56 protein-coding genes and 2 pseudogenes (1 of these 58 running past the window's edge) are annotated in these 56,168 nt (G+C 57.3%); 22 read left to right on the forward strand and 36 right to left on the reverse strand.

Annotated features, from left to right (window positions below; genetic code table 11):
- Positions 1-523: 523 nt before the first annotated feature.
- The 7 genes from IEX10_RS17550 to IEX10_RS17580 form a co-directional block, all read right to left on the reverse strand.
- Positions 524-979, reverse strand: a complete 456-nt coding sequence (locus IEX10_RS17550; protein ID WP_229678617.1) for a DUF302 domain-containing protein — start codon at positions 977-979, stop codon at positions 524-526.
- 102 nt (positions 980-1,081) lie between these two features.
- Entirely contained in the window at positions 1,082-1,678 is a 597-nt protein-coding gene (gene msrQ / locus IEX10_RS17555) for a protein-methionine-sulfoxide reductase heme-binding subunit MsrQ (protein WP_188678355.1), read from the reverse strand.
- Positions 1,679-1,712: 34 nt separating this feature from the next.
- Positions 1,713-2,654 (reverse strand): protein-methionine-sulfoxide reductase catalytic subunit MsrP, encoded by a 942-nt coding sequence (msrP, locus tag IEX10_RS17560; RefSeq protein ID WP_188678357.1) that lies wholly within the window; start codon positions 2,652-2,654, stop codon positions 1,713-1,715.
- A gap of 131 nt (positions 2,655-2,785) precedes the next feature.
- Positions 2,786-4,294, reverse strand: coding sequence for an FMN-binding glutamate synthase family protein (locus tag IEX10_RS17565; protein ID WP_229678618.1), 1,509 nt, complete (start codon positions 4,292-4,294; stop codon positions 2,786-2,788).
- Between the two features lie 314 nt (positions 4,295-4,608).
- Entirely contained in the window at positions 4,609-7,218 is a 2,610-nt protein-coding gene (gene clpB, locus IEX10_RS17570; protein ID WP_188678360.1) for an ATP-dependent chaperone ClpB, read from the reverse strand.
- Positions 7,219-7,387: 169 nt separating this feature from the next.
- Entirely contained in the window at positions 7,388-8,572 is a 1,185-nt protein-coding gene (locus IEX10_RS17575; protein WP_188678363.1) for an MFS transporter, read from the reverse strand.
- A gap of 105 nt (positions 8,573-8,677) precedes the next feature.
- The gene (locus IEX10_RS17580) at positions 8,678-9,859 is read right to left on the reverse strand and encodes a multidrug effflux MFS transporter (protein WP_229678619.1); all 1,182 of its coding nucleotides are present in this window, start codon (positions 9,857-9,859) and stop codon (positions 8,678-8,680) included.
- 129 nt (positions 9,860-9,988) lie between these two features.
- Here IEX10_RS17580 and pyrF point away from each other — a divergent pair, with 129 nt between their 5' ends.
- The 3 genes from pyrF to IEX10_RS17595 all read left to right on the forward strand — a co-directional run bounded on the left by pyrF (position 9,989) and on the right by IEX10_RS17595 (position 12,224).
- Positions 9,989-10,684, forward strand: coding sequence for an orotidine-5'-phosphate decarboxylase (pyrF, locus tag IEX10_RS17585; RefSeq protein WP_188678366.1), 696 nt, complete (start codon positions 9,989-9,991; stop codon positions 10,682-10,684).
- A gap of 98 nt (positions 10,685-10,782) precedes the next feature.
- Entirely contained in the window at positions 10,783-10,929 is a 147-nt protein-coding gene (locus IEX10_RS17590) for a hypothetical protein (RefSeq protein ID WP_188678368.1), read from the forward strand.
- 35 nt (positions 10,930-10,964) lie between these two features.
- Complete coding sequence (locus IEX10_RS17595) at positions 10,965-12,224, forward strand: DNA polymerase IV (RefSeq protein ID WP_188678370.1); 1,260 nt, start codon at positions 10,965-10,967, stop codon at positions 12,222-12,224.
- A 45-nt stretch (positions 12,225-12,269) separates the two neighbouring features.
- On the opposite strand, the gene IEX10_RS17600 is transcribed toward IEX10_RS17595, so the two are convergent.
- Together IEX10_RS17600 and IEX10_RS17605 are read right to left on the reverse strand one after the other, a co-directional pair.
- Positions 12,270-14,291, reverse strand: coding sequence for a peptidoglycan -binding protein (locus IEX10_RS17600; RefSeq protein ID WP_188678372.1), 2,022 nt, complete (start codon positions 14,289-14,291; stop codon positions 12,270-12,272).
- Positions 14,292-14,294: 3 nt separating this feature from the next.
- Positions 14,295-15,506, reverse strand: coding sequence for a biopolymer transporter ExbB (locus IEX10_RS17605; protein WP_188678374.1), 1,212 nt, complete (start codon positions 15,504-15,506; stop codon positions 14,295-14,297).
- A 167-nt stretch (positions 15,507-15,673) separates the two neighbouring features.
- On the opposite strand from IEX10_RS17605, the gene IEX10_RS17610 reads away from it, so the two are divergent.
- Entirely contained in the window at positions 15,674-16,615 is a 942-nt protein-coding gene (locus IEX10_RS17610; RefSeq protein ID WP_229678620.1) for an SPFH domain-containing protein, read from the forward strand.
- A gap of 12 nt (positions 16,616-16,627) precedes the next feature.
- Complete coding sequence (locus IEX10_RS17615) at positions 16,628-17,095, forward strand: NfeD family protein (protein ID WP_188678376.1); 468 nt, start codon at positions 16,628-16,630, stop codon at positions 17,093-17,095.
- 4 nt (positions 17,096-17,099) lie between these two features.
- Here the strand turns inward: IEX10_RS17615 and IEX10_RS17620 are convergent, their stop codons facing one another.
- Entirely contained in the window at positions 17,100-17,651 is a 552-nt protein-coding gene (locus tag IEX10_RS17620) for a gamma-glutamylcyclotransferase (RefSeq protein WP_373287547.1), read from the reverse strand.
- A gap of 60 nt (positions 17,652-17,711) precedes the next feature.
- Between IEX10_RS17620 and IEX10_RS17625 the strand changes: the two genes are divergently transcribed.
- Positions 17,712-18,719 carry a DUF2125 domain-containing protein gene (locus IEX10_RS17625; RefSeq protein ID WP_188678377.1) on the forward strand — a complete coding sequence of 336 codons (1,008 nt, stop codon included), beginning with the start codon at positions 17,712-17,714 and terminating at the stop codon, positions 18,717-18,719.
- Positions 18,720-18,729: 10 nt separating this feature from the next.
- Here the strand turns inward: IEX10_RS17625 and IEX10_RS20045 are convergent, their stop codons facing one another.
- The 4 genes from IEX10_RS20045 to IEX10_RS17645 form a co-directional block, all read right to left on the reverse strand.
- Entirely contained in the window at positions 18,730-19,692 is a 963-nt protein-coding gene (locus tag IEX10_RS20045; protein ID WP_229678621.1) for an extensin-like domain-containing protein, read from the reverse strand.
- 2 nt (positions 19,693-19,694) lie between these two features.
- On the reverse strand, positions 19,695-20,618 hold the full coding sequence (locus IEX10_RS17635) for a prephenate/arogenate dehydrogenase family protein (RefSeq protein WP_188678379.1): 924 nt from the start codon (positions 20,616-20,618) through the stop codon (positions 19,695-19,697).
- The gene (hisC, locus tag IEX10_RS17640) at positions 20,615-21,706 is read right to left on the reverse strand and encodes a histidinol-phosphate transaminase (RefSeq protein ID WP_188678381.1); all 1,092 of its coding nucleotides are present in this window, start codon (positions 21,704-21,706) and stop codon (positions 20,615-20,617) included. Before hisC ends, IEX10_RS17635 begins: the two co-directional genes overlap by 4 nt.
- Positions 21,707-21,779: 73 nt before the next feature.
- Positions 21,780-24,002 carry a primosomal protein N' gene (locus IEX10_RS17645; RefSeq protein ID WP_188678383.1) on the reverse strand — a complete coding sequence of 741 codons (2,223 nt, stop codon included), beginning with the start codon at positions 24,000-24,002 and terminating at the stop codon, positions 21,780-21,782.
- Positions 24,003-24,085: 83 nt separating this feature from the next.
- Here IEX10_RS17645 and fsa point away from each other — a divergent pair, with 83 nt between their 5' ends.
- Genes fsa through IEX10_RS17665 form a run of 4 tightly spaced genes read left to right on the forward strand, consistent with a single transcriptional unit; the run spans position 24,086 to position 27,135 of the window.
- Positions 24,086-24,739, forward strand: coding sequence for a fructose-6-phosphate aldolase (gene fsa / locus IEX10_RS17650; RefSeq protein ID WP_188678385.1), 654 nt, complete (start codon positions 24,086-24,088; stop codon positions 24,737-24,739).
- A gap of 28 nt (positions 24,740-24,767) precedes the next feature.
- Complete coding sequence (locus IEX10_RS17655; protein ID WP_188678387.1) at positions 24,768-25,484, forward strand: DUF484 family protein; 717 nt, start codon at positions 24,768-24,770, stop codon at positions 25,482-25,484.
- The gene (locus IEX10_RS17660; RefSeq protein ID WP_188678389.1) at positions 25,484-26,404 is read left to right on the forward strand and encodes a tyrosine recombinase XerC; all 921 of its coding nucleotides are present in this window, start codon (positions 25,484-25,486) and stop codon (positions 26,402-26,404) included. The genes IEX10_RS17655 and IEX10_RS17660 overlap by 1 nt, the downstream gene beginning before the upstream one ends.
- A 38-nt stretch (positions 26,405-26,442) precedes the next feature.
- On the forward strand, positions 26,443-27,135 hold the full coding sequence (locus IEX10_RS17665) for a CDP-alcohol phosphatidyltransferase family protein (protein ID WP_188678391.1): 693 nt from the start codon (positions 26,443-26,445) through the stop codon (positions 27,133-27,135).
- A gap of 13 nt (positions 27,136-27,148) precedes the next feature.
- On the opposite strand, the gene IEX10_RS17670 is transcribed toward IEX10_RS17665, so the two are convergent.
- From IEX10_RS17670 to folK, 12 genes are all read right to left on the reverse strand, one after another.
- Positions 27,149-27,985, reverse strand: coding sequence for an EamA family transporter (locus IEX10_RS17670; protein WP_188678393.1), 837 nt, complete (start codon positions 27,983-27,985; stop codon positions 27,149-27,151).
- Positions 27,986-27,995: 10 nt separating this feature from the next.
- Positions 27,996-28,451 carry a methylated-DNA--[protein]-cysteine S-methyltransferase gene (locus tag IEX10_RS17675; protein ID WP_188678395.1) on the reverse strand — a complete coding sequence of 152 codons (456 nt, stop codon included), beginning with the start codon at positions 28,449-28,451 and terminating at the stop codon, positions 27,996-27,998.
- A gap of 295 nt (positions 28,452-28,746) precedes the next feature.
- A complete protein-coding gene (locus IEX10_RS17680) occupies positions 28,747-29,076 on the reverse strand; it encodes a DUF1491 family protein (protein ID WP_188678397.1) in 330 nt (109 codons plus the stop codon).
- Between the two features lie 3 nt (positions 29,077-29,079).
- Positions 29,080-29,994 carry a GTPase Era gene (gene era / locus IEX10_RS17685; protein WP_188678399.1) on the reverse strand — a complete coding sequence of 305 codons (915 nt, stop codon included), beginning with the start codon at positions 29,992-29,994 and terminating at the stop codon, positions 29,080-29,082.
- Complete coding sequence (gene rnc / locus IEX10_RS17690) at positions 29,987-30,676, reverse strand: ribonuclease III (RefSeq protein WP_188678401.1); 690 nt, start codon at positions 30,674-30,676, stop codon at positions 29,987-29,989. Before rnc ends, era begins: the two co-directional genes overlap by 8 nt.
- Positions 30,673-31,479 carry a signal peptidase I gene (lepB, locus tag IEX10_RS17695; protein WP_188678403.1) on the reverse strand — a complete coding sequence of 269 codons (807 nt, stop codon included), beginning with the start codon at positions 31,477-31,479 and terminating at the stop codon, positions 30,673-30,675. The genes rnc and lepB overlap by 4 nt, the downstream gene beginning before the upstream one ends.
- A gap of 50 nt (positions 31,480-31,529) precedes the next feature.
- Positions 31,530-31,931: a holo-ACP synthase gene (acpS, locus tag IEX10_RS17700; protein ID WP_188678405.1), complete on the reverse strand. Its 402-nt coding sequence runs from the start codon at positions 31,929-31,931 to the stop codon at positions 31,530-31,532.
- A gap of 22 nt (positions 31,932-31,953) precedes the next feature.
- Positions 31,954-32,706, reverse strand: a complete 753-nt coding sequence (locus tag IEX10_RS17705; protein WP_188678407.1) for a pyridoxine 5'-phosphate synthase — start codon at positions 32,704-32,706, stop codon at positions 31,954-31,956.
- A gap of 21 nt (positions 32,707-32,727) precedes the next feature.
- A complete protein-coding gene (locus tag IEX10_RS17710) occupies positions 32,728-33,363 on the reverse strand; it encodes a DUF2062 domain-containing protein (RefSeq protein WP_188678409.1) in 636 nt (211 codons plus the stop codon).
- 69 nt (positions 33,364-33,432) lie between these two features.
- The gene (locus IEX10_RS17715; protein ID WP_188678567.1) at positions 33,433-35,556 is read right to left on the reverse strand and encodes a RelA/SpoT family protein; all 2,124 of its coding nucleotides are present in this window, start codon (positions 35,554-35,556) and stop codon (positions 33,433-33,435) included.
- Positions 35,557-35,592: 36 nt separating this feature from the next.
- The gene (rpoZ, locus tag IEX10_RS17720; protein WP_188678411.1) at positions 35,593-35,943 is read right to left on the reverse strand and encodes a DNA-directed RNA polymerase subunit omega; all 351 of its coding nucleotides are present in this window, start codon (positions 35,941-35,943) and stop codon (positions 35,593-35,595) included.
- Between the two features lie 86 nt (positions 35,944-36,029).
- Positions 36,030-36,647, reverse strand: a complete 618-nt coding sequence (folK, locus tag IEX10_RS17725) for a 2-amino-4-hydroxy-6-hydroxymethyldihydropteridine diphosphokinase (RefSeq protein WP_229678622.1) — start codon at positions 36,645-36,647, stop codon at positions 36,030-36,032.
- A 95-nt stretch (positions 36,648-36,742) separates the two neighbouring features.
- Between folK and IEX10_RS17730 the strand changes: the two genes are divergently transcribed.
- The 3 genes from IEX10_RS17730 (at position 36,743) to IEX10_RS17740 (ending at position 38,919) form a co-directional block, all read left to right on the forward strand.
- Positions 36,743-37,321, forward strand: coding sequence for a LabA-like NYN domain-containing protein (locus tag IEX10_RS17730; protein ID WP_188678413.1), 579 nt, complete (start codon positions 36,743-36,745; stop codon positions 37,319-37,321).
- Positions 37,322-37,407: 86 nt separating this feature from the next.
- Complete coding sequence (locus IEX10_RS17735) at positions 37,408-37,761, forward strand: MmcQ/YjbR family DNA-binding protein (protein ID WP_188678415.1); 354 nt, start codon at positions 37,408-37,410, stop codon at positions 37,759-37,761.
- Positions 37,762-37,866: 105 nt separating this feature from the next.
- Complete coding sequence (locus tag IEX10_RS17740) at positions 37,867-38,919, forward strand: fatty acid desaturase (RefSeq protein WP_188678417.1); 1,053 nt, start codon at positions 37,867-37,869, stop codon at positions 38,917-38,919.
- Positions 38,920-38,946: 27 nt separating this feature from the next.
- Here IEX10_RS17740 and IEX10_RS17745 read toward each other — a convergent pair whose 3' ends face one another.
- Entirely contained in the window at positions 38,947-39,864 is a 918-nt protein-coding gene (locus IEX10_RS17745; RefSeq protein WP_188678419.1) for a response regulator transcription factor, read from the reverse strand.
- Positions 39,865-40,181: 317 nt separating this feature from the next.
- Between IEX10_RS17745 and ispH the strand changes: the two genes are divergently transcribed.
- The 7 genes from ispH (at position 40,182) to IEX10_RS17780 (ending at position 44,927) form a co-directional block, all read left to right on the forward strand.
- Positions 40,182-41,135 carry a 4-hydroxy-3-methylbut-2-enyl diphosphate reductase gene (gene ispH / locus IEX10_RS17750; protein WP_188678421.1) on the forward strand — a complete coding sequence of 318 codons (954 nt, stop codon included), beginning with the start codon at positions 40,182-40,184 and terminating at the stop codon, positions 41,133-41,135.
- Positions 41,135-41,578 carry a DUF3429 domain-containing protein gene (locus IEX10_RS17755; RefSeq protein WP_188678422.1) on the forward strand — a complete coding sequence of 148 codons (444 nt, stop codon included), beginning with the start codon at positions 41,135-41,137 and terminating at the stop codon, positions 41,576-41,578. The genes ispH and IEX10_RS17755 overlap by 1 nt, the downstream gene beginning before the upstream one ends.
- A 72-nt stretch (positions 41,579-41,650) precedes the next feature.
- On the forward strand, positions 41,651-42,238 hold the full coding sequence (locus tag IEX10_RS17760) for a class I SAM-dependent DNA methyltransferase (protein WP_188678424.1): 588 nt from the start codon (positions 41,651-41,653) through the stop codon (positions 42,236-42,238).
- Positions 42,231-42,707 (forward strand): ribonuclease HI, encoded by a 477-nt coding sequence (gene rnhA / locus IEX10_RS17765; protein WP_188678426.1) that lies wholly within the window; start codon positions 42,231-42,233, stop codon positions 42,705-42,707. Before IEX10_RS17760 ends, rnhA begins: the two co-directional genes overlap by 8 nt.
- Entirely contained in the window at positions 42,704-43,327 is a 624-nt protein-coding gene (locus tag IEX10_RS17770; RefSeq protein WP_188678428.1) for a trimeric intracellular cation channel family protein, read from the forward strand. The genes rnhA and IEX10_RS17770 overlap by 4 nt, the downstream gene beginning before the upstream one ends.
- Positions 43,328-43,602: 275 nt before the next feature.
- Positions 43,603-44,064, forward strand: a complete 462-nt coding sequence (locus IEX10_RS17775; RefSeq protein ID WP_188678430.1) for a rhodanese-like domain-containing protein — start codon at positions 43,603-43,605, stop codon at positions 44,062-44,064.
- Positions 44,061-44,927: a CE1 family esterase gene (locus IEX10_RS17780; RefSeq protein WP_188678432.1), complete on the forward strand. Its 867-nt coding sequence runs from the start codon at positions 44,061-44,063 to the stop codon at positions 44,925-44,927. The genes IEX10_RS17775 and IEX10_RS17780 overlap by 4 nt, the downstream gene beginning before the upstream one ends.
- A 9-nt stretch (positions 44,928-44,936) precedes the next feature.
- Here the strand turns inward: IEX10_RS17780 and mdoH are convergent, their stop codons facing one another.
- The 6 genes and pseudogenes from mdoH to IEX10_RS17810 all read right to left on the reverse strand — a co-directional run bounded on the left by mdoH (position 44,937) and on the right by IEX10_RS17810 (position 53,203).
- Positions 44,937-46,823, reverse strand: a complete 1,887-nt coding sequence (gene mdoH / locus IEX10_RS17785; protein ID WP_188678434.1) for a glucans biosynthesis glucosyltransferase MdoH — start codon at positions 46,821-46,823, stop codon at positions 44,937-44,939.
- Positions 46,823-48,346 carry an OpgD/OpgG family glucan biosynthesis protein gene (locus tag IEX10_RS17790; protein WP_188678436.1) on the reverse strand — a complete coding sequence of 508 codons (1,524 nt, stop codon included), beginning with the start codon at positions 48,344-48,346 and terminating at the stop codon, positions 46,823-46,825. Before IEX10_RS17790 ends, mdoH begins: the two co-directional genes overlap by 1 nt.
- Entirely contained in the window at positions 48,333-49,532 is a 1,200-nt protein-coding gene (locus IEX10_RS17795) for an OpgC family protein (RefSeq protein WP_188678438.1), read from the reverse strand. Before IEX10_RS17795 ends, IEX10_RS17790 begins: the two co-directional genes overlap by 14 nt.
- A 60-nt stretch (positions 49,533-49,592) precedes the next feature.
- Positions 49,593-50,957 carry a tetratricopeptide repeat protein gene (locus IEX10_RS17800; RefSeq protein WP_188678440.1) on the reverse strand — a complete coding sequence of 455 codons (1,365 nt, stop codon included), beginning with the start codon at positions 50,955-50,957 and terminating at the stop codon, positions 49,593-49,595.
- Between the two features lie 451 nt (positions 50,958-51,408).
- Positions 51,409-51,570, reverse strand: a pseudogene (locus IEX10_RS17805) (CoA transferase); the annotation flags it as partial.
- The gene (locus IEX10_RS17810) at positions 51,554-53,203 is read right to left on the reverse strand and encodes a thiamine pyrophosphate-binding protein (RefSeq protein WP_188678570.1); all 1,650 of its coding nucleotides are present in this window, start codon (positions 53,201-53,203) and stop codon (positions 51,554-51,556) included. The pseudogene IEX10_RS17805 and the gene IEX10_RS17810, both read right to left, overlap by 17 nt.
- 234 nt (positions 53,204-53,437) lie before the next feature.
- On the opposite strand from IEX10_RS17810, the gene IEX10_RS20050 reads away from it, so the two are divergent.
- Complete coding sequence (locus IEX10_RS20050; RefSeq protein WP_229678631.1) at positions 53,438-53,860, forward strand: hypothetical protein; 423 nt, start codon at positions 53,438-53,440, stop codon at positions 53,858-53,860.
- 41 nt (positions 53,861-53,901) lie between these two features.
- Here IEX10_RS20050 and IEX10_RS20215 read toward each other — a convergent pair.
- Positions 53,902-54,171, reverse strand: a pseudogene (locus tag IEX10_RS20215) (helix-turn-helix transcriptional regulator); the annotation flags it as partial.
- A gap of 87 nt (positions 54,172-54,258) precedes the next feature.
- Here IEX10_RS20215 and IEX10_RS17820 point away from each other — a divergent pair.
- On the forward strand, positions 54,259-54,654 hold the full coding sequence (locus IEX10_RS17820) for a RidA family protein (RefSeq protein ID WP_188678446.1): 396 nt from the start codon (positions 54,259-54,261) through the stop codon (positions 54,652-54,654).
- A 139-nt stretch (positions 54,655-54,793) separates the two neighbouring features.
- On the opposite strand, the gene fmt is transcribed toward IEX10_RS17820, so the two are convergent.
- Together fmt and def are read right to left on the reverse strand one after the other, a co-directional pair.
- A complete protein-coding gene (fmt, locus tag IEX10_RS17825) occupies positions 54,794-55,714 on the reverse strand; it encodes a methionyl-tRNA formyltransferase (RefSeq protein WP_188678448.1) in 921 nt (306 codons plus the stop codon).
- Positions 55,714-56,168, reverse strand: the 3' portion of a protein-coding gene (def, locus tag IEX10_RS17830) for a peptide deformylase (protein WP_188678450.1). 58 nt of this gene lie beyond the right edge of the window; only the last 455 of its 513 coding nucleotides appear in the window; the start codon falls outside the window, past its right edge; it ends in the stop codon at positions 55,714-55,716. Before def ends, fmt begins: the two co-directional genes overlap by 1 nt.

Here is a 56,168-nt window from a genome sequence, read left to right on the forward strand (position 1 = left end):
CGTCTGCGTCCAGTCCTTGTTACCGTCAGTCCGTAGCGTCTGTCGCTGCTTGCCTCCGGTGAAGCGGTGTTTAGGCCTACTCACCAAGACCCGCAACCCCTTTTTTTACGAAACTGTCATTTTTTCGAAATAATCCAAAAAATCAGGTGTTATCAACAGCAACGGGACCGAATGTTGCGCAGACTCCCTGGGTAAACTTGTCGATTATTGCGCGCGCCCATTCCATTGATCAGGGCTTCCTTATTGTTCTGCCGCGTTAAGAGGTTTTTACCCCGATGTTCAGGTGTGAATCGCTTTGGGAATCGTGAAATCCGAATCCTCTTTCCGACTCGCTCCCGCTAATTCGGGCAATCTGGGGGAGATATGTGCCCTGTTTGACTGATTTACCGCGCCGGACCGCAATATTCAGATCCAATCCCATTAGCGGTGCTCCGATATGTACCGTCCCTAATAACGAAATAACCCCCTGCCGTGTCTGCAGCAGGGGGTTATTTCGTAGATCAGCTTTCTTAATGAAACGCCGTTACATCGCAGCCTTAGAGGTAAGATTCTTAAGCGCACCTTTCATAGGTTCCAGAATCGGAGCGTCCGGCGCGATGCCTTCAACAGACCCCAGCGACTCCGCCGGTGTTTCGTAGGCGAGCCAGACTTTACCGGCGTCATCTTCGTATACCAGGACCTTAAGCGGCAAATGCAGACCGGCCAATCGGTTCACTTCCATTGCGGGGGTGCCTACTTTGGGATTGCCAAAGATGATCAGCTCGCTCGCCCCGATGTCAGAACCAATCGATTTCGCCCCTGCCCCGTGATCGACCCGCGCGAATACCTTTGCGCCTGCGCCCTCGATTGCCGTCACCAGTGCATCGGCGGCGGCTGAAACTGTTTTTTCTGTCTCTACCTTGGCGATCCCGTCCGCCCAAGCCAGCATAGGGGTCACTGCAACGGCAGCCGTAGCGATAATGTTTTTCATATAATGCATAGTCATCTCCTTATAACTTTGGTTAGCGCGATAGATAAAACTGTAGCCCCCTCATAGCGAAAGACGAGCCACAGTCCCGTGAGCGGCAGGAACACTCCGGATTTAGCGGATCAGTTTTGGGACACGATAGGCGACAAGCACCAATGCAATCGCGAGATAGACCAGCGGTTCGGTCTGCCACGTCCGCTTTAACATCACAAAATGTGCAGCCCCCAGTATCACGGCGAGATAGGCACCATAGTGAATAAGGCGCCACCGTTTCGGACCAAGTTTGCGGATTGCACGGTTGTTGGATGTGATCGCCAGAGGGATCAGAATCACAAAAGCCAGAACCCCGACGATGATATAGGGACGTTTGGTGATATCCTTGACCAGCGCATCCCACCAGAACTGGTTGTCCAGCACCAGATAGACCAGCAGATGTGCACAAACGTAGAAGAATGCCATCAAACCAATGGCGCGGCGGTATTTGATCAGGTTCACCCCAACCAGATCGCGCAGTGGTGTCACCAGAAGCCCGAGCACCAACAGCTTCAGTGCATATTCCCCGAGCCCGTGCTCCAGTGTTTCAACCGGATTGGGGCCGGGGCTTTGCAGAACAGACCAGAACAGCCAGAGCCCCGGCAGCAACAGGATCGGATACAAGGGCCACGCCGGCACCTTGCGCGCCGCCGAATTAGCGGTTTGGCTGAATGACATGATGTGTCCCTGTCAGATCGCAAGATTGCCCAAATTAGAAATTCTTTGACAGATCCATGCCGTCATAAAGCCCAGCAACCGCATCGCCGTAGCCGTTGAACATCTCGGTCGGCTCTTTGCTGGCAAACAGCCCTGACCCGATTACCCGATGAGAGGCCTGCGACCAGCGGGGGTGGCTGACATTCGGGTTCACGTTACTATAGAAACCGTATTCCCGCGCGTTGATCAGGTTCCATGTCGCAGGTGGTTCGGTTTCAGTCAGGGTAATCTTCACAATGGATTTAATAGATTTGAACCCGTATTTCCACGGCACCACCAGACGCAGCGGTGCGCCGTTCTGGTTTGGCAGCGGCTCGTCATACAGGCCTGTCGCCATTAGGGTCAGCGGGTGCATGGCTTCGTCCATACGCAGACCCTCTACATATGGCCACGGGAACGAACCGTTTTTCTGGCCGTGCATTTCTTCGGGACGCATCAGAGTTTCAAAGGCCACGTATTTGGCGTTGCCCTGCGGGTCGGCTTTGGCGATCAGGTCCGACAGTTGGAAACCGACCCACGGCACAACCATCGCCCAAGCCTCGACACAGCGGAAGCGATAAATCCGTTCCTCCAGCGTCATATCTTTGAGAATATCTTCAAGCGCGTAGTTGCCCGGATTATTCACCAGACCACCGATTTCAACGGACCACGGATCCGTGGTCAGCGCGTGGGCGTGTTGGGCGGGATCACCTTTGCCGGTGCCGAATTCATAAAAGTTATTGTAGCTGATAACATCTTCATAGGCGGTCGGTTCCTGAGTAGTGGACCATTTGCTTTTGGCTGCGTTCATTGCCGCAACCGCAGGAGTGGCGAGCCCTCCCGCCAAACCACCCGCCAGAGATACCCCTGCCGCACCAGCCATCAATTGGCGGCGGTTAAGGAAATCAGCCTTTGGCGTGATGTCGGAATATTTCAGCGCGGTCTTAAAGCGGCCCATGAAGACCCTCCCTCTACGGTGTCTACGTCCAGATTGGTTTAGACCTAGTGTGAATCCAAAGCAAAACACGCGGGTTCACGACCTTGTTGGAAAGGTTACAATCCCGCGGTCCTAATCCGCAGTCCTAAAATCTATTGTGAAGCATGATCCACGGGCACCGGACGCGGCCAGATTTGCGACATCGGAACAGAGCGGCCGTTGTCTTGAACGATGCGCACGTGATGGCGGCGGATGGCGCGGGGTTCGGTGACACCAACCGAATGGGCAATGATCTCTACTTCCTTAATGATCATCTTCGCATAGGCCGCAACTTTTTCGAACTTATCCTCCGGCACCAGCCCCTTTTGAAAGCGCGGATCATGGGTGGTGATCCCTGTGGGGCAGGTATTGCGATTGCATTTCAGGGCCTGAATACAGCCAAGGCTGAACATAAAGCCCCGTGCCGAGGTCACGAAATCCGCCCCCGCCGCAATCGCCCACGCCACATCGCCGGGGTTCATCAGCTTGCCACTGGCAATCAAACGGATGCGATCACGCAGGCCCATCTCGACCAGCAGATCAGAGACCAAAGGCAGGCTTTCGCGGATGGTTATCCCGACCAGATCCATCAGCGGCATCGGACTGGCACCTGTTCCCCCGTCGCCGCTGTCCACAGTAATAAAGTCCGGCGCGCTTTCTTCGCCTCGTTTGTGGATCTCGCCGAACAGCTCACGCAGGGCGGTTTCATCGCTGACAACAGTTTTGATGCCGACCGGCTTGCCTGTCACCTCCCGTATATGGTGAATCGTGTCGAGCAGCTCTGCCATGTTGCCAATCTCGGGGTGGCGGTTCGGAGAGATCGACGCCTCTCCCACAGGAATACCGCGAATCTCGGCGATTTCCGGTGTGACCTTAGCAGCCGGAAGAATACCACCTTTGCCCGGCTTCGCACCTTGCGCCAGCTTTACCTCGAACATCCGCACCTGTTCGTGCGCAGCAATCGCCCGAAGGCGATCATCTGACAGGCTTCCATCCGCGTTACGCACGCCATATTTCGCGGTCCCGACCTGAAACACCAGATCGCAACCGCCTTCCAGATGAAACGGGGACAAACCACCCTCCCCCGTGTTCAACCAGATGCCAGCCTTTTTCGCACCACGGGATAAGGCCCGCACCGCGGGACGGGACAAAGCGCCAAAGCTCATCCCCGAGATGTTAAACAGGGAGGGCGCATCATAAGGAATGCGCGCGTGCGGGCCGATTTGCAAAGGTTCGGTCCGTGCCGCCTGTGTTTCCAGCGGCGGGAACGGCGCGTTCACAAAGATCGGCGTACCCGGCAGGGTCAGATTGCGGGTAGAACCGAAAGCCACTGTATTGCCTTTACCCGAAGCCGCCCGCTTCACCCAATTGCGTTGGGCGCGGTTAAAGGGCAGTTCCTCACGATCCATCGCAAAGAAATACTGGCGAAAGAACTCACCCAGTTCTGTAAACAGGCTGCGAAACCGCCCCACAACCGGATAATTGCGCCGCACCGCATCGCTGGTCTGGCTGCGGTCAATGATAAACATGACCACCACAGCGGCAAACCCGATCCCGACCGCACAGATGAAGGCAATCGCAAAGTAGAACAGGATGGTGGACACAAGGTTCATCAGGAACATGGGGCGAGGCACTCCGTTGGGCTATCCTTGCCAAGAGGCGCTTCTCCGGGCTGGAGTGAATGTAGCGTTCGCGCGGCTAAACACAAAGACCAACAGACGCACATAGCCTCAAAAATACTTGAGGTAGATGAAAAGCGCAGCGGCAAGCGTGAAGGGCCAGACGATAAAGGCCAGTCGCACCGACAAAAACAGGATGATCCGTATAAATTTGGCCAACATATCGCGCCCCTTCATCTCTCCGCCGGATTGCAAACCGCCCCGCAAGCACAAGACCTGCGGGGCGGCAAAGTTATATCACACCTTTATAATGGCGCTTAATGGACCGGCGCATCCGCAGGCGGCTTGGCAGCCTGCGCAATACCGTTAATCACCAGCCCGTTGTCATCGGCACTGACTGTGACGGTGGACCCATCCAGCACTTCACCCGACAACAGCAGTTCTGCCAACGGATCCTGAACGGCTTTCTGGATCACCCGCTTCAGCGGACGCGCGCCATAGACCGGATCATAACCCTGATCCGCGAGCCAGGTGCGTGCGGCTTCGTCCATCTCAAGCCCGATCTTACGGCCCGACAAACGACGTTCCAGAATATCCAGCTGGATGTCCACGATCCCGTCCATGTTGTCGCGGCTCAACCGGTCAAACAGAACGATCTCGTCCAAACGGTTGATAAACTCGGGCCGGAAATGGGCCTGAACCGCCTGCATCACATCTGCCTTGGCCTTACTGCTGTCCACACCGTCGGGCAACTCGCTCAGCGCTTGGGACCCGAGGTTACTGGTCAGGATAATCAGCGTCTGCTTGAAATCCACAGTCCGACCCTGTCCGTCGGTCAGCACACCATCGTCCAGCACCTGCAACAGCACGTTGAACACATCAGGATGCGCCTTTTCAACTTCGTCGAACAACACAACCTGATAAGGCCTGCGCCGCACGGCTTCGGTCAGCACACCGCCTTCGTCATACCCGACATAGCCCGGAGGCGCTCCGATCAGACGGGACACGGCGTGTTTCTCCATGAACTCGGACATATCAATGCGAACCATCGCCTGATCATCGTCAAACAGGAATTCGGCCAAAGCCTTGGTCAGCTCGGTTTTACCCACACCGGTCGGGCCGAGGAACAGGAAAGACCCCTGCGGACGGTTTTCATCCGACAGCCCCGCACGGGAGCGGCGCACCGCGTTCGATACAGCCGTAACCGCATCGCGCTGGCCGATCACCCGTTTGCCAAGCTCGTCTTCCATGCGCAGCAGTTTCTCGCGGGTGCCTTCCAGCATCTTGTCCACGGGAATACCGGTCCAGCGTTCGACAACGCTTGCGATATGTTCGGGGCGCACGGCCTCATCCACCATCACATCATCCTCGCGGCCTTCGGCATCGGACAGCTTTTTCTCCAACTCTGGGATGACGCCGTATTGCAGCTCGCCCATTTTGGCCAGATCACCGGCGCGGCGGGCGGTTTCAAATTGCACCCGCGCGTGGTCCAGTTCTTCCTTGATGTCACGCGCACCTGCCAGCTTGTCCCGCTCTGCCTGCCAATGGGCCGTCATCTCAGACGACTTTTCCTGCAGATCGGCCACCTCTTTTTGCAAAGTGTCCAAACGATCCTTAGAGGCCGCATCGCTTTCGGTTTTCAGCGCCTCGACCTCGATCTGCTTTTGCAGCAACTCACGGTCGATCGCATCAAGCGCTTCTGGCTTGCTGTCCACTTCCATACGCAACCGGCTGGCGGCTTCGTCCATCAGATCAATCGCCTTATCCGGCAGAAACCGGTCGGTGATATAGCGGTTGGACAGGTTGGCTGCCGACACAAGCGCGCTGTCGGAGATGCGAATCCCGTGGTGAAGCTCGTACTTCTCTTTAATACCGCGCAAGATAGAGATCGTGTCAGACACGGTCGGCTCCAGCACCATGACGGGCTGGAAACGCCGCGCAAGGGCCGCATCCTTTTCCACATGCTTGCGGTATTCATCAAGGGTGGTCGCCCCGATACAGTGCAATTCGCCACGAGCCAGCGCAGGTTTAATCAGGTTGGCCGCATCCATCGCGCCTTCGGATTTACCAGCACCCACCAGCGTGTGCATCTCGTCGATGAACAGGATGATTTCGCCAGCAGCCTCGGTCACTTCCGTCAGGATGGACTTCAGACGTTCCTCAAACTCGCCTCGATATTTCGCACCCGCAATCAAAGCGCCCATATCAAGCGCCATCAGCGTCTTGTTCTGAAGGCTCTCAGGCACGTCACCATTGATGATCCGCAAGGCAAGTCCTTCGGCAATCGCGGTTTTACCCACGCCCGGTTCCCCGATCAGCACAGGGTTGTTCTTGGTGCGGCGCGACAGAACCTGCATCGCACGGCGGATTTCTTCGTCCCGACCGATGATCGGATCGATTTTCCCGTCGCGCGCTGCTTCTGTCAGATCGCGGGCGTATTTCTTCAACGCGTCATAGCCGTCTTCGGCACTGGCGCTGTCCGCGGTCCGGCCTTTGCGCACATCATTGATGGCTGCGTTCAAACCTTGCGCCGTCACGCCGCCGTCTTTCAGAATAGTCGCCGCATCGGACTTCACGATGGCAAGTGCGGTCAGCATCCGTTCGACCGGAACAAAGGAATCGCCAGCCTTTTGCGCCAGCTTCTCGGCTTCTGCAAAAATCTTGGCGGTCTGCCCGTCCATATAAATCTGGCCGTTGTCGCCGGACACTTTGGGCATCTTGGCAAGGTTCACGTCCAGATCCTGCAAGACACGGGACGGATCCCCGCCCGCAGCTTTGATCAGGTTGGCAGCAAGTCCCTGTTCATCGTCCAAAAGGGCTTTTAACAGGTGTTGTGGTGTAAAGCGCTGGTGATCCTCGCGCATTGCAATGGTCTGGGCCGATTGAATCATCCCCCGAGACCGTTCAGTGAACTTTTCTAAGTTCATGGTCTTCTCCTTTTACAAGCGCCTGCGATGAAATATGACGCCCGAAATCGGCACGTCAGGGTGCAAGCCTTATCAACAAGATAGGAAGCCCCCCCGCACCCGACAAGAGCCGCTGCAAAAAACCCGCACAGATTCGGAGGACGGCTTCAATGTTCCCCAAATACTCGGATCACGACCGGATATTCTTGCCGTCACGGCTGAAGGCGTAGGCAATACAGCCCGCCAGAAGGCAAAGGGCGAAAAACCCGAACAACCATTGATACGCAACCAAGGCCGTGCTGTCCGGCGCAACCGTTCCATAGAGCTTTCCAGACAATGACTGTAACAAACCCGTCCCGCCCATTCCAAACAGGTTCAGCAGGGTCACGCCCCGCCCTGTCAGGTGATCCGGGAAGAAGGTTTTTGCATGGGCGATAATCACCACAAAGGTCGCACCCGTCAGACCGATCATCGCCAGCAGAACGGTTGCAACCACAACAGAATGCCCCGCAAACAGGATCAGCAGCACCACACAGACAAGATTGATTAGATTACCGCCCAAAACAATCGTCTTGCGCGACGGGATCAGCCGGTCCATCGGTCCGTAGATAAAGTTACCCGCCACCATCGCAAAGCTCATCAAAAGGGTCACAACCCCGATCACCTCAGGCGTGGCCGCGAAAACTTCGTCCAGATACGGCCCGACCCAAAGCCCTCGCAAGCCCGCAACAGAGATATAGTTCACCGCCATCATCGCAAGGATCGGCCAGAGCACCGGCATCGCCAGCAGGTCCAGCACGGATCCTTTCTGCTGCACCTCGACGCGCGCAGGATCCCGTACAAACACAGCAGCCATCGCAGCAATAAACAGCGTCACCCCCGTCAGCACCCACATCGTCCCGCGCCAGCCAAACCACTCCACCGCCAGTGTCAGGGGTAAGGCGCTGCCAATGTTTCCGAACGTGCCAATTCCAAGCGTGACCCCTGCCAGAGTTGCAAAAACCGCAGGGGCATAAGACCGCGCAAAGATATAGTAAGAAGCCATCAGCACCGGCGAACACCCCACGCCGATCAGCATCATCGCAAGGGTCACGTGCAGCGGACTGCTCGCCAGCGCGAATAATGCCGCCCCACCGCCGCCGCCAACGGCAAACAGAACGCTCGCTGTTAGCCTTGGTCCAATCCGGTCCAGCGCTTCGCCCACGGGGATTTGCATCGCTGCAAAAACAAGAAACCACATGCCGCTCGCAAAGGCGAGATCTTCGGGTCCAGCCCCGATATCCGCCCCCAGCGCAGGTGCCATAACAGCCAGAAAAGCCCTGTAAAACTGGCTCATCACATAAGCCAGCACAAGAAAGACGATGCCAATATTCATGGCCGTATTCCACTTTTAAAAATTCGATTGCCCAACTGGTAGGGGATTTTGCAGCCCTTGCCAATTCGCATTTCCGGCGACCCAGCGTCGAAACTTAACCCCGCGTCAGCCCCTCGTTGCGTTGCGCACATCATAGGCGGCCACCAATCCCAGAATCGTCACCCCGAACAGGATCGCCATCAGAACAAACACTCCCGAACTCTCGTTCAGAACGGCGCCGGTCACAGAGGTCAAAATCGCCCCGCTTCCAACCACGGCCGCGCCCGACAGGCCGGACGCGCTGCCCGCAAGATCGGGGCGCACGGACAATGCCCCCGAATTGCTCGCCGGAAGGGTCAGCCCGTTGCCAAGCCCAATGAAAACCACAGATCCGAACAGCACCAGCGGATGCATGATCCCTGCCACCAACAGGATAAATCCACCCCCAAGCCCGACCAGCGCCACGATCCGCCCCGCAATCATCATGGTAGAAAGCGCGTAACGTTTGGCATACCGCCCCGACAGGAAATTCCCAAAGACAAACCCCATCGTAATCGCCCCCATCCCAAGCCCGAGCGTAGCAGGCGTCAGGCCGAACTGGGCCTCGCCGACCAGCGGCGCTCCGGCGAGAAAGACGTAAAACGCCCCTACCGAACAGGCTTGGCAGGCCACATGGCCCCAGAACTCCCGCGCGCCCAACAGGGCTGGATAGGTCTTGAATTGCGCCAGCAGCGTGTCGGACTTCTTGGTGTTGGTCTCCCCCAGATCCCGCCAGCACAGGGCAAAAACGCCCGCACCAAGCATTGCAAACAACAGGAATGTCACCCGCCAGCCGAACATCTGATCCAGCAGTCCGCCCACAACCGGCCCCACCATTGGCGCCAGTGCCATGACCATCGCCACATAGCCCATCATGCTCGCCGCTTCCTGCGGGGGCGCCATATCGCGGATAACCGCGCGACTAAGGGCCATACCTGCGATGACCGCGCTCTGAAGCAGACGAAACCCCAGAAACACCCAGACGTTCGGCGCCAGCCAGCACCCAACGGACGCAACCGTAAAGATCGCCATAGCCGCCAGCAAAACCGGCCTGCGGCCCCAGCGGTCCGACAGCGGCCCCATAATAATCTGCAAAATAGCGCTCACCCCGAGGTATCCTGCAATGGACAGGTTGATCACCGCATAATCCACCTCAAAATCCCGCGCCATATTCGACAGGGACGGCAAAAACATATTCAGCGACAGCACTGAAATCGCAGTCAGCAGCACAAGCGTCACAAAACGCGGCGGGGATTTTGGAGTGGACACGGGGAAAGCTCTTTGATCGGGTTGTCCGCAAATACCACGCCCCCACACCATGCGCAAACTCTGCCTGTCGCCTTGACTTTCTGCCGCCACCGTCCCAAACCCCGAAAAACCAGCCAACGGAGCCCTGATATGCCTGCTGATGACCGCCTGATCGTTGCCCTTGATGTTCCCAATGTTCTGGATGGTATGGCCATCGCGGAAAAGCTCGGGGACAGTGTGTCGTTTTACAAGATCGGGCTGGGGATGCTGACAGGCGGCGGGCTTGCGCTCGCGAATGAACTGAAAGAGCAGGGCAAGCGCGTCTTTCTTGATATGAAGTTTTTCGACATCGGCGCCACTGTCGAACGGGCTGTGGGCGGGATTGCACAGTATGATCTGGACTTTCTGACCGTTCACGGCGACCCCCATGTGGTGCGTGCGGCGGTGGCTGGGCGGGGCGACAGCGACCTTAAGATCCTTGCCGTGACAATCCTGACCTCCCTCGACCGAAGCGATCTGGACGATTGCCTGATCCAGTCCGGTGATCTCCAAGACCTCGTGATCGAACGCGCCCGTGCAGCCCTTCTTGCCGGTGCCGACGGGGTGATCGCCTCCCCCCAAGAGGCCGCCCTGATCCGCGCCCTGCCCGAAGCTGAAGGCCGTTTGATCGTAACACCGGGCGTACGCCCGACAGGTTCCGCCTCTGGCGATCAGAAACGCATCGCAACACCGGCCAGCGCAATTGGTGACGGGGCGGACCACATTGTGGTTGGCCGCCCGATTGTTCAGGCCAATGATCCGGCAGAAGCCGCCAAAGCGATCCTTGCCGAACTGGCCGCGATCTAAGCGCAAACGCCTAAAATACAAGAAACATCAATTTGATCTTTAACGCACTGTTAAGGTTTGGGCGCGATCCAGAGGGCCAAACCTTAACGGAGCCTCTTATGGATATCTTCTCAAAAATCGGCCTCACTGCCCTGACCGCGACCGGCGTGCTGGCAACCTATGCGAAAACGCCGCCCTATGCCGCCACCACCGTAGTCCCCAGCGCCATTCACGCCGGAATTTCCCAAGCTGACATCACGTCCTGACTGGTATTGGCAGCAGAACTGCGGGATAAGACCCTATGCCAAAACCAGCCTTCTGCCGAGACTGCCTGAAACGCTGTGCGCCCAAACCGCGCTGCGAACACTGTGCCTCGCCGCGGGTGTTGATCCATGACGAACTTTTATCGCTCTCCATTGCCCACATGGATTGCGACGCATTTTATGCATCCGTGGAAAAACGGGACAATCCGGAGATTCGTGACAAACCGGTGATCATCGGCGGCGGAAAGCGGGGCGTGGTGTCCACTGCCTGCTATATCGCGCGGATCAACGGGGTCCATTCAGCCATGCCCATGTTCAAGGCGCTAAAGCTCTGCCCTGATGCTGTGGTCGTGAAGCCCCGCATGGATGCCTATGTCGAAGTCTCCCGCGCCATCCGCACCATGATGGAAGATCTGACGCCCGTGGTGGAACCCCTGTCACTGGATGAAGCGTTCATCGACCTGAGCGGCACAGAAAAACTGCATGGTGCGCCCCCTGCGATCATGCTGGCGCGGTTGGTAAAACGAATGGAAGACGAACTGGGCATCTCCGGCTCGATTGGTCTGTCCCATAACAAGTTCCTCGCCAAACTGGCCTCTGATCTGGACAAACCGCGTGGTTTTTCGGTGATTGGACAGGCCGAAACGCTGGACCTGCTCGCCCCCCTTCCAATCAAAAAAATCTGGGGGGCCGGACCTGTGTTGCAACGCAAACTTCAAAGCGATGGCATTCAGACATTTGCCGACCTGCGCCGCCGTGACCGCAAGGCGCTTGGCGAACGCTATGGGTCTATGGGCGACAGGCTCTGGCATCTGGCGCAGGGGCTGGACCACCGCCGCATATCAGAGCGCGATCCGGTCAAAAGCATTTCCAAAGAGACCACCTTCTTTGAAGACACCAGCGATGCAGACCTGTTGGACGGACACCTCTGGCGGTTGGCAGAGCAGGTCTCGGACCGTGCCAAGGCGAAGGAATACGCCGGCAAAACCGTGACGCTGAAAGTTAAGAAAGCGGATTTCAAAACCCTGAACCGCTCTGTCACCCTGCCAGAACCAACCCAGATGGCCGACCGGATTTACTCCCACGGGCGCCAGATGCTTGACGGGGTGATCGACAAAGCACCCTTCCGCCTGATCGGTATTGGCATCAGCCAGTTGACCCGCCCCGAAGAGGCCGATCACTACATGGACCTACTGGAACAGGACGCCGCCAAACGGGCCAAGGCGGAACGGGCCACCGACGCAATCCGCGAAAGATTCGGCAAGGGCGCGATCCTAAAAGGCCGCGCCCTGCGCTAACCCGTTTCAATGTTCCAAAATACTCCCCGCGCGGAGCGCAAACGCCTATTTCTCGGTGAACTTCAGTTCGATCCGCCGGTTCTGCGCCAATGCCTCGGCGCTATCCCCTTGTGCAATCGGCTGGTATTCCCCAAAACCGTTCGCCGCCAGCCGGTTGGCAGGCACGCCCAGTTCGGTGTTGAGATACCGCACCACCGACAGCGCCCGCGCCTGACTAAGCTCCCAATTGTCCTTGAACTCCCCGAACCCCGAGAGCGGGATTTTGTCCGTATGACCATCCACCCGCAAGATCCAGTCGATCTCTGACGGGATCTGGTCTGCAACATCCAGAATGATCCCAGCCACATTTGCAATCTCTGCCTTACCTTGCGCGCCGAGTGTCGCCGATCCGGCCCCGAACAAAATCTCAGAGGAAAATACAAACCGGTCGCCAACAATCCGCACCCCGTCCTGTCTCCCCAGAACATCACGCAAACGGCCAAAGAACTCGGAGCGGAACTTCTTAAGGTCGTTGGCCTCGGCCTCAAGCCGCTTGCGTTCGGTCTCTTCCAACGCCAACCGTTTTTTCTGTTCTGCGGCCACGCGGGCCAATGCGGTGTTCAGGTTTGCGCCCAGCACCTCGATCTGCACCTGACTGGCCACATCCGCCGCTTGTGACGCATCAAGCAACCCTTGAAGGCGGTCCAACTGCTTGCGCAATTCTGCAGTCTGCTCGTTCAACACGGTCAGCTTTTGGGCGGCTTCGCGACTGGTGGCTTTTTCGTCGGCCAGTTCCTGACGCGCCACCGACAAAAGGGCTGCTTGCCGGTCGCCTTCGCTCATGTTCTGGGCCGCTTCGCGCTCTGCCTCTGTCAGTTCGGCGCGGGTCGCAGCCAGCAAGGTCAGCGTGTCCTCGGCTTCCTTGCGCTTGGCTTCCAGCGAAAGGGTCATGGCGGTCAGTTCGTCCTCGGCGCCTTTCAGTTTCTCCCGCAGGGCGGCAGCGGCGGCGGCTTCGGCAAGCTTCGCCTTTTCCTCTGCAGAAAGGCTGTTCACCAACGCATCTATCCGATCGCGCAGTTCTTCTTCGGTCAGCCCCCGTTCGGTTAGTTCAGTGCGCGCCTCTGCCAACGCTTGCGCCTGATTTTCCGTTTCACGTTCGGCCTGCGCCAATGCGGCCTGTTCTTGTGCAAGTGCCGCCCGCTCCTGTTCCAACGCGGTGCGCGTCTGGCCCAGCGCACTGCGGCTTTCGGCAAGTTCGGAACGCGTTGTGCTGACCTGCGCCAACGCATCGCTCAACGAGCCACGTGTCTCGGACAGATCATCCTGTGTCGCCGCCAACATCGCGAGCGCATCTGCGAGCGATCCTTCTTTGCTGCTGACATCCGCGCGCAAATCAGCGATCAGACCTTCCAGCGCTTCGCGCTTGGCCGCAGCCAAACGAGCCGCCTCGACGCTTTCGTCAATTTCATCCCGCGCCTGCGCGAGCGCCAGTTGCAGCGCATCCTTTTGCGAAATAACCGTCAGATTGGCCTGTTCCAGCGCGTCCTTATCCGCAAGCAGCAGGCGTTTTTCTTCTTCCAGCGCTGCCTCGCGGCTTTGTGCATCAGTTATTTCCCCTTCCAGCCCGTCCACTTGCCCAGTTAAAACGGCGACACGGGACCGGCTGTCCGAAAGCTGTGTATCCAGATCGGAATTGCGCGCCAGAAGGGAGGCCACCTGCTCTTCAAAGCCGGCGATTTGTGCGGCCTGATCCGAGGTTTCTGCGTTCAACGCAGCAATAAGCGCGTTCTGTTGCGTGGCCCGATCCTGCGCATCCGCCAACGAGCTGTTCAACTGGCTGACGTCCTGTTCCAGACCCGCCGCACGGGTACGCTCCAGACCCAACGCATCTGACAGCCCGATGATTTCACTGGCCAGCGCGTCAAGTTCCTTGTCCTGACCGGAAATTCTTTCGTTCAGGGTGTATTGCACGACCATAAAGATGGTCAGGACAAACATCAGGATCAGCAAAAGCGCGGTCATCGCATCCACGAATCCGGGCCAGATGTTGGCCGAAAACCGGTTCGCAGCGCGGCGGTTCAGGGCCATAGACTACCCCCTGCCACCGGGCTCGTCCGAGGCCGAGATTGCGGCGCGCAAGGTCGATGTCAGCCCCAGCAAATCACTGCGCAATTCGCTTATTGCACCTTGGCGACCGGCGGTCATCTCTTCAAGGATACGCAGCATCTGGGTGTCGATGTTGCGCAGCCGCATCTTGGCTTCTGCATCCCAGACCTCGTCCCCTTCGGGTCGGGTCATTTGTTCGGGCAATCCTTGAACCGCTTCGACCAGTTGCTTTTGTCCATAGGCGATCTGCTCGGCCAGCCGGTCCCGATCCCCCTGCCCTGCTGTCGCCACATCGGACAGACGTTCAACCACATGGGCCAATCGCTCTACCCGTTGGTCGGTCTCAGCACGGCGCTCCTGACTTTGGCGCAGCAGGTCGTGCAGGGTTTCAATCTGATAGGTCGTGTGCTCTAGCATATCAGCGAGCGCGAAATTTTCGACACTTCCCATATCGCCGTCACCGGAGGCGACACCAATACGTGTGATTGACGACAGCCATTCTTCCAGTTCGCGGTAAAACCGGTTCTGCCCGCGCCCTGCCATCAGGTCCAGCAGCCCGACCACCAGCGATCCCGCCAGCCCGAGCAGTGACGAACCAAACGCGGTCCCCATTCCGCCAAGCTGACGTTCAAGGCCGGACATAAGGTTATCAAAGACATCAACCGAACTGCCGTCATCCTGCGGCGCAAGGGAGCGGATGGTGTCTACCACCGCGGGAACCGTAGTGGCGAGCCCGTAGAAAGTACCCAAAAGTCCGAGGAATATTAGAAGGTTGATCACATAGCGGGTAATCTCGCGGCCTTCATCAAGCCGCGTCGCCACGCTGTCCTGAATGCTTTGTGTGCTGGTTGAAGTAAGCGAAGCCCGCGCAGAGCGTTTGCGCAGCAGATGGGCCAGCGGTGCCAGCAGTCCGGGTGGCCGGACGAACTCGTGCCCCGGACGATCCAGCGCCAGCCCTTCTATCCAGCTGACGGAACTCACCAACGTGAACACCTGCCAGAAACAGGCGATAATGCCAAAGATGAACACCAGCCCGATGAAACCGTTCAGATAAATGTTGGCCATAAAGATAGGGAGCAGGGATTGATATGACAGGAATCCCCCGATGGCGACGATGACGACGAACATCAACATCATAAGGATTTGCCGCACCGGCTGGGTAAAGTGCGGGTCGATCTTCGTGTCTGCCTTTAACATTCTTTGGAGCCTGCTCTGTGCTTGCGTGCACCCTAACCTGTCCGCCGGATGATGCCAAATGGTATGTTTGCCCGATGTGGAAGGCTGTTTCAAAACTAAACCATTGTAAAAAAGCCGCGAACTCCCCAAATATAACGGTGTAAACCCGTTTTATAGGAGTGGTTGTTTTGGACTCATTACTTGGATTTGAATCTGTGGGCCTGACAGCCGTTGCCCTGTTCATCTTCGCGCTGATCCTGATATTCATGATGGTTCGTTCCATCCCGCAGGGTGAGGAATGGACGGTAGAGCGGTTCGGCCGCTACACCCGCACGCTCAAACCCGGTTTGCGGTTCCTGATACCGTTTATGGACAAGGTCGGGGCCAAGATTAACATGATGGAAACCGTTCTCGACATCGACAGCCAAGAGGTCATCACCCGTGACAACGCGATGGTGGTGACGGATGCGGTCACATTCTATCAGGTGGTCGATGCCGCTGCTGCTGCCTATGAAGTCCGCGATCTTTACCGCGCGCTGTCCAACCTGACGCAAACCAACATCCGTTCCGTGATCGGTTCAATGGATCTGGACGAGAGCCTGTCCAACCGCGATGTGATTAACGCCAAACTGCTGAATGTTATAGACGAGGCTGCCAACCCATGGGGTGTGAAAGTGACACGGGTCGAGATCAAGGACTTGGCCCCGCCGCCTGACATCAACGAAGCGATGGCGCGGCAGATGAAGGCGGAACGGGACAAACGGGCCTCGATCCTTCAGGCGGAAGGTCAGAAGCAATCTGCGATCCTGAAAGCCGAGGGCGAGCGCGAAGCCCAAATCCGCGAAGCTGAAGGGCGCAAACAAGCGGCATTTCTGGATGCGGAAGCACGCGAACGGGCCGCGCAAGCCGAAGCCGAGGCCACGCGCATGGTGTCTGAGGCGATCGCCTCGGGCGACATTCAGGCTGTGAACTATTTCGTTGCGCAGAAGTACACTGAAGCGCTGAAAGATGTGGCCTCTTCGCCTTCCGCTAAGACCGTGATGATCCCGCTTGAGGCTTCATCATTGATCGGGTCTATCGGCGGTATCGCCGATATCGCCAAAGCCGTGACCTCTGGCGACAAATCTTAAAGGACTACAGCCATGCCTTTCCTTGATTTTCTCGTAGATCTGTCGCCGTGGTGGTGGGTCGCTGCGGCCTTTGTTATTGGCGCTGCCGAAATGGTCACAGGCACGGCGGTTCTGATCTGGATCGCCCTTGCCGCATTGGTTATGGCAGTCTTGCACGCGCTGATGCCCGGCCTGTCAGGAGAGCTGCAAATTACCCTGTTTGCGGCCCTGTCAGTCGGCCTGACCTTTGCAGGCCGCTGGGCCGTGCAGCGTTACGGGGACGGTGCGGCATCCCATGACACACTGAACCAGCGTTCAAATCATCTGATCGGGCGCACGGCCATTGTTCTAGATTTTCACGCGGCGAGCCATAGCGGCGCCGTCACGATTGAAGGCATGCGCTGGCGGGCGGAATGGACTGCTGGCGCGAATGCCGAAGTTGGCGGCACGGTACGGGTCCGTGCTGCGGAAGGGATGATTTTGAAAGTTGAACCGGTGTAACGGCTCAGGCGGTTACGGACAGTTCCAGTACCCTTTGTGTCAACCACTCCAGATCGGGATCAGGCAGGCCCAGTTCCCCCAGATGGCGGTTCACTTCCACCAAATATTCCGTATTCGGCCCGCGCCCGCCAACCGCTTTGGCGATGACTTCGGCCTGACGTTCCAGCGACAGGCCGCCGCAATATTGAACGTGATCGCGGTCCACCACATAAGACACGCAGTCCACCACGCGGCCATCGCGCAAACTCGCGGAGTGCACCTGCTCCAGATAGGCGGCAGACACCAGTTCCCGTTCCCGCAGGTAGTCAAGGGTTTGCTGTGCCGTTTGCGGTGGAACAAAGAAAGCTACACCGTCGCAGTAAGAATCCGGCGCGGCATCAAGGGCCAGCACCAGTCCGGGATCGTCTTCTGTGCCGCGGTGATGGATCGACCACATGCAAAAGCTGCGGGAAAACCCCTCCATCCGCGCGATTTCACGCTCGGCAAATTCAAACCCCGGTTGCCACACCAAAGAGCCGTAGCCGAACACCCAAAAGCCGTTATCAATATTTGTCACTGGTTCACCCCTTTCAGGGTGCTATAACCCGCGCCAAACGGAAAAGAAAAGGGGCTGCCCGTGGTTCGTGCTTTATTTGGAATCCTGATTGTCGTGTCACTGGCTTGGTTCGGCTATTGGTGGGTTGGCTCCACCGCGCAGCAAACGGCGCTGTCGGCATGGCTGGAAGACCGCCGCGCCGCCGGTTGGGTTGCGGATTACGACACCCTTGATGTGCAGGGCTTTCCAAGCCGGTTTGACACCCGCGTCACCGGCCTGAACCTTGCTGATCCGTCAACCGGCTGGGCATGGCAGGCACCGGAATTTGAGGTTCTGATGCTCAGCTACAAACCAAACCACGCGATTGCCGTTTGGCCGGACACACAGATCCTTGCGACACCGCAGGAACGGATCGACGTGGCATCGCGGGATATGAAAGCCAGCATCAAGTTTGACGCGAACACCGACCTTGCCTTAAACGCCGCCACCGCCGAGGTGAAAAATCTTACGCTGACCTCTAATGCGGGTTGGGTCACTGAAATGGATGCAGCCATGCTGTCCACGCGCCAGACTGCGGGTCAGGCGTTTGCCCATGATGTATTCTTGCAGACCACGAACCTGAAACCGGCGCGGATTTTCAAGGATATAATCGACCCCGACAACCTGTTGCCGGATGTGTTTGAAACCGTGCGCTTTAATGCAACGGCCGGATTTGACGCCCCGTGGGACCGTCACGCGGTGGAAGGGCGCAAGCCGGAGCTGACCTCGCTTGAGGTGAAGGAATTCAATGCCACTTGGGGGGAGCTGAACTTTCAGGCCACCGGCACGGTTGAACTGGACGCGGAAGGCTATCCCACCGGCAAAATCTCTGTGCGGGCAAAGAACTGGCAGGATATGCTGGAACTCGGGGTGAGTGCGGGGGTCGTCCCGTCAGAGCTGTTGGGCACATTGGAAGGCGGTCTCGGTCTGCTGGCAAAACTGTCCGGCAATCCCGATACCATCGACGCGCCCCTGTCTTTCAAAAATCGCATGATCTCGCTCGGCCCGTTCCCGATTGGCCGCGCCCCGCAAATCCGGATCAATCCGTAAGGCGTCCACTTTAGCGGCAGTACGTCCCGCCGCCACGGTGTTTTGCCACGTCAAAGTGGAAATGGTCCTGATGGAACCGGTTCGATTTGGGGCCAAGCACAGTGCGAAACGGTCCGCAGGCGGTTTTGTGCAGGCGCTTCAGCGTCGGCCCGTCCTCGCCCGAGCGCCAGCCGCGAAGGACGCTCATGCTGGTCCCGTTCTTTAGCACGAACCCCGCTATATCCACGGCGTTTCCTTTGGCGTGCTCTGACAGTTTGCCCCGCTTCGCGCTGTTGCGATTGCGACAGGAATAGCTGGCGATCAGCTGAATACTGGCCAGCCCGCCGCCTTTGGTCCCCACAGTGGGTTTGGCGGAATCATGGACCCAGCGATACAGCGCGCGGGCCGCATCACAGCCGATCAGCGCCTCGCGGGTCAATTTGATACCGTCGATCTCTGATACCTTCACAGGTTTTGCAATGCCACAAGCGCCTTTGCCTCGCACCCTTTTGACCGAATACCCGCGTATACCGCGCAATCCACAGACAGAGCCGTTCAGACTGTATTTCGTCGCCCGATCCTTGCGCTTGGCCATTGCCAGTTGAAACCCTTCGGGCCGCGCTTGGGGGCGCGGGGACATCAACAATCCATCCCGCGCGATCTGGCGGGAGGACACGGTCACGGATTGCCCGATCCCGTCGCCCGCATCCGCGCGCGTTGTGACAACAGCCGCCTTGGTCAGTTTCTGCGCGACCACATCTTCAGTGATCGTCTGCTCCAGCACCACCTTATGAACCGCAACGCTGGACGCTGTCCGGCCCGTATCGAAACGGCGCAGTTTCGGGCGCGGTGCAACCAGCGGGGCCGCCGTCGGATTGAACTGCTGCGCCAAAGCAAGCGGGCGCAGTCGGGGGCGTTGATCCGACGATTGCGCAATGGCGGTGCCTGTTATCAGGACCACACAGGCCATCAGAGGTATCCGCCAGTGCGCCATTGTCAGTCTCCTTCTTTCGGGTAGCGCCCGAAGTTCGGTGCATTCGTGTCTTGCCCTGCATCAATAATGCTACGGCGGATTGCACGGGTGCGCGTAAAATGGTCGAACAACTGCTCTCCGTCACCGCGCCGTATGGCCCGTTGCAGATCGAACAGCTCTTCGGTGAAACGCCCCAGTATTTCCAGCGTTGCTTCTTTGTTGTTGAGAAAAACATCCCGCCACATCGTAGGATCAGAGGCCGCAATACGCGTAAAATCACGAAAACCGGCGGCAGAGAAATCAATCACTTCCTTATTCGCCACCCGCTGCAAATCATCGGCCACACCCACCATCGTATAAGCGATCAAATGCGGCGTGTGGCTTGTGACAGCAAGCACGAGGTCATGGTGTTCGGCGTCCATTTCTTCGACATTGGCGCCCATTTCGGACCAAAGCTGTTTCAGGCGATCCACATAAGCGCGGTCCGTTTCCGGCAGCGGAGTAAACAGGCACCAGCGATTATTGAACAGATCGGCAAAGCCCGCGTGCGGGCCGGAATGTTCCGTCCCTGCCAGCGGGTGTGCGGGGATAAAATGCACATGATCGGGCATATGGGGTTGCACCGCGTCGATAATCGCTTTCTTGACCGATCCCACATCGGAAACCGTGGCATCCTGCGCCAGATGCGGGGCGATTTCCTGTGCAATCGACCCCATCACACCGACCGGCACACAAAGCACCACCAGATCCGCGTCCTTAACTGCCTCGGCAGCGGTGTCGAACACAGCGTCCACCAGCCCGATTTCCAGCGCGGTTTTCCGTGTTTCTGCTGATCTGGCATGGCCGACGATCTCACCTGCCAGCCCAGCGCGGCGCATCGCTTTCGCCATAGAGCCCGCGATCAGCCCCAGCCCGATCAGGGCGACCTTGTTGTAAAGCTGCGTCATTCTTCCCAGCCTTCCTTGAACACGGAAAGAACAGCGACCACACGTTTGCAATCAGCGCCTTTGCCCACAGTAATCCGCAGACAGTCCGGCAGGCCGTAGCTTTTCACGGCCCGCACAATCAGCCCTTCAGAACTTAGCGCCTGATCCGCGGCATCGGCTTCGGCCTCTGAACCGAAACGGGCCAGCACGAAGTTCCCCATCGACGGATCACAGGCAATCCCGAGCGCGCCCAGCTCTGCGTGCAGGTAATCGCGCCATTCGGCGTTCAGGCGCTGGCATTTGGCTGTGTAGTCCACATCCAGCATTGCCGCCTCTGCCGCCGCAAGCCCGCCTGCGTTCACGTTGAACGGCCCGCGCACCCGTTGCAGGGTCTGGATGACCTCCAACGGACCATAGCCCCAGCCGACACGCAAACCGCCCAGCCCGTAAATCTTGGAAAACGTGCGGGTCATAAAGATATTTTCGCGCTGTTCTACAAGGCTGGCATGGCCGTCAAAACCTTCGACATACTCCGCATATGCCCCGTCCAGCACCAGCAGCGCTTGTTCCGGCAGACCCTCCGCCAGCCGCGCGACTTCCTCTTCGGAAATCATCGTGCCCGTGGGATTGTTCGGGTTGGCGATGAACACCAGCTTGGTGTTTTCATTCGCCGCTTCCAGCAGGGCATCCACATCTGTGGTCCGTTCTATTTCGCGCACCGCAACGGGCGTGGCTCCTGCCGCCTGCGCGCAAAGTTTATACATCAGGAAGCCGTGCTCGGTGAACAGAACTTCATCCCCTGCCCCCGCATAAGCCTGACACAGAAAGGAAATCAGCTCATCCGAGCCGTTGGAACAGATAATCCGCTCCGCATCAAGATCATGTACTTTGGCAATGGCCGCCCGCAATTCACTGTGATCAGAGGACGGATAGACATGCAGATTGCCCGCCACGGAACGATAGGCTTGCTTGGCTTTCTCACTTGCCCCCCAAGGGTTTTCGTTACTGCTGAGCTTTACCGTATTGGACACCCCGTCCACATGGGCCTTGCCACCCACGTAAAGTTCGATGTCCATAATGCCCGGTTGTGGCTGAATGCGCGTCGTCATCTCACGTTATCCTTTTGGTATTCTGCGCCCGTGTGTAGCGGCGCAGCCCCCCCTGATAAAGCATTAATAGGCTTTAATAGAAGGTCTGGGGGTCGATATCTATGCTGATGCGCAGATTATTGGGCGGCTTTATGCTGGCATGCCAAGCGGCCAGCGCAGGTTGCAGCACGGTGCCTTTGTCCGCCTTCACCAGAATTCGGACGCGGTGGCGGCCCCGCACACGGGCAATGGGCGCCGGCGCAGGTCCGAAGATTTCCGCATTGATCCGGCGTAACGGTTCGGCATTGCGCACCATATACTGCGCCACGTCAAACACCTGTGCCAGATCGGGACCGGACAGCACGATGCCGGCCATGCGCCCGAACGGTGGCACGCCCGCCTGTTCCCGCTGGGCGGCTTCTGCGGCCCAAAATTCCTCTTCGTCGCCGGTCAGAATCGCCTGAATCACCGGATGCTCCGGTTGCAGGGTCTGGATGTATGCGGTGCCTTTTTTGTCGGCCCGCCCCGCACGCCCTGCCACCTGCCGGATCAACTGAAAGGTCCGCTCGGCCGCGCGCAAATCGCTGCCTTGCAGACCGAGGTCTGCATCAATCACCCCAACACAGGTCAGCAGCGGAAAGTTATGCCCTTTGGCCACAAGCTGGGTTCCGATAATGATGTCAGCCTCACCTTCTGCGATGGATTTGATCCGCTCCTTCAGGTTCCGCGCGGTCATCGACATATCCGACGACAGCACCGCAATCCGCGCATCGGGGAACCGTTCCACGGCTTCTTCGGCCAGACGCTCTACGCCCGGACCAACCGCTGCCAGTTTGCCTTCCACCTGACAGGATGGACAAGCCTCGGGCATCGGTTTGGTTTCACCGCACTGGTGGCACATCAGACGCCCCTGAAAGCGGTGTTCCACCATCCGTGCATCACAATCGTCACAACCGATCTGGTGGCCACAGGCCCGACAGACCGTCACCGGCGCATAGCCGCGACGGTTCAGGAACAGTAACGACTGTTCCTTACGCTCCAGTCTGGAAAACACCTCCCGTGCCAGACTGTCGGAAATCCACCGCCCGCTCGGCAGTTCTTCCTTACGCAGGTCAATCGCCTTCATCTCGGGCAGCTCCGCCGCGCCGAACCGTTGTGCCAGATCAAAGCGCTCGTATTTGCCTGCCCGCGCATTGGCCCAGCTTTCAAGTGAGGGCGTGGCACTGGCCAGCACCACAGAGGCACCGCAAATAGAAGCGCGTAGAACGGCCATATCCCGCGCATTGTAAAGAACACCGTCTTCCTGCTTGTAGGACTGGTCGTGTTCTTCATCCACAACGATCAGCCCAAGGTTTTGAAACGGCAGATAAAGCGAGGACCGCGCCCCCACCACAAGCTGTGCCTTGCCTTCGCCCACCATACGCCAGCAGCGCCGACGTTCAGTCACTGTGACACCTGAATGCCATTCCGCAGGACGCGCCCCGAAGCGCTGTTCTACACGGTCAAGAAACTCTACCGTCAGGGCAATTTCCGGCAGCAGCACCAGCGCCTGCCGCCCTTGTGCGAGACATTCGGCAACAGCTTCAAGGTACACTTCGGTCTTGCCCGACCCCGTCACGCCTTTCAGCAGGCTGGTGCCATAGGTCTTTGAGCCCACCTTGTCCCGCAGCAAAGCCGACACCCGCGCCTGATCGCCGGTTAGCTCCTTACCGGCGTGATGTGCATCCAGATGCGGATAGGGCAGATCGCGCGGGGTTTCGTATTCAACAAGCACCCCCTGCTTCATCAAACCCTTCACCACAGAAGATGTCACACCCGCCAGCGTAGACAGTTCACCCGCCGTAAAACGCACACCGCCGTGGTCTTCCAGAACGCCGATCACCTTCTCCCGCGCAGGGGTCATCCGGTCCGGTTCCTTGTCCCCCAGCCCGTAAATCTTGCGCATTCCGGGGGGATCGGTCAGGCCGGGGGCACGGGTCGCCAGCCGCAGCATAGCCGACAGCGGCGTTAGCGTGTAATCCCCGACACGGGCCAGAAACTTTTGCATTTCCTCACGCATAGGGGGCACATCAATCACCCCGATGACAGAGCGGACTTTCTTCGGGTCATACCCGCCCTGCCCTGCGCCCCAGATCACGCCGATCACCTTGCGCGGACCAAGGGGCACCTCAACATAGGCACCCAGAAAACAGCCCCCCGCAGGGGCCTTGTAATCCAGCAACCGGTCGAGCGGCTGCGTGGTCAGGACAGCAACAAGCTGACCCGCTTCAAAATAGCTTTGATCGGTATATTCAGGCACGATATGCGGGGTTCTCATTCGGGACGGGTTGCGATAAACCCCAACATGACACCTGCGCAAGCCACGCGCAAGAAACCAACCGGACACAAGGAACCCCAAAAATGAAATTTTTTGTTGATACCGCCGATGTGGATGCAATCGCCGAACTGAACGATCTGGGCTTTGTGGACGGGGTGACTACCAACCCCTCCCTGATCATGAAATCGGGCCGTGACATTCTGGAAGTAACCAAAGAAATCTGCGGCATGATCGACGGTCCGGTCAGCGCCGAAGTTGTGGCTCTGAACTATGACGACATGATCAAGGAAGGCCGCAAGCTGGCCAAGATCGCGGAAAACATTGCCGTGAAAGTGCCGCTGACATGGGACGGTCTGAAAACCTGTAAGACGCTTTCCGAAGAAGGCACAATGGTTAACGTGACCCTGTGTTTCTCGGCCAATCAGGCGCTGCTGGCGGCCAAAGCCGGTGCTTCCTTTATCTCTCCGTTCATCGGGCGTCTGGACGATATCAACATCGACGGGTTGCAACTGATCGAAGATATTCGCGTGATTTACGACAATTACGCCTACGAAACAGAGATCCTCGCGGCTTCGATCCGCACGGTGAACCACGTGTCCGATTGTGCCAAAATTGGCGCAGATGTTGTGACTGCGCCACCAAATGTTCTGCAAAACCTTGCAAAACACCCTCTGACAGATCAAGGTCTTGAGGCATTTATGAAGGATTGGGCGAAGACAGGGCAAAAGATCCTGTAACGTCCGCAGTAGTTACGAGGCGTAGCGAATGGCAGAGCAAGCGAAACCGCAGGACGCGGTGCGTGAACATATCCTATCCGACCCTATTCAGGTTCTCGAAGACCGCGACATCATGCGCGCGCTTATCTCGGCAGACGAGGTAGCGCGCGGCAAGAATGTCATCGACCTGCGCGCCATCGCGCTGGAGCGGCTAGAGGCCCGTTTGAACCGGCTGGAAGACACGCATCGCCATGTGATCGCAGCGGCCTATGACAATCTGGCCAGTACCAACCAGATCCATCGGGCCACGCTCGCCATTCTCGAACCCAAGACCTTTGCCGAATTTCTTGTCCTGTTGCAGGAAGAATTGGGCCGCATCCTGAATGTGGCCTCGGCCCGACTGGTGCTGGAAAGTCCCGCCGCGACGCCCGATATGGAAGACCAGCTTCAGGCAGAGTTCGGCAGCGGTGTGTGCTTTTGCGCCCCCGGTGCTGTGAATGATTACATCTTGCGCGGCCGCAGTTCTGCCGGTCGCCCAGTGACCCTTCGCACCATCCATGATCCCGATCCGGTGCTGTTTGGCGATGCCGTCGATAAGGTGACATCCGAAGCCCTGCTGCGGCTTGATCTGGGCAAGGGCAACCTGCCTGCGATGCTGGTGCTCGGCTCTGCCAGCAATGACCAGTTCACCCCGCAAAAAGGCGCGGATCTTCTGGTCTTTTTCGCCAGCGCTTTCGAACGTGTGCTGCGCCGCTGGCTGAACTGATGACCGCGCAAAGCGGCGCTTTTGATCTTTTGGGCCGCTGGCTGGCGAGCATTACAGCCTTGCAAGGCGCTTCTGCCAAAACGGTCGAGGCCTATCAGCGGGACGTTTCGGGGTTTCTAGGGTTTTTGGCGAACCATTTCGGCGGCGATCTGGGGAAGGCCAAGCTCGGCACGGTTAAAATCACCGACATGCGGGCATGGATGGCCCATGAGCGGCGGCGCGGTGTGGGTCCACGTTCTCTCGCGCGGGAACTCTCGGCGGTGAAATCCTTCTATCGCTGGCTCGGAGAGGCCGAGGGCATAGAAGTCACCGCCCCACTGGCGACACGCGCGCCAAAGTTCAAAGCCCAACTGCCCCGCCCCGTGGCGAAAGATCAAGCGAAGGCCATGATCGAAACGGTGGAGTTTCAAACGCAAGACGGCTGGACCGGCGCAAGGGATACTGCGGTGATCACCCTGCTTTACGGGTGCGGCCTGCGAATCTCCGAAGCACTGGGCCTGACATTCGCCGCTGTACCACTGGGAGAGACTTTGCGGATTCGCGGCAAGGGCGACAAGGACCGTGTGGTGCCTGTACTTCCCGCTGCCCGTAAGGCCGTGGGCAGCTACCTCGCGCTTTGTCCATTCAGTCACACTGCGGAAACGCCGCTATTTCTGGGCAAGAAAGGCAAGGTCCTGAACCCGCGCCACATCCAGAAAGTGATGGAACAGACGCGGATGCAGCTTGGCATGCCAGCCACGGCCACCCCCCATGCCATGCGCCATTCCTTTGCGACCCACCTTCTGGAAGCCGGCGGAGACTTGCGCGCGATACAGGAATTGCTGGGCCATGCCTCGCTTTCAACGACGCAAGCCTATACCGCTTTGGATCAGGCCCATTTGATGGCCGTTTACAGAAAAGCCCATCCAAAAGCCGGATAAACATCGCCTTATTTGCAAAAACCTATATGAAGCCGCCCATGACACATCAAATCAAAGCTCTCTCCGTTCATCTTTTCACAGCCACCGGCGCGGTGTTTGCCATGCTTGCCATGCTGGCAGCGGCGCAGTCACAATGGGACCTGATGTTCCTGTGGCTGGTGGTGGCCTTTGTGGTGGACGGGATCGACGGACCTCTAGCGCGCAAGTACGATGTGAAAACCCATGCACCGCAGTATGACGGTTTGATCCTTGATCTGATTATCGACTATCTGACCTATATCTTCATTCCCGCCTTCGCGCTGTTCCAAAGCGGGTTGCTGCCGGACTGGACGGGCTGGATTTGTATCCTCGTGATCACCTTCACATCGGCGCTGTATATGGTGGACACGCGGATGAAGACCAAGGACAACAGCTTTTCCGGCTTTCCGGCCACGTGGAATATGCTGATTCTGGTGATCTTTGCCACCGAGCCGAATTTCTGGGTGACGCTGTTTCTGGTGGTGGCCTGCGCTATCACCATGTTCACGCCGCTGAAGTTCATTCACCCCGTACGCACCGAACGGTGGCGCTGGCTGAGCCTGCCTGTGGCGCTGGTCTGGACCGCTGCGGCGGCTATGGCCGCTTGGGTCGACTTTCACCCCGGACCCGGTGTGATACTGGTACTGGCAGCCACCAGCATTTACCTGCTGGTTGCCGGTATCCTGCAACAGGTCTTCCCGCAAAAAGCCTGAACGCCTAGACGATTCAAAACCGGATCGCGATCACACCCAGAACAATCACAAGGGCCGCAAGCAACTTGCCTGTGTCTGCCTTGTCCTTGAAGAACAGCACCCCGATCAGGACTGCAAAAAGGACGGAGACTTCTCGTAGGGCCGTGACCAGCGCGATAGGGGCGACCGTCATTGCCCAGACCGCGATCCAGTAGGCCACGACCGAGGCCAGTCCTGCAATCATTCCCAGCGCCCAAACCCTTGGGGAGCGCGGCAACACCGCGCGACCGCGTATCGCAAGCCCGCCAATTGTGAACAGGAACGCATCAAGGAAAAACAGCCACCCGACAAAGCCCGATGCATGGCCGGAGGCGCGCGCGCCCATGCCATCAAACAGCGAATACCCCGCCGTTCCAACCGCCGCCATCAACGCATAAGGGATAAGGGCGCGTTCTTCCCCGTGTGTGAAGACCCCTTTCGCCATCAAAACAATACCAAGCCCAACCAGCAGAATGCCCCCGATCTGCGTAGCGCTGACGACGTCGGGTAAGATCAACAGGCTGACCCCCAGAACAATCATCGGCGCTGTGCCACGGGCGATGGGGTACACGCGGCTGAGGTCTCCGCGCATATAGGCGATGGTCAGGAAAGACTTGTAGATCAGATGAAACAGCACCGATCCGGCAAGAAGCCACCATGCCTCTGGGGCGGGGGCCGGAAAGACCGCGATCATCACCAGCCCGATCAGCCCGTGGGCGATGGAAAGCAGCACCATGCCCTGAAACTTGTTCTCGCCGAACTTGATAATGGCGTTCCAACTGGCGTGAAGCAGGGCCGCGAACAAGACAGCGGCAAAGACAGCGACGGACATGAGCGACCTTTCAGATCAGCAGGGAATAGGCGCCTTCGCCTTGCAGCAGTTTGACTTTGGTTTCCACCCCGCCAGCGCCGGAGAACCCTCCAAGATGCCCTGTGCCAACAACGCGGTGGCAGGGAATAATCACCGGAATAGGGTTGGAGCCGCAGGCCTGCCCGACAGGTTGTGCAGGCACACCAAGCGCAGTCGCGATATCCCCGTAGGTGCGCGTTTCGCCCTTGGGGATCGCGGACATCTGTGTGTAAACCTGCTGCTGGAAGTCAGTGCCCGCAGGGGCGAGCGGCAAGTCGAAACGATCAAGCCGGCCTTCGAAATAAGCGCCAAGTTGGTCGAGCCCTTCTTGAAGCAAAGCAGTGCACAGCCCTTCCTGTCGTTTGTCCCACAACAGTTCTGTGATCGCGTCATCCTGTTCAATCAGGGTCAGGGTGCCGACAGGTGTGTTTAGATAGGCTGCATTCATGGGCGCAGTGTTCCCTGCTTTGCGGTGCTTTGGCAAGCAGGATGTGGAGGCCAGATGTATCGTTGAGAGCGTATCGCGATGGGGTGTTTCCCATGAAACTCTGGTCGATCACCCTGCATTAACGAAGCTTCATTTATGAAGCGTCTTGTATCACGCGTCTTGTATGAAGCTTCATATAAGACGCTTCAAATTTGCAGGGTCATCCTTTTAACGCAGCAATATCAGCGCACTAAGATTTTCAGATTTTAGAGGAATTGATCTCGCGACCCCAGCGAACGCTCATGGCAACGCCACGTTATTCCCGCAGGCCCTCTTCATCCAACAAGTGCCGTCCGGCGCGGTCTTCTACTTCAACAACCCAGATGTCAGGATCAAAAGACTGCTGGCGCCGCACCGCTTCGTCCACGTCCCGTTCGGCCCCTTCGGCTAACGTGACCCAGACGCGATTTCCATCCAGATCATAAGATCGCTGATAAAGCTTTGCAGACCCGTCCAAGGGCGCCAGTTTCACCAGAACCGCCCCTGCGGTGGCATCCCCGCGCGCAGTTACAAAAGCCGCAATATCCGCCAGCGCAAGGCGCCGCAGATAGGCCTTAACCCAGAACTCGGCGGTCACACGGACCACGGTTCACTCTCGCGTGTCTTTGAAATCCAGACCCATTTCGGTGAAACGTTCAGCCTCGGTCTCCCAGCGCGGACGAACCTTGACCTGAAGGAACAGATGCACCTCGGCGCCAACCAGTTCTTTCAACTCTTGCCGCGAGGCCATGGAAACCGCTTTGATGGTTTCCCCCTTCGGCCCGACCGCAATCCCCTTATGCCCTTCACGGGTCACATAGATCACCTGATCGATCCGCACAGAACCGTCTTTCTTCTGCTCCCAATTCTCGGTTTCCACCGTCAGGAAATAGGGCAGTTCCTGATGCAGACGCAGCATCAGTTTTTCGCGGGTGGTTTCCGCCGCGATCATGCGCAGGGGCACGTCGGCAATCTGGTCTTCGGGATACAGCCACGGGCTTTCCGGCAGGTTTTGCGCCAGGTACTTCGTCAGATCCTTCACCCCGTGACCCTTTTCAGCCGAGATCATGAAGACCTCCTCAAACGGGTACGCATTGGAGAGTTCCTGCGTCAGCGCCAGCAACCGCGCGGATTCCACCTTGTCGATCTTGTTGATCGCAAGGGCAACTTTGGTGTTCTTGCCAACCTTGTTGCCCAGCTCTTCCAGAATCATCCGCACACCGGGCGACATGCCGCGGTGGGCTTCGACCAAAAGAACGGTGATATCCGCATCCCCTGCCCCTGCCCAAGCGGCAGCAACCATAGCGCGGTCAAGATTACGGCGGGTGCGGAAAAGACCGGGGGTGTCGACAAATACGATCTGGGATTGATCCTCAATCGCGATACCGCGAATGCGCGCCCGTGTGGTCTGCACCTTATGGGTCACGATAGAGACTTTCGCCCCCACAATCCGGTTCATCAGCGTGGATTTCCCCGCGTTCGGCTCTCCGATCAGCGCCACGAATCCGGCCCGTGTTTCAGTCATTCTCATTCTCCAGCTGCGTCAGAACCGCCTTAGCGGCGGCCTGTTGCGCATTGCGTTTACTTTCAGCGGCACCCCGTCCACGCAGCCCGTTGTCCAACTGGGCTTCGATCTCGAACTTAGGCGCGTGATCGGGTCCGGTGCGACCCACTTCTACATATTGCGGCGGCTTCATCCCACGGGCCTGCGCCCATTCCTGCAAGGTTGTCTTGGCGTCCCGCGCGTCTTCCTTGGCCGCGTCTATCCGGCTGTCCCACAGGCGCAGGATCAGGGCGCGGGCCACCTCAAAACCGGCATCACGGTAGACAGCGGCAAGAATTGCCTCCATCGCATCCGCCAGAATGGCCTGCTTGCGCCGCCCCCCCGAGATCATCTCGGAACGTCCCATTTTCAGCGCCGCCCCCAAATCCAACTCACGGGCGATATCCGCACAGGTTTCTTTACGCACCAGCGCGTTGAACCGTGGCGCCATCTGCCCTTCAGAAGCTGCCGGATCACGATCCGACAGTGCTTCGGCAATCACAAGGCCAAGCACCCGATCGCCCAGAAACTCCAGCCTCTGGTTGTCCGGGCGCGTGGCCGAGGACAAAGACGAATGGGTTACAGCCTGAATAAGATACTCGGGGTCTGCGAATTCATGCCCCAAACGGGCACTAAAGTCACGAAGTTCGGCAGCCAGCTTCACTGGAGCGCCTTGAAGAAACGATCGCTGCGCCATGTCCAGAACGCCAGAATAGAGCTACCCGCAGATGAGAACATCACACGATCCGCGCGGCCGATCAGATAGGATTCCGGCACAAAGCCCACGCCATTGGGTTGGCGGAAGCGGCTGTCCGTAGAATTGTCGCGGTTGTCACCCATAAAGAAATAATGTCCTTCAGGAACGGTATAGACAGGCGTATTGTCCCCGCCGCGATCCCCGATGTTGAGGGTCAGATGGGAAACACCATTTGGCAAGGTTTCCACGAATTGCTCTTTGACACATTCTGCCCCGATCCCCACAGCGCCATTGCCACAGGCAGGCAAGTTGCCCATTGGACCTTGAGAATCATAGGTTTCGACAAATGATCCCGCTGGCTCCATTGGGACTGGCGCGCCGTTGATGTTCAGTTGGCCGTTCACCACCTGCACCTTGTCACCCGGCAGGCCGATCAGACGTTTGATATAATCCGCTTCGCTGGCGGGGTGTTTGAACACGATGATATCACCCTGCTCCGGCTCTCCACCGAACAGCCGTCCGTCCCAATCCTTTGCAAAGCCACAGAAATTGAAACCGCGGATACTGGGACAGGACGCCCAGCTATAGCCGTAGGTGAATTTGTTCACGAAGAGAAAATCCCCGATCAGCAGGGTAGATTTCATGGAGCCTGAAGGAATCCAGAACGGCTGGAACAGAATGGTGCGGATAATGCCTGCCAGAAACAAAGCCCAGAATATGGTCTTGAAAGTCTCTGCGATTCCGCCTGATTTTTCGCTTTTTTCTGCCATTGCCGCCGCCTGTGTTCAAATATGCTGGCTACATGGCCTGTCAAAGGGGTTTAGTCAACTGGTGTAGCCTCTATCACCACAAAGGCCTGCGCCCACGGATGGTCATCTGTCAGTGAAACATGCACCACCGCACGGTGGCCGGGTGGTGTAAGTTCATCGAGCCGTTTGGCCGCCCATCCGGTCAGTTCCATCACCGGCTGCCCGGTCCGCATGTTGCGCACGGACATATCCTTCCACGCGATGCCCATCCGCAATCCAGTGCCGAGCGCCTTGGAACAGGCCTCTTTCGCGGCCCAGCGTTTGGCATAGGTACCAACCGTATCGCGGCGACGCTCTGCCTTGGCCTGTTCAACATCGGTAAAGACACGATTGCGAAACCGATCGCCAAAGCGCTCCAGTGTGCCTGCAATCCGGTCGATGTTGGCCAGATCGGTTCCGATACCCAAAATCATTGAAAGCAACCTGACAAACGCGTCATATCCCTGACCGCGCCTCGTCCATCAGGACGCGCATCCGCAGAATCGCTGTTTCCAACCCTGTGAAAATAGCTTCCCCGATCAGGAAGTGGCCGATGTTCAGTTCTTGCACCTCCGGCAAGGCGGCGATCGGCTTTACCGTGTCATAGGTCAGCCCGTGGCCCGCGTGGACCTCTAGCCCCAGATCCGCCGCAAAAGCTGCCATATCCCGCAGGCGGGCAAATTCGGCGTCCCGCTCTTCAAACCGGCCTTCTGCGTGGGCATCACAGTACGCCCCTGTGTGCAATTCAATCACCGGCGCACCGATCCGTGCTGCCGCTTCAATCTGGGGCTTGTCAGCTGCGATAAAGATGGAAACCCGACAGCCCGCGTCCCGCAATGGCGCGATGAAATGGGCGAGTTTGTTCTGTTCCCGCGCCACTTCCAGACCGCCCTCGGTTGTGCGCTCCTCGCGTTTTTCGGGAACGATACAAACGGCATGGGGCGTGTGGCGCAGGGCAATCGCCAGCATTTCGTCCGTGGCGGCCATTTCAAAGTTCAACGGCACCGTCAGCCCCTCTACAAGCGCCTCAATGTCGGGATCCGTAATATGGCGGCGGTCTTCGCGCAGATGGGCGGTGATCCCGTCCGCACCGGCCTGTTCCGCCAAAAGGGCCGCGCGCAGCGGATCAGGCGTATCGCCCCCCCGTGCATTCCGAACCGTTGCCACGTGATCTATGTTCACACCCAGTCGCAATTTGCCCGTCGCCATCCGCCATTCCTTCCAGTCTGCTTAATCCGCCTTCTGCTGGCGCTTGGCCCGCAGGTCGTGAAACTTTTTCAGTAACGCACCTTTACGCCGGTGCTGATAAGCCGAGATCATCGGCTTGGACACAAAATACAGAACCAGCGCGCAGATCAACCCCGGAACAATCCCGCCCACCAGATAGGGCCAGAACACATCATAAAAGAACGATGTCACCCCGTGCCACGGACTTGGCGGATAACCGAACAAGGCCTTGGTATTGTCCAAAATTGTGCCCCAAGTTTGGACAACCCCGTGCTTTACCCGATGCCAGACACGGCCTTCGTGATCTTCCCCAAGCATCCACAAGCCCAACCGGTAGCTGGTGGCTGCAATGATTGGAAAAGAGATCGGGTTCCCGACAAACGTCCCGAGCAATGCCGCAAGCACATTGCCGCGCAACACAAACGCCAGTCCGGCTGCCAGAAAGAAATGAAGCCCGAAGAACGGAGTAAACGTCACAAATGCACCACAGGCAATCCCGAGCGCGATTTTATGGGGCGTATCTGGCAACCGCTTGATCCGGTGTTTCACATAGCCAAAAGCGCGCTTCCAACCCGACTTGGGATAGAAGAACTCTGCAATGGTTTGCAGCCACGTCCTTTGCTTTCTGCGTTTGAACACCCGAGATGCCTTTTGATCTTGTTGAACTGCATGTAGCGCTGTTGATACGGTGGCGCCAGAACCCGCAGATCACTCTGTCTGGCGATTTCGGTTTTTGCGCAACACCTGTGCGACGTCCGAATCAGCTTCGACCGCTGTGAGGACGTTGATCAAATGTTCCACATCCCGCACCTCTATATCAATCGTCATCCGGTAAAAATCCTGTTTACGATCAGTGAATTCAAGGTTTGAGATGTTGGAATTATGCTCTCCGATCAAGGTGCAAATCCGGCCAAGAACACCCGCATCATTGGCCATCGTGACCTCGATGGTCGCTTCCTGATCGGCCATTCTTTTGCCGTCGAGCCAGCGCAAATCGATCCAGCGTTCAAGCGAGTCTTCGTACTCTACCAACCGCTCGCAATCGATCCGGTGCACCAGCACGCCGCTGCCCCGTGTGGCGATGCCGACAATCCGCTCCCCCGGCAGGGGTTGGCAGCAGGCGCTGGTCTGGGCGAATTGGCCCGGTTCAAGCCCGATAATCCGTTCCGCCGGTTCTTCTTGGGTGAGTTCATCCACACGAACCAATTCAGGATAGAGAACCCCGACCAGTTCTGTTCCGGTCATCTCGGCACTGCCAATCTTGGCCAGCAATTCTTCGGCTGACCCGATCCCCATATGAGCCGCAGCCGTGCCAAGCGCCTTATCCGTGGCTTTCTTGCCGACCCGTTCCAGCGCAACCCGCGCCAGTTCACGTCCCAACCGCACAAAACCGTCGCGGTGTTCTTCGCGCAAGGCTTTGCGGATCGCGGATTTGGCCCGCCCCGTTACGGCAATGTCCATCCATGTGGACTGCGGACGCTGCCCCTCGGCGGTGGTAATTTCCACCGACTGACCGTTGCGCAGCCGCGTCCAGAGTGGCACACGCCGTCCGTCCACCTTAGCCCCGACACAGGCAGAGCCAATTCGGGTGTGGATCGCATAGGCAAAATCAATCGGCGTGGCGCCGCGGGGCAACTTGATCACATCCCCCTTAGGAGAGAAACAGAACACCTGATCCGCGAACATATCCAGCTTCACATGTTCGAGGAATTCCTCGTTCATGTCGTTGTTGGCCACATGTTCCGTCAATTCTTCGAGCCATTTGAACGGGTCGACAGCAAAGGGGTTCGCGGCCCGCTCGCCGTTGCGATAGGACCAGTGAGCCGCAACGCCGGATTCTGCGACTTCGTGCATCTGTTGGGTGCGGATCTGGATTTCTACCCGCTTGCCATCGCGCCCTGATACCGTGGTGTGAATGCTGCGATAGCCGTTGGACTTCGGTTGGCTGACATAGTCTTTGAACCGCCCCGGAACAGCCCGCCAGCGCCGGTGGACCAGCCCTAAGGCGGCATAAATATCGTCTTCGGATTGGGTAATGATGCGAAACCCGAAAATATCAGAAAGCCTTGAAAAGCCTTCTTTCTTCTCCTCCATCTTGCGCCAGATAGAATAGGGTTTCTTTTCACGACCAAGAACCGTGGCTTCCACACCGGCTTTCTTCAGCAGATCGCGAATGTCCTGCGTGATCTGGGGCGTGACATCGCCGGTTTCCTTGCGCAGGGTCAGGAAGCGGCGCATGATCGAATTGCGCGCTTCGGGATTGAGGACGCGGAACGACAGGTCTTCCAGTTCCTCGCGCATCCATTGCATTCCCATGCGACCGGCCAGAGGCGCATAGATTTCCATGGTTTCGCGGGCTTTGCGTTCCTGTTTGGGTCCGACCATATGCCGGATCGTGCGCATGTTGTGCAGACGGTCGCTCAGCTTCACAAGGATCACCCGCACGTCCTTGGACATGGCGAGCAGCAGTTTGCGGAAATTTTCGGCCTGTTTGTTGTCCTTGGACGACAGTTCCAGATTGGTCAGCTTGGTGACACCGTCGACCAGTTGGGCGACCTCCGTGCCAAAGCGTTTCTCAACAGCCTGATAGGTGGATTTCGTGTCTTCCACCGTGTCATGCAGCAAGGCGGTAATGATCGTGTCATCGTCCAGCCGCTGTTCGGCCAGAATCATCGCAACTGCTATCGGGTGGGTAAAATACGGCTCGCCGGAATGACGGGTTTGCCCCGTGTGCATCAGCTTGCCATATTCATAGGCCGCCTCGATACGCTCCACGTTGCAATTGGGATTATACGTCCTGACCAGATCCACAAGGACCTGAGCAGGCACCATTTCAGTATTGGTTTGAACAGAAGGCCCCATTCAGCCTTATTTCATTTCTTGCGCTTCCATCAGCGCGCGCAACAGGTTTTCTTCGGACATATCATCATCCGGCTTATCCTGCTCTGTCCCCATCAACAGTGCCATTTGATCTTCTTCCGGCTCGTCGACTTCGATCTGTGTCTGGTAGCTTTCGATCGCAGCTTCACGAAGCTGTTCTGCTGTCAATGTTTCCTCGGCGATTTCGCGCAGGGCAACAACCGGATTTTTGTCGTTATCACGCGGCACGGTGATTTCACCACCAGTCGAAATCTCACGCGCCCGATGTGCAGCCAGCAGGACCAACTCGAAACGGTTCGCGACTTTATCTACGCAATCTTCAACTGTAACACGTGCCATATTGGAAAACTCCGGCGTTTTGGGGATATCAAGAGTGCGCAAATAGCCGCTTTCATGCAGGATTGCAAGGGCTATGCGGCAGGAGTTTACCCCTGACCGACAGCGCCGCCTTCGCTGTAAGGCACTATTTCCGCAAGGTCTTCTGCATTAAAGGCCGCGATCATTTCGTCGACAGTGCATTCAAGCACCGGATGGCGCCAGTTTGAAGCAACATCACGCAAGGGAATCAGTACGAAGAGTCGGTCCTGGATTCGGGGGTGTGGCAGGATAATTTGCTCCGGAGCGCGCTTCAACTGCAATTTCAGAGGTAAATCGCGCCATTGTGAAAATGTCGCAATGTCGGGCATTATCTGGCCGTCATAATCAATCAGATCCAAGTCAATCACCCGCGCTTCCCAGCGTTTTTCGCGGGTACGGCCGATGCGCTCCTCAACCTTATGTAGCTGCTCCAAAACCACTTCTGCAGAAAGCGCGGTTTCGCAATAAACAACCGCATTTACAAAATCCGGACCTGTTCCGGCGGGGAAAGCAGGCGTGCGAAAAAACCTGCTGGTTTCAACCACAAATAGGCCGATACTTGACAAGTCATCAATTGCAGCTTCTACTATTTTTACTGAAGCGCCAATTTCGTTTGACAGGTTCGAACCCAAAGCAATTAAGCACTTTGTAAGATCTTCTCGGGCATTTTGTTGTTGCAGTAGCAAAATTAGAACCTATTTTCTGCGGAGTTTCAGCCGGATCACAACACGCCAATAACCGACACCGCACTGGCTGAACAGACATTTTGGAAGGATCAATTATGTTCTATCGCGACGAGCGTCTGGCATTGTTCATTGACGGCTCAAATCTCTATGCAGCGGCCAAAGCCCTTGGCTTTGACATAGACTACAAACTACTCCGATCGGAATTCATGCGTCGGGGTAAGCTTCTGCGTGCATTCTACTATACAGCTCTTTTGGAAAGTGACGAATACTCTCCGATCCGCCCGCTGGTGGACTGGCTGAACTATAACGGTTTCAACATGGTGACGAAACCGGCCAAGGAATACACCGACAGCATGGGTCGCCGTAAGGTGAAAGGTAACATGGACATCGAACTTTGCGTCGATGCGATGGAGCTGGCTCCGCATGTGGATCACATTGTGTTGTTCTCCGGCGACGGCGACTACCGCCCGATGATTGAATCCCTGCAACGCAATGGCGTTCGGGTTTCTGTTGTCTCCACCATTCGCAGCCAGCCACCAATGATCTCGGACGATCTGCGCCGTCAGGCCGATAACTTTATCGAACTGGACGAGCTGCGGGACGTTATCGGACGGCCACCGCGCCCCGAAGGCGAAGACCAGCGGAGCGAGCCTGAATACGAGACGGAAAACTAATAATTAAAGGCGCCTGCGGGCGCCTTTTTTCTGCGGACAACCCGAAATCGATTTTCCCGAACTGTAGCGGATATGAAATTGACCAAATGAACCGCGAAGACTTCAACACCTTTTGCGCCGCTCTCCCCCAGACCAGCCACGTCGTTCAATGGGGCAATTCAGATGTCTGGAAAGTTGGCGGCAAGGTCTTTGCACTCTGTGGCTGGAATGACGGCAGGGACGCTTTTACCTTCAAAGCGCGGCCCATCGCATTTGAGGTTCTCTCTGATCAACCGGGCATCCGTCCTGCCCCCTACCTCGCGTCCCGCGGGTTGAAGTGGCTGCAACAATACGATGAACCAGGTTTGTCCGATGACGAACTTCAGGCGCATCTGCGGGAAAGCTATGACATGGTCGTGGCAAAGTTGACCAAAAAGAAGCGTAACGAACTCGGTTTATAGGCGGTTTGTCCCGCGTTTGCCCCTAAGGCAGGTTGCTTAAGGGAACCCCGTAGCCTAAACCCGTGCGCAAAGACGAATACAGATCAGGCAAGGAACCCCTGCTTCATGGACAACCCCCAACGGGCGGATGCACTCCAGACTTCCGAAAAATCCGCACGCGACTGGGCCCTTAGCCTTGCGCAATACCGCAAACCAAATACCCGACGCGCCGTTTACGAGCTTGCCGCCAGCCTCTTGCCTTTTGTCGGCCTATGGGCGCTGGCGTGGTGGATGATTCCGCACAGCGCCGTATTGTCAGTGCTGATCGCAATCGTAAACGGCGGGTTTCTGGTCCGGTTGTTCGCAATCCAGCACGATTGTGGCCACGGCGCCTTTGTTAAGAACTCGAAAGCCTCTAACTGGATCGGACGCTGCCTTGGCGTGCTGACGCTGACACCCTATGCGGTCTGGCGCAAATCCCATTCCCACCACCACAGCACCTCTGGCAATCTCGATCACCGTGGCATGGGCGATGTACACACTAAAACCGTTGCTGAATACGCCGAGCTGAACCGCTGGCAGAAGTTTGGCTACCGGCTGTACCGCTCTCCGTTTGTGCTATTCGGCTTGGGCCCGGTCTATCTGTTCGTTTTGCAAAACCGTTTGCCGATCGGCTTGATGACGGCAGGACGCATTTACTGGATTTCTGCGATGGGCACCAATGCGGTGCTGGCGCTGATGTTGGGGCTGATCGCTTATTTCGGCGGGATCTGGCCATTGCTGCTGGTCTTTGCGCCAACTGTCATGACCGCCGCTGCCGCTGGCGTTTGGCTGTTTTACGTCCAGCACCAGTTTGAGGAAACCCATTGGGACCGGGATGAAGCCTGGAACATCCAAGACGCCGCGTTCCACGGCAGTTCCTATTATAAGCTACCTGCGTTTTTGAACTGGCTCACTGCCTATATCGGCGTGCATCATGTGCACCACCTGAACTGCCGCATCCCGTTCTATCGCCTGCCTGAAGTCCTCAGCGACCACACTAGACTGGCTCATATCCAGATCATCACACTGGCCGAGAGCTTTCATTGCGCGCGTTTGCATCTCTGGGACGAAGACCAGCGCCGCCTGTTGTCATTTGCTCATGCCAACAAACTTATCGCGGCCCAGCGCCCCGCTTAAACAGAGACCAGCATCAGGCCGCTGCCATCATGCGGCCTGCGCTTGGGACAAAGCCGTTTCCAGCATCTGTACCGGTTGAAATGCCTCTGGCGGGCATTCGTGGCTGGAGTGGCCAAAGGCGATCCGGCTTTTGACGTAATCAACCGAAATAAACGCCTCATCCATCCGCGCTATTGCCTTGCTGAACCTGTTACAAAGCAGCGCCACCTGCGCGGGCGTGGAACTGGTGTTTTGCACCAGAAACGCGCCATCCCCGTGATAGGTAAACAGGAACCCTTCCTCTTTCACGGTTTTTTCCAGAACCTTAATCATCTGCGTCAGGTAATACTGAAACCCCTCCTGACTAAGCCGCATGTACAAGCTTGGAAGGTTCTTCACCTTCAGCGCCAGAATATTCAACCGTTCGGGATGGTTTCTCTTCAACTGGTAGAGGAAATTCTCAAACGCATCTTTCGGGATCAGGCTGTTGCTGCCCGAAGTGGCGCGACCGGCCCTATCCACCGCAGCCACCAGTGCGCGTTCCATATTAGGCAGGCCAGCCGCTGGATCATTGCGCAGGTTGCGCAAGCTCGCAAGACGGGTCTCTGCCGCGTGCAGGCGTGTCTCTACCTCGTAGAACTCGAACGGCTTGGTGATGTAATCAAGCGCACCTGCCGCGAAAGCCCCTTGAATGTTTTTAACATCCCCCATCGCAGTGAGCTTCAGCACCGGTGCTGTCTTATATTGCGGCATCTCGCGCAGTTTCTTCAGCAGTTCCGTGCCATTCATCTGCGGCATTTGTATGTCGAGGATAAAGCAGTCAAACGGGACCGTAACCTTGTCTAACAGCGCCAGCGCCTCTGCGCCGGACCCAGCAGTTGCAAAGTCTTCATACCCCGCATGTACGAGAAACGCCGCCAGAATTTCGATGATCTCGGGATCATCATCCACAACCAGTATCTTCATCAGCCCACCTTGATGTCACAGAGCCGCGCACCGGAGCGCATATTCTCCGGAACCGGCGAACCAAAAACAATTTAACGAAAGACCCCTTACAATTTCTGGATACCATCTGACGGGCGAATACACGCACAGGTTAAAATATTCGGCCACTTTTCGCCCAATTTTGACACAATTTTGCCACAGTCAATCGGTGGAGCGGCCCGAATCTGGCGCGCAAAGCGGCAACATCCCACTAGCGCTACAATTAAAACCGCTGTCAGGCTCGACCAAGGGCACGGTTTCACCTAGATAAGGGACGCATCCAATCACAAGCCAGAGCCATGACAAAACTACCCCTGAACCTATACCTCGCTGCACCTCGCGGATTTTGCGCTGGCGTAGACCGTGCCATCAAAATCGTCGAAATGGCGTTGGAAAAATGGGGCGCGCCTGTCTACGTGCGCCATGAAATCGTTCACAATAAATACGTGGTGGACGGGCTGCGCGACAAAGGCGCGGTCTTTGTCGAGGAGCTGGCCGAGTGCCCCGACGACCGACCGGTGATCTTCTCGGCTCATGGCGTGCCAAAATCGGTACCTGCCGCAGCAGAGGCCCGCGAGATGGTCTTTGTCGATGCCACCTGCCCGCTGGTCAGCAAGGTCCACATCGAAGCGGAACGCCACCACCAGAACGGGCTGCAAATGGTCATGATCGGCCATGACGGCCACCCCGAAACCATCGGCACAATGGGCCAGCTACCCAAAGGCGAGGTTCTGTTGGTGGAAACCCCCGCCGATGTGGCCAAACTTTCGCCGCGCGATCCTGAACAACTGGCTTATATTACCCAGACAACCCTGTCTGTGGACGACACAATTGAAATCGTAGAGGCGCTGAGGGCGCGGTTCCCTGCAATTGTCGGCCCCCACAAAGAAGATATTTGCTACGCCACCACCAACCGTCAGGAAGCGGTGAAGGCGGTCGCCCCCAAGATAGACGCCCTGCTGGTAATCGGCGCGCCAAACTCTTCCAATTCCAAGCGGTTGGTCGAAGTGGGCAAAACCGCCGGATGCAGTTATTCCCAACTGGTGCAACGGGCCGCTGACATCGACTGGCGTGCGCTCGACGGGATCACATCCGTTGGCATCACCGCAGGTGCCTCTGCCCCTGAAGTCCTTATTAACGAGGTGATCGACGCCTTTAAGGACCGCTATGACGTCACAAGCGAGGTGGTCGAAACTGCCGTCGAAAACGTCAGCTTCAAAGTCCCCCGCGTCCTGCGCGACACTGCCGCCTGATGGCGCTGGCCCTGCCGCCACGCACTCCGCTGGCGCTGGCAACCCTTGGCACCGCCCCCTTTGTTGTAGCAGCAATCGGGGCGGCCACCGATACGGTTTTCACGCCCTTCCCGTACAGCAGTGTCGAATCCATCATCCATTTCGGCATCATCGTGCTGTCCTTTCTAACCGGCATTCTTTGGGGATTTGCGTCGCACTCCGCCAAGGGTCAGGCATCTTACGCCTATATCACCGGCGCAATCCCCGTCCTTTATGTCTTCTTCGCAGTGGTCGGAACCGACGCGGACAAGTTAGAGGCTTTGATGTTCGGCTTTCCCGCCCTGTTGACGATAGACACCTCCTTCCAGCACTCCCGCCTCGCGCCGCGCTGGTGGTTAACGTTGCGCATTCCAACAACGCTTGTAATTATCGCCTGCCTGACTGTCACACGGCTCAGCATTTGACGGGCTGTCCCGCGCCAATTGATTTCAGCACGGGTTCCATGACACAAATGCCCGACTGCAGGAGGATCGCCGATGGATCGCAAAACCATAGACGTATATGACGCCAAGGCGGGCGAATACGCCAAACTCGTCACTTCAGACACCCCTTCCCGCCACCTGCGTGCCTTTATGGATGCCCTGCCCCAAGGTGGCACGGTTCTAGATCTGGGCTGTGGTCCGGGCAACGCGGCCGCAACACTGCGCGACGCCGGATTTGGCGTTACAGCGATTGATGCCAGCCCGAAGATGGTCGAACTCGGCGCTGAACGCTACGGGCTGAACATCACGCTTGGCACCTTTGATGATGTCAACGAAACCGCCATTTACGATGGTGTCTGGGCCAGCTTCTCCCTACTTCACGCCCCGCGCGCCGATATCCCGCGCCACTTGTCCGCCATCCACACCGCGCTCAAACCGCAGGGTGTCTTTGTCATCGGCGTTAAAACCGGAACCGGCACCAGCAGGGATGCAATCGGACGGCAGTACACCTATTTCGAACCTGACGAACTGGACCGTATTTTGCGTGATGCCGGCTTTACGCCCATTGCCTCTGACAGCGGCTCTGATACAGGGTTGTCCGGTGAAACCTCCCCGTGGATAATTGTGACCGCCCATGCCTGAACTCTTTGCCTATACAGACGGTGCCTGCTCTGGAAACCCCGGTCCTGGAGGCTGGGGCGCGATGCTGATCGCCCGCGACGGCGATACCGTTCTGAAAACCCGCGAACTGAACGGCGGCGAACCGGAAACCACCAACAACCGCATGGAGCTTCTGGCCGCAATCAACGCGCTGGAGGCGCTGGAAAAGCCCAGCACCATCACCCTTGTGACTGACAGCAACTACGTCAAAGACGGGATCACCAAGTGGATCTTCGGCTGGAAGAAAAACGGCTGGAAAACCGCCGCCAAAAAACCAGTGAAAAACGAGGAACTGTGGAAGGCGCTCGACGCGGCCACACAGCGGCACTCCATCACGTGGAAGTGGATCAAGGGCCACGCCGGCCACGCCGAAAACGAACGTGCGGATGAACTTGCGCGGCAAGGAATGGAACCCTTCAAACCTGCCAAAAAGCCTGCAAAATCGAAATGAGCCCGCTCGACGCCCTCGATTTTGCGGCTGTGTTTGTCTTTGCCCTGACTGGCGCACTGACCGCCAGCCGCGCCCAGCTTGATATCATTGGCTTCGCCTTTCTGGCGAGCCTTACAGCAGTGGGCGGCGGCACCATCCGCGACCTGCTCCTCTACCAGAACCCGATCTTCTGGATTGACGACCCCCGCTACATCCTGATTGCCTGCGCCGCTGCGGCCCTCGTCTTTGTAACGGCTCACCTTTTCGAAAGCCGCCTGCGCGTGATCCTCTGGCTCGACGCGCTGGCCCTGTCTGTGGCTGTCGCCGCAGGCGCCGGTGTCGCGCTTGCCACCGGCCAGTCACCGATCATCGTCGCCCTGATGGGCGCAGTCACTGGCACAATGGGTGGCCTGATGCGCGATGTGGTCGCAAACGAAGTACCACTGGCCCTGAAGCAAGGCGAACTCTACGTCACCGCCGCCTTCGCTGGCGCAGTCGCAGCGCTGCTGACCGCCGGAGTGACCGACCACACCCTCGCGCCCCTCGCCGCCTGTACAGCCGTAACCCTCATCCTACGCGCCGGTTCCATAGCCTTCGGCTGGCGCCTGCCCGTCTACAAAAGCCGCCCCCCCAAGCAATAAGCGTCAACCCAAGGACGATTTCAAAGTTCTCCAAATACTCCCGCCGGAGGGGTATATCCTTCGTATCAAGCGCTTTCACGAACGCTCTGAGATTTAAATCGTGCTTTAATAAGAGTGCGGTAGCGTCGCAGCGCGGTCCGGAATTTCCCGGGCAGTGCCATCTGCGTTTGTAGATATTTCGGAGGTACAGTTCCCTGCCATTGTTGATCTGGCACCAAGCCACTTGTGAACTGCAATCGCTTTACGGCTGCAGCGATGGATCGTATGATTCTGCTATGAGACTTTCTAGACGTTACTTTTTGCTAGGTCTGACAACCACCACAGCCGGTGTCGTGGGCGTTGCAAGTATCAAGTTGCTGCAAAGCCAGCTGGTTGCATCCTCAAATTCACTAACCACCACGCAAGCGTATGCAGCCTTACGCGACGGGCAGATCATTCTTATTGATATACGGCGTCCTGAAGAATGGCGTGCGACAGGTATTGCACAGGGCGCGATACCTATTGATATGCGCCGAGAGGATTTCATCGAAGCGGTGCGTATCGCTGCCACCGATCCGTCGGTACCTATCGCCCTCATTTGCGCAGGCGGCGTGCGGTCGCGGCGGATTTTTGATACACTTGAAGACGCAGGAGTGACCAACATCATAGACGTGCCCGAAGGCATGTCCGGCTCTCGTGCCGGACCGGGCTGGATCGCCGCGGGCCTGCCGGTCGTAGGCTGGAGCGGACAACCATGAGGGCGCTCGCTCTTGTTTTTGCCCTCGCCGGTCCGCTTGTGACGACGGTTCCAAATGTAGCCGTGGCGTGCTCTGCAACGTCGCCCTGCGTGTTGGAGAACGGGGATTATCACATCGCACAACCGCTCGTGAACAGCCGCAAAAAGCCACCAGCGGTTGTCTATCTGCATGGTGCGGGCGGATCCGGTCGCGGTGCAATGCGCAACACCGCATTGGTAAAGCAGTTTGTCGATCGCGGTTATGTGTTTGCAGCCCCATCCGGGCTGCCGTGGCAAGGGCGGCAGGGTGGTATCTGGTCGTTTCACCCTAAACGTAACCAAGCCCGTGACGAAATCGCATTTCTGACAGATGTGCGCGATGATCTAATCTCCCGCCATAATGTGGACCCTGATCGCATTCTGTTGGTCGGGTTTTCCGTTGGAGGATCAATGACGGCCTATCTGGCCTGTGCTGCACCTGGCACGTTTGACGCCTATGCGCCCCTAGCTGGCAATTTTTGGCGCCCGCATCCCGAAAGTTGCGTGGGGCCGGTGCAGATGATGCACACCCACGGTTGGAGCGACGGAACGGTCCCCCTTGAAGGACGCATTCTGCGGGGGGATGGCATTGATGATCCCAACAGCTTGGTTCAGGGCGATATTTTCCATGCCATGACGATCTGGCGCGATACCAACGCGTGTCAGCGCCTGCAACCCAACCGTTTCTTTACCGAAGGTCCGTTTATGCGGCGCATCTGGGACAGCTGCGCCGCAGGTTCCGCGCTTCAATTCGCACTTTTTCCCGGTGGTCATCGTATTCCGGCCGGTTGGAGCGATCTGGTTCTGGATTGGTACGAAGGTCTGGACAGTCCCGCGCAAAACTAAATCTGCGCACTACTCTGCGGCGATACCTTCGGCTTGCGCGGTGGCCATGACAGCGGATTTGATCCATGCCCGCTCTGCGCGTGCGCGCGACACGATTATCGGCTCTATCAACGTGTGCGGGGTATCCATTCGCAAAGCACGCAGGGACAGTTTTTCGACGTGCATCGCGCTGAGACGCGACAAGGGAACAGCGCCAAGCAAACTGATCGCAAGTGGCAGGATCAGCACTGATGCGTGACCGTAGAACACCGCCGTACACACGATAAAACCGCAGACCGTTTCGACCCAATGGAACCGGAATGTTTGTTTCCAAGTATACCCGCCGCTGCCCCGATTTTGCGGCGACCACGCTGCGGATTTGCCCAGCACGGCGTAAACCGTCGCAATCGTTGTCTGAACCATCGTGATCGGTGCGTAAAGAACCGACAGGAAGAACTCGAACAGGACCGATCCCAAAAACGTGGTGCGTGACCGGTATGCAGCCCGCGTGTCAGCGCGTAGGCTAAAGATAATCGCGCCCAGAATTTTGGGGAATACCAACATGCCGTACACAAACAACAAATAGACCAAAGCCGCGCTCATTTCTTGTTCAGGCCAAACAGGAGCGAGCGGCGCATCCGGCGAGAAATAGGCCTTTGGTGCAACCGGAGACAATCCAAGAAAAGACCAAAAGACCAGCACGGCCAGCCACGCCGGACACATCAAGAACGCCAGCGCGCCCTGAAGCAAATGAAAGCGCGAAATGACATGGAACCCCCGCGCGGCCAGCAGCAGCAAATGCTGCATATTGCCAAGACACCAGCGACGGTCGCGCAGCGTATAATCAATCAAGGTCTGCGGTGTTTCTTCAAAACTGCCATCAAGACGCGGCAGAAAACGCACACTCCAACCAGCCCTACGCAACATGCCTGCCTCAACGAAATCATGGCTAAGAACCAGACGTTTGGCCCCTACTGCGTTGCGCAGATGGGGCAATCGTGCACTTTGGGCAAAGGCGCGCGTGCGGATGATGGCGTTGTGGCCCCAATAGTTGCCTTCATCTTGCGACCACGCATTCAGCCCTTCGGCGATGACTCCGCCGTAGACAAAATTCGAGAACTGGTTCACGCGGCTAAACAGGGTCTGCGCACCGATCAGAACGGGGCGGCTTTGGATCAAACCGGCATCGGGATCATCCGCCAACGCTTGTGTCAACTGGCGGATCGCTGCCCCGCTCATCAGGCTATCGGCATCCAGCACCACCATCGCATCATAGGCGCCGCCCCAGTTTTCGATCCAGTCAGTTATGTTTCCGACCTTCTTGTCCGTATTCCGGACGCGTCGGCGGTAAAACACGATGTCTTTAGACGAAAAACTGGCGCGCAGGATCGCCAAGGCTTGTTCTTCCTGAGCGGCAATTGCGGGGTCTTGGGTGTCGCTCAGAACAAAGAGGGTAAATTTGTCCAAGCCGGTTTTATCGTCCAAGTCCTTCAACATCGCCGCCGCGTTGCCAAACACATCGCAAGGAGCCTCATTGAAGATCGGTATGAGCAAGGCGACGTTACGGGGCAAGGACCTCAGGTTTGGGCTGGACGGTAGGACAGGCCGCATCGCCACACGTATGGCCCCCAAACAGGCGTTGTTCACTGAAAACGCAAGGTTCAGAAACGTGAGCGCCAACAAGCCGCTTACAACCGCTTCGATCAAGGTAATGCCGCCCGATGCGAAGAAATTAAACATCAAAACACACAGCGTGACGGTCAATGCAATCGTTGGAATAAACGCTGACAACCGCCACGCCAGATCACGCAGCTTTGGCGCGGTCAACATGGCCCGCGGCGGCCCATGCGCTGCAAAGGTCTGCGCAGGCATCTCCAACGGCGCCCGCGGCGGCATATGAATCGCGCCATAGTCCATCAAACGGTCCACCGATACAGCCAGATTTCGCTCAGCGGGGTATCATCAACAAGCAGTTGCGTTCTGAACTCGATCGTTTTGGCACCGTCTGGTTCAAATTTGAACGCCAGTCGCGGGCCGCCCGTTTCTGGATTGCGCTGCAATACACCGCTTGAAACCTTGCCAGCGCTGGCTTGGATCGGATGGGAGATCGCGCTGAAATCGGTAGGCATCTTCGCACCGGCATCAAAATCAATTACGACAATAATTCCCCGGTTTTCAAAGGCAGACCCAATCATGGTGTTCCGCACGGCCAACCCGTTGCCATACATGTTGTCTTGGCTCCACGTCAGGCGATAGCTGAGCGCATGGTCCGAGCCAGCACGCCAGATCTCCTTTGGTGTCCAAAAGCAGACGATATTGTCGAATACTTCCGAAGGGGTCGGAATTTCTACCAAGGTCACAGCACCCGCGCCCCAGTCCCCTTTGGGCTCAACCCAGACACCCGGACGGCGATGATACAGCGCTTCGAGATCGGCAAAGTCCCGATATTCCTGCGCACGTTGCATAAGACCGAACCCCGTGGGGTTGTTATCAATGAAAGAGCTTATTTGCAGATGCGCCGGATTAGCCAGCGGCCGCCACAGTGTCTCCCCCGCGCCATTGACGATCAACAACCCGTCAGAATCGTGTACGGCAGGGCGGAAGTCGGTAAACTTGTGCCGGTTGGTCTGATCGTATTGAAACATCGATGTCAGGGGGGCGACCCCCAGATGCTCCATATCCTCGCGCGGGAAAAGACGCGCTTCGATGTCCATCACCAGCGCCTCGCCCGGAGTGATTTCAAACCGGTAAGCCCCCGTACAACTGGGGCTATCCAACAGCGCATGCACGACGAATGCCTTGCCCTTAGCGTTAGGTTTTTCCAGCCAAAAAGCGCGAAAAACGGGGAACTCCTCACCACGTTCTTGGGCCGTATCAATGGCAAGCGCACGGGCAGACAAGCCGTAAATATTACCATTACCAATGGCGCGAAAATAACTGGCACCTTGAAACACAGCGAACTCTTCGTAGATGCCCGCACGTTGCAGTTCAGCGCGCAAACGTAGACCGGAGTACCCGAGACTGTCACCAACCGGCAGTTCGGGAAACTTGTCCGTTGTTCCGAACATCTCCATGTCAAACAACAAAGGCGCTGCGACACCGTTCTCGACAATTGATATTTCTACAGGGTGGGGAAAATACAGTCCGGGCGCGAAAACATCCAAGCGCAGGGGTACGTCTTCTTGGTTGTTCCAAAGCGCATTACGATTGTCAAACCAGATGGATTGATAATCCTCATAACTGATCTGCGTCCATTCCTCGGGCACGCTGGCCGGAGCTTTATAGGCTTGTTTGCTAAGGTTGCGGGCCAGATCAATCACATTATCAGCTTTAAACGCCACACCTGCCCCAAGCTGAAGCCCCTTTGGTGGTGCGTCTTGGGCCAACACGGGGGACGCTGCAAGCGCTGCAAGGCCCGCAATGAACTCACGACGCAGCATAAGCGGCCCTTCCTGTTTTCCAAGGCTGGGACTTCATCCATCCCGCAACATAAGCGGTGATCACCAACAACAGCATACCGAACAGGTTGACCGTGACGACGATCCACAGGTCGCGCCCGATCAAATCCATGATCACACCGTTCATGCGCCCGACCACAATGGAAACGACGAAAACGGCCAAGGATTGCTGCCCAACTTTGAGGAAAATCGCCAGGATACGCGACCAAATGCGCCCCAGTGCAGTGTCCCCGCCGCGCAGCCTGTCGCCTTTGTCACCGGCAATCACCCACCCAAGATAGGCAAGCCCCAGAAACTGGCCGTAGCGCAAAATACCGAAATCCGTTTTTGAGAACCATTGCGGGTGATCGGCCCGCCATTCCCGCGCACCTTCAACACCGAGCTCACGCACACCAATGTCCGAGAACGGCACATTTGCAAGAACCACCAAAGCCGCCAACCCGATCAGCCACCAAGATACAGGTGGTTTGGGCAACCAACCGCGCATGAATGCAAATCCGGTGAAGAACAGGACCTGCCAGCCAAAGGGGTTCAAGAACCAGCGCCGCTGCCAGTTGTCGTCGCCCACCCACGGCTCTGCCATAAAGTTAAGATATGGAATGCCCAGATATTCTGTCAGCGCCCGTTGTCCCAACACCCACACCGAAACAGACACTGCAACGAGCAGACCAAAGTGGATGCGTGCCAGAACGATAAACACCGGCATCATTGCCAGTACGACCATATACATAGGCAGGATATCAAACAGGTTGGGCACCCATCCCAGCGTCATAAAGCTCAGCAGGATTGACGGGTTTTCCCACATCTCGGATTCAACGAATAGCATCCAAAGGTTCAAATTTCCCCAATAATTGCGCGTTGTGAGGTCAAGGTTGGTAAAGTAGACCATCAAGGCTGCGGTCGCAAAAAACAGGCAAACATGCGCCCAGTAGATTTGCCAGATGCGAAACACGACACGCGCCGTCCCCAACAGCCAACCTGCGCGATCAAACGTTGCCCCAAAGGCAATCGCACTCGCCATACCGGAGCAGAACACAAACATTTCAGTCGCGTCGGAAAACCCGAACCGAGCCGGTATCCAGTTGGTGAACACATTTCCTGGCGTATGCGCGAACAAGATGATGAACATCGCCAGCCCGCGAAAGAAATCGAGCCGTACATCACGCATGGGTTTCGCTCCGCTCGCAGAAGGGTTGATCACGATAAAGCACCCACTCGATTTCCAAGATTATTCAGCTGCGGTAGCCGAAGCACCGGCAGATTGCAATTTCATGATCCGGTCTTGGCGGGAAACCGCGAAAGCATCGTCGTTTCCATCGCGTGCAGATGTGCGCGCGGACAACAGCATTTGCGTTTCTGCCAGCCTCCCCGCGCGCAAGCCCGCCTCAATCGCGAGACGTTCAAAGACATCTCGCTGTGCGTGGCTGCCCCCCATGGCCTGAAAGTAGGGTTGGGCGCTTTTGAACTGCGCAAACGCGGTACTGTAATCGCCATGCCCAAACGCCGCGAGCGCGGCTGACGTTGCCTCTCCCGGAGACCGCATCACGCGGCCTGTATCATCGTCGATCTGTGCGCTTTGAATGACCCGTGCGTTCAGTTCCGCCGCTGCTTCATGGCGGGTGTCCCCGATCAGGGCCAGCATGTAGTGCATATCTGCAAACGTCAGACATCCATCGGTGCTGCGGGTTTCGGCCAAATCGGCCAGTTCGGACCAGCGATCACTAACATCGATACCTTCAAGCTCCAAGCGCATCAACAAAGAGCTGGCATTTGAAAAGTCCCGGTAATCGTCCGTTTTCTCGTCACGGATTTTGGTGTCATAAAGATCAAGAACGGTTGCGATATCGTTTTTGCCCAGATGTAACAGGGCTTTGTGCCACCAAACATGGAACCGGAAATTGTTACAGTGGTCCCACGCGGGCGCATTGTTGTCTATCAGCGCGATGCCCGCATCTACCTTGTTGGTCATGTCATAGACATGGGCCACAGCGTGAAGGCCCCACGCATCATCAGTGCTAAATTGCAAAGCGCGTCGGCCGACGGCCTCGGCCAAATTGAAATTTCCAGCCTCTTCGAGTGCAAAAGCATGGCATCCCAGCGCATACCCGAAATAGGCATGGTCCGGCCCGTGAGCGTCCAGCACACGTTCGACGGACTGCAACATACCGGCGCGATCGCCCAACATAAACCGGATGCCGTGGGACAATTTCATGCTGATTGTATCGGTAAGGTTCAATCGGATCGCAGCTTCCATACGCAAAACGGCGTTTGCCGGCTTGCCGTCCAGCCAGTCCAGCAAGGCCATGCACCACAGCCGTTCCCGCTGCAATGCGCCGCCCTGCGCCAACAGGCGCTGCGCCTCGTCGCTTGCGGCCTGTGCGATAGCGACCATCTCGCGGCGCCCAAGCATCAAACATGCAAGGCCCTTCATCGCATGGCCCATCGCAAAATCAGGCGCACGGGCAAGCAGATCGGTTAGATGATGTCCGGTTTGGCTGCCATGGGACAGCACCCCATGTACAACCCCATTCCACGACTCCAGCGCGCTGGGATCAGAGAGACTCACATTGCAAGCGCAGCTATCAATTAACATCTAACATCCTTTGCTGGCAGTCGGAGATAAGACCTTTGCCGTAGTCCTGTGATACTCGGCGGGTCTTACAGGACGCACATCAACAGTCTGTTATATGTCGAAGCTGTGAACTTTGTGTCATAACCAGCAATTTCGATGAGACGTCAAAATCTGATCCAGTTGCGCAGTATCCGCCCCGAAACAAGGCGGCGCCAAATCATAACGCACAGCCGTGCGGGAGAACTTCAGAGGGTTTCCCAGTACCGAAATAGACCTGTCTTTTGCATCCTCGGACCCTATCGCAACGACCGCGCCACGGGCATGTGCCTTCTCCTAGGTTAATGCCTCTGCGACAGTATTGATCGGACCGCACGGCATCCCGACAGTCTGTAACAATTCAAAGATCGCTTTGCTGGTTCGGGTGCTAAACACATCGAAGGGGTCGATATTAGGGTGCCCGTTGCCGCGGCGAACGGGTATCGTCACGCCCACTATTGGGATTTTCAATCTTGCTGACGGTGGCGCCAAGGTCGCAGAGCAATTGGGTTGCTGTTGGTCCCGACAGTATCCGGCTAAGGTCCAGCAGCAATACCCCGTCGAGCGCGCCTGCTTGAGCTTTAGAATGCATCGTCATAGGCTCTTTTGTCGATTTCCACGGCAATCACGCTGAAGGTATCCACGGCTTGCGCTTTACTAAGGGCAGCGCGCAAATCATCTGCGTTTGACACGCTTACACCGTGGCCGCCAAAGGCACGGCCAATTGCCGCGATGTCGGAACGGGCGAAATCAACACCGGCATTTTTCATCTGTCGGCCACGTTGTTTCATCTCGATTAAAGCCAATGATGCATCCACAAACACAACAAAAATTGTCCTGAGCGCGTTTTCCGCCGCTGTTGCGAGTTCGCCGACAACCATCAAGAACCCTGCATCACCGCTGAACGAAACAACCGTGCGATCCGGTTCTGCGATTTGTGCGCCCATCGCCAATGGCACAGCACACCCCATCGTGCAAAATCCCGATGACTGGGTCAGCGCCTTTGGAAAGGTGCAAGTCCACATCTGGCTTAGCAAAATGCGATGTGCGCCACTGTCGGCGGTGGCCAGCGTGGTGTCGGGCAGCTCCTCTTGGCAAATCGAGATCGCTTGCGCCGGCCCCCACGTATCACCCTTCGGAAAGGCGTGCGCCAAGGCGTCTTTAGTCTGTGCGACCGCATCATCGGACCACCCGTTCAAAGGCGCATCAGGCAAGATTGCGGCAGTGGTTTGCACACAGTCCCCAATAAAGCTGTGCGTGGCCTGATGCATGTAATGGTGGTTGGGCGCGGCGGTGATATCAATCACCACCTGCGTTTGCGGGTTCCACGGGTTTTGCCAGCCCGTGCGCATTTCAACCGGATCGTATCCAATGGCCAAAATCACGTCCGCTTGCGCCACGAGAGGCAGCAATATTTCATCCGCTTTGGGTGACAAACCGGCCCCGCCCAACGCCAGATAGTGGCGTTCGTCCATCACACCTTTTGCCTTGTAAGTCGTGATAACAGGCGCGCCCAAATGCTCGGCCACGTGGCGGACGCAGTCGGCCCCTTGCGGGGAAATCACATCCAGACCCGCAATAATCAAGGGGCGCTCCGCCGCTGCAAGTGCGTTTTTAGCAACGACCAGAGCATCGGGGGAAGGCACCATCGGCAAAGCGGGCGTGCGCAGCCCCCCCGCGCCGGTTGCTTGGGCATCAGCCACAGAAATCGGCACGTCGATGTGCACAGGGCCGGGTCGGCCTTCGGTGGCGATCCCGACAGCCTTGTCCGCGATCACATGAGCCGCGCCTGCGTTCAGCGTAAAGCTGGCCTTGGTAACAGGCTCAAAAACCTTTGCTTGATCCAGCACTTGATGAGTGTAGGTTTGCGCTGTCTCAGGATCAACACAGCCCGTCAACACAATCAACGGCACACAGTCCTGACGCGCATTCTCGACCACGTTAATGCCATTCAGCGCACCTGGCCCCACTGTGGAAAGCAAGATTCCGGGCGCACCCGTGCGATGATACGCGCCCTCGGCCATGAAGCCCGCCGCGTTTTCATGGCGGCACATCACAAACCGGATCCCCGCCTTTTCCAACGCATCGAGCAATGTCAAAACCTCGCCTCCCGGCATGCCGAACGCCCACCTGCACCCGCTTTCATAAAGTCGGTTCGCTACAACATCAGCTGCTCTCATGGTCGGATGCTCCGTTCCTGTTCCAGCTTGCGATGCACTAAGCCCATCCATCATGCAAGTTGCCCCACGCAGTTGTTATCGAAAGAAGTGGCGTTATCGCGTCACCAGCTTAATATGATCCCGCTGAGCTATCGTGACTGACCGCGACGCAGGTACTGCCGCGCCCTGCTGGCCCAAGAATAGATTTCACTCTCACTCAAACGTGTTTTGAATGTTAAACACGCCCGTGGTTTTGAAATAGAAGGCCCCAACGCGCAACTTGCGCCTCTCCAAGGAATTGAAACTGTGACCTTGAAGACAAAACTCTCTATCGCCCTTTTAATCATACGCTTGAGCATTGGAGCATTTTTCGGGATTTGGGCCTCGCTCAAGTTCTATCGGCCAGAGTGGTTCGAGAACGTCTTCACAAATTTCTACGGGCTGGAATTTATCACACGCGACATGTCGACCTACGTGGGCAGCCTGCAAATGGTGATCACACTACTGTTCATTTTAGGCCTGTGGCGGACGTTCAGTTACGGCGCGCTGGTTTTGATGCAGGCTGCGGGTGTTTTAGGATCAGTGCCGAACCTCACCGCATGGACGACCTATCCCAACAACCTTATGTGGGCTGCGGTTCCTGCATTGGGTGCTGCGATCGCCCTGTTTATCTTACGCAAGGAAGACTGGCTCTCACTCGACGGATTGCGCAGCGGGCGGCAGACATAAGTATTGCAGAGGTTGTTCCCAACAGCGCAAATGCCAGCGTAGGCTCGCAAAGCTGCAACGCTGATCAGCAGCGCGAACACCTCAGGCACGGACAATTTGGCCCGTGTTTGCATGGATTGCGGGTCAAGCTGAAGCCCCCCTCCGCGCCCAACGTCAGAATGGATCACATACCCTTCGTCACGCAAAGCGCTGATGTCGCGCAACACAGTCCTGCGCGACGCGCCAACATCCTCGGCCAGCGCATCAATGGTGGATGTGCCGTTACGGCGGAGGGTGCGCACGATTGCATCGTGTCTGAGCTTTATATTCATAACCGCAGATTACCACAAATGGTGACATATTTTGGCACCTTTTCATTCTACACAAATTTCAGCAACGAAAAACAAGGAGATTGCATCATGGAACGCACCGCAGTGAACCCCTGGGACTGGTCGACCAAGCTGGGTTACAATCAAGCTGAAATCATCGAAGGCGCGACGCGGCAGGTGATCTGTGCAGGTCAGACTGCGGTGGATGGCCAAGGCACCCCGCAACACCTCGGCGACATGCGGGCCCAGATCAGTTTGGCGCTCGACAATCTCGAAGCCGTCTTGAAGGGCGCGGGGATGGACCTGAGCAATGTGATCAAACTCGGGGTTTACGCAACAGACGTGGACGAGGCCCTTAAAAACTTTGACCTGATGGGGATGCGGTTCGGCCCGCACCAGGTCTCCCCGCCTATGACGCTGTTGGGTGTCACACGTCTCGCCATTCCCGGACTGCTGTTCGAGATTGAAGCAACGGCAGCGGCCTAGCGCTTACGAAGGCGGCCATTGGAGTAAAAATCGCCAATGGCCGTCCTGTCTAGCAGATCGAATATCCAACCAGTAAAATGCGGCGGTGAGGCCTTGACGATATAACCGCCGGAGGCTTCACCCCCATAAGCTGGCTTACCTAGTTAGCCCCACCAAACACAGCGCCTTTGGTCAGGGGGAAACCGCGCAGAAAATCTTCGGGGTCCATGACACCTTTGCCGGCCCGTTGCAGCTTTAACAGATCGACGGCACCATCCCCGCAGGCCACGCGCAGGGCGTCATTTAGCACTTCGCCCGGCGCGCCCTTACCTTCTGTTGCGACACGGCTCAGAAGCAGCTTAACCCGTTGTCCATCTGCCATGCTCCACGCGCCCGGAAATGGCGAGAGCCCGCGGATTTGGCGGTCCACTTCAGATGCTGGCCGGGTCCAGTCAACGGCAGCTTCGGCCTTGTCGATCTTGGCCGCGTAGGTCACACCGTCTTCGGGTTGGGGCACGGCGTCCATCGAAATACCATCTGCCAGCACCGACAGGATCGCATCCCGCCCCATCAGGCTTAGCCGGTCGTGCAAGATGGCAGTTGTGTCCGTGCCTGAAATATCAGTGCGCGTAGTCAGCAGCACAGGGCCGGTATCAAGCCCCGCTTCCATCTGCATCACGCAAACACCGGTTTCGGCGTCCCCTGCCAGAATCGCGCGGTGGATTGGCGCAGCACCGCGCCAGCGCGGCAGCAGGCTCGCGTGGATATTAAGGCACCCTTTAGCGGGCGCATCCAACAAAGCCTGTGGCAGGATCAGCCCGTAGGCCACCACCACGGCCACATGCGCATTCAGCGCGGCAAAAGCATCGCGATCCGCCTGTTCCTTGAAATTCACCGGATGGCGCACTGGCAGGCCCAGCGCCTCGGCTGTGTTTTGCACCGGCGAGGGGCGGTCCTTTTTACCCCGTCCCGCAGGGCGCGGGGGCTGGCAGTAAACGGCGCAGACCTCATGGCCTGCATCTACGATACCTTGCAGAATAGGCACGGAAAAATCCGGCGTCCCCATGAAAACGACACGCATTACGCACGCCCTTTCTTCAGCGTCAGTTTGCGCGCTTTGGCCACCAACATCTTGCGCTTTACGGCGCTGAGGTTGTCGAAAAACATTTTACCATTCAGATGATCGATCTGATGCTGCACGCTGGTCGCCCAAAGCCCCACAAGATCCTTGCGCTGCTTCACGCCGTTTTCATCCAGATAAGTCACAGTCACTCCACGAGGCCGCGCGATTTTCGCCGATACACCAGGCAGATTGGGCGAGGCTTCGGTATATTCCCGCAGCTTTACACTGGCATCAATGATTTCGGGGTTGGCCATCCGCAGCGGCTTATTGCCTGCCTCGGACGCATCCACCACTGCAAGCCGTTGCATGACGCCGATCTGACAAGCCGCCAAACCCACCCCCGGCATGGCATACATACTGTCGAGCATGTCATCCCAAATCGCGCGAACCGCATCGTCAACCGATTCAACCG

Origin of the sequence: Neptunicoccus cionae (assembly GCF_014643735.1) — a bacterium.
GTDB classification, from domain to species: domain Bacteria; phylum Pseudomonadota; class Alphaproteobacteria; order Rhodobacterales; family Rhodobacteraceae; genus Amylibacter; species Amylibacter cionae.

What these genes read in the sequence shown, in the direction of transcription:
- IEX10_RS17550 (WP_229678617.1), bottom strand. Translation starts at nt 979, where the DNA reads ATGCATTATATGAAAAACATTATCGCTACGGCTGCCGTTGCAGTGACC.
- msrQ (WP_188678355.1), bottom strand. Translation starts at nt 1,678, where the DNA reads ATGTCATTCAGCCAAACCGCTAATTCGGCGGCGCGCAAGGTGCCGGCG.
- msrP (WP_188678357.1), bottom strand. Translation starts at nt 2,654, where the DNA reads ATGGGCCGCTTTAAGACCGCGCTGAAATATTCCGACATCACGCCAAAG.
- IEX10_RS17565 (WP_229678618.1), bottom strand. Translation starts at nt 4,294, where the DNA reads ATGTTCCTGATGAACCTTGTGTCCACCATCCTGTTCTACTTTGCGATT.
- clpB (WP_188678360.1), bottom strand. Translation starts at nt 7,218, where the DNA reads ATGAACTTAGAAAAGTTCACTGAACGGTCTCGGGGGATGATTCAATCG.
- IEX10_RS17575 (WP_188678363.1), bottom strand. Translation starts at nt 8,572, where the DNA reads ATGAATATTGGCATCGTCTTTCTTGTGCTGGCTTATGTGATGAGCCAG.
- pyrF (WP_188678366.1), top strand. Translation starts at nt 9,989, where the DNA reads ATGCCTGCTGATGACCGCCTGATCGTTGCCCTTGATGTTCCCAATGTT.
- IEX10_RS17590 (WP_188678368.1), top strand. Translation starts at nt 10,783, where the DNA reads ATGGATATCTTCTCAAAAATCGGCCTCACTGCCCTGACCGCGACCGGC.
- IEX10_RS17595 (WP_188678370.1), top strand. Translation starts at nt 10,965, where the DNA reads ATGCCAAAACCAGCCTTCTGCCGAGACTGCCTGAAACGCTGTGCGCCC.
- IEX10_RS17600 (WP_188678372.1), bottom strand. Translation starts at nt 14,291, where the DNA reads ATGGCCCTGAACCGCCGCGCTGCGAACCGGTTTTCGGCCAACATCTGG.
- IEX10_RS17605 (WP_188678374.1), bottom strand. Translation starts at nt 15,506, where the DNA reads ATGTTAAAGGCAGACACGAAGATCGACCCGCACTTTACCCAGCCGGTG.
- IEX10_RS17615 (WP_188678376.1), top strand. Translation starts at nt 16,628, where the DNA reads ATGCCTTTCCTTGATTTTCTCGTAGATCTGTCGCCGTGGTGGTGGGTC.
- IEX10_RS20045 (WP_229678621.1), bottom strand. Translation starts at nt 19,692, where the DNA reads ATGGCGCACTGGCGGATACCTCTGATGGCCTGTGTGGTCCTGATAACA.
- IEX10_RS17635 (WP_188678379.1), bottom strand. Translation starts at nt 20,618, where the DNA reads ATGACGCAGCTTTACAACAAGGTCGCCCTGATCGGGCTGGGGCTGATC.
- hisC (WP_188678381.1), bottom strand. Translation starts at nt 21,706, where the DNA reads ATGACGACGCGCATTCAGCCACAACCGGGCATTATGGACATCGAACTT.
- IEX10_RS17645 (WP_188678383.1), bottom strand. Translation starts at nt 24,002, where the DNA reads ATGAGAACCCCGCATATCGTGCCTGAATATACCGATCAAAGCTATTTT.
- fsa (WP_188678385.1), top strand. Translation starts at nt 24,086, where the DNA reads ATGAAATTTTTTGTTGATACCGCCGATGTGGATGCAATCGCCGAACTG.
- IEX10_RS17655 (WP_188678387.1), top strand. Translation starts at nt 24,768, where the DNA reads ATGGCAGAGCAAGCGAAACCGCAGGACGCGGTGCGTGAACATATCCTA.
- IEX10_RS17660 (WP_188678389.1), top strand. Translation starts at nt 25,484, where the DNA reads ATGACCGCGCAAAGCGGCGCTTTTGATCTTTTGGGCCGCTGGCTGGCG.
- IEX10_RS17665 (WP_188678391.1), top strand. Translation starts at nt 26,443, where the DNA reads ATGACACATCAAATCAAAGCTCTCTCCGTTCATCTTTTCACAGCCACC.
- IEX10_RS17670 (WP_188678393.1), bottom strand. Translation starts at nt 27,985, where the DNA reads ATGTCCGTCGCTGTCTTTGCCGCTGTCTTGTTCGCGGCCCTGCTTCAC.
- IEX10_RS17675 (WP_188678395.1), bottom strand. Translation starts at nt 28,451, where the DNA reads ATGAATGCAGCCTATCTAAACACACCTGTCGGCACCCTGACCCTGATT.
- era (WP_188678399.1), bottom strand. Translation starts at nt 29,994, where the DNA reads ATGACTGAAACACGGGCCGGATTCGTGGCGCTGATCGGAGAGCCGAAC.
- lepB (WP_188678403.1), bottom strand. Translation starts at nt 31,479, where the DNA reads ATGGCAGAAAAAAGCGAAAAATCAGGCGGAATCGCAGAGACTTTCAAG.
- acpS (WP_188678405.1), bottom strand. Translation starts at nt 31,931, where the DNA reads ATGATTTTGGGTATCGGAACCGATCTGGCCAACATCGACCGGATTGCA.
- IEX10_RS17705 (WP_188678407.1), bottom strand. Translation starts at nt 32,706, where the DNA reads ATGGCGACGGGCAAATTGCGACTGGGTGTGAACATAGATCACGTGGCA.
- IEX10_RS17715 (WP_188678567.1), bottom strand. Translation starts at nt 35,556, where the DNA reads ATGGTGCCTGCTCAGGTCCTTGTGGATCTGGTCAGGACGTATAATCCC.
- rpoZ (WP_188678411.1), bottom strand. Translation starts at nt 35,943, where the DNA reads ATGGCACGTGTTACAGTTGAAGATTGCGTAGATAAAGTCGCGAACCGT.
- IEX10_RS17730 (WP_188678413.1), top strand. Translation starts at nt 36,743, where the DNA reads ATGTTCTATCGCGACGAGCGTCTGGCATTGTTCATTGACGGCTCAAAT.
- IEX10_RS17735 (WP_188678415.1), top strand. Translation starts at nt 37,408, where the DNA reads ATGAACCGCGAAGACTTCAACACCTTTTGCGCCGCTCTCCCCCAGACC.
- IEX10_RS17740 (WP_188678417.1), top strand. Translation starts at nt 37,867, where the DNA reads ATGGACAACCCCCAACGGGCGGATGCACTCCAGACTTCCGAAAAATCC.
- IEX10_RS17745 (WP_188678419.1), bottom strand. Translation starts at nt 39,864, where the DNA reads ATGAAGATACTGGTTGTGGATGATGATCCCGAGATCATCGAAATTCTG.
- ispH (WP_188678421.1), top strand. Translation starts at nt 40,182, where the DNA reads ATGACAAAACTACCCCTGAACCTATACCTCGCTGCACCTCGCGGATTT.
- IEX10_RS17755 (WP_188678422.1), top strand. Translation starts at nt 41,135, where the DNA reads ATGGCGCTGGCCCTGCCGCCACGCACTCCGCTGGCGCTGGCAACCCTT.
- IEX10_RS17760 (WP_188678424.1), top strand. Translation starts at nt 41,651, where the DNA reads ATGGATCGCAAAACCATAGACGTATATGACGCCAAGGCGGGCGAATAC.
- rnhA (WP_188678426.1), top strand. Translation starts at nt 42,231, where the DNA reads ATGCCTGAACTCTTTGCCTATACAGACGGTGCCTGCTCTGGAAACCCC.
- IEX10_RS17770 (WP_188678428.1), top strand. Translation starts at nt 42,704, where the DNA reads ATGAGCCCGCTCGACGCCCTCGATTTTGCGGCTGTGTTTGTCTTTGCC.
- IEX10_RS17775 (WP_188678430.1), top strand. Translation starts at nt 43,603, where the DNA reads ATGAGACTTTCTAGACGTTACTTTTTGCTAGGTCTGACAACCACCACA.
- IEX10_RS17780 (WP_188678432.1), top strand. Translation starts at nt 44,061, where the DNA reads ATGAGGGCGCTCGCTCTTGTTTTTGCCCTCGCCGGTCCGCTTGTGACG.
- mdoH (WP_188678434.1), bottom strand. Translation starts at nt 46,823, where the DNA reads ATGGACTATGGCGCGATTCATATGCCGCCGCGGGCGCCGTTGGAGATG.
- IEX10_RS17790 (WP_188678436.1), bottom strand. Translation starts at nt 48,346, where the DNA reads ATGCTGCGTCGTGAGTTCATTGCGGGCCTTGCAGCGCTTGCAGCGTCC.
- IEX10_RS17795 (WP_188678438.1), bottom strand. Translation starts at nt 49,532, where the DNA reads ATGCGTGATGTACGGCTCGATTTCTTTCGCGGGCTGGCGATGTTCATC.
- IEX10_RS17800 (WP_188678440.1), bottom strand. Translation starts at nt 50,957, where the DNA reads ATGTTAATTGATAGCTGCGCTTGCAATGTGAGTCTCTCTGATCCCAGC.
- IEX10_RS17810 (WP_188678570.1), bottom strand. Translation starts at nt 53,203, where the DNA reads ATGGATGGGCTTAGTGCATCGCAAGCTGGAACAGGAACGGAGCATCCG.
- IEX10_RS17820 (WP_188678446.1), top strand. Translation starts at nt 54,259, where the DNA reads ATGGAACGCACCGCAGTGAACCCCTGGGACTGGTCGACCAAGCTGGGT.
- fmt (WP_188678448.1), bottom strand. Translation starts at nt 55,714, where the DNA reads ATGCGTGTCGTTTTCATGGGGACGCCGGATTTTTCCGTGCCTATTCTG.